Below are 42,878 nucleotides of genomic sequence, written 5' to 3'. Positions count from 1 at the left end.
TCCGGTGTAGGAGCGGTCTTGTGCCGCGATGGGCCGCACAGCGGCCCCAACGATACGCGCTGCGAGCCAAAATCCCTGGGCTGCTGCGTTCCCCCTCGGGGTGCTTCCCCAGAACCTGGGCACCCCCCGCCACTGATCCCGAACCCCGCCCCCCCTTGAACCGTTCATCCCCCACGGTTGAAATCCCGCCTTGCACCCCCATATGAGTTTGCAACAGGCATTTTCGCCCCGCTGCGTGGAGACTCTCCCTTGACCACCATCGTTTCAGTCCGCCGCAATGGCAAAGTCGTCATGGGCGGCGACGGCCAGGTATCCCTCGGCAACACCGTGATGAAAGGCAACGCCAAGAAAGTGCGTCGTCTGTACCACGGTCAGGTCATCGCGGGCTTTGCCGGCGCCACTGCCGATGCCTTCACCCTGTTCGAACGCTTCGAAGGCCAATTGGAGAAACACCAGGGCCACCTGATTCGCGCGGCCGTGGAACTGGCCAAGGAATGGCGTACCGACCGTTCCCTCAGCCGCCTCGAAGCCATGCTGGCCGTGGCCAACAAGGATGCGTCGCTGATCATCACCGGCAACGGTGACGTGGTCGAGCCTGAAGACGGCCTGATCGCCATGGGTTCCGGCGGCGCCTACGCCCAGGCCGCAGCCCGTGCACTGCTGAACAAGACCGACCTCTCGGCCCGTGAAATCGCCGAGACCGCGCTGAACATCGCCGGTGACATCTGCGTGTTCACCAACCACAACCTGACCATCGAGGAGCAGGATCTGGCCGAGTGATCAGCTGCTCTGGCGCCCCGTCCCGGTGACGGGGCTTTTCCACGCTGAATCATTCGTATCAGGACCCTATTGATCATGTCCATGACCCCCCGCGAGATCGTCCACGAACTCAACCGCCACATCATTGGCCAAGACGACGCCAAGCGCGCCGTGGCCATCGCCTTGCGCAACCGCTGGCGGCGCATGCAGCTCCCCGCCGAGCTGCGCGCCGAAGTGACGCCCAAGAACATCCTGATGATCGGCCCCACCGGCGTGGGCAAGACCGAGATCGCCCGGCGCCTGGCCAAGCTGGCCAATGCCCCGTTCCTCAAGGTCGAAGCCACCAAGTTCACTGAAGTGGGCTATGTGGGCCGCGATGTGGAATCCATCATCCGCGACCTGGCCGACGCGGCCTTGAAGATGCTGCGTGAGCAGGAAATCATCCGCGTGCGCCACCGCGCCGAAGATGCCGCCGAAGAGCGCATCCTCGATGCCCTGCTGCCACCGGCACGGGTCAGCAGCTTCAGCGAGGAAGCCGCCCAGACCAGTTCCGATTCCAACACCCGCCAGCTGTTCCGCAAGCGCCTGCGCGAAGGCCAGCTGGACGATAAGGAAATCGAAATCGAGGTGGCCGATGCCGTGGGCGTCGAAATCGCCGCGCCTCCTGGCATGGAAGAAATGACCAATCAGTTGCAGAGCCTGTTCGCCAACATGGGCAAGGGCAAGCGCAAGTCGCGCAAGCTGAAGGTTCGCGAAGCGCTGAAAATGGTGCGCGACGAGGAGGCTGGTCGCCTGGTCAATGAAGAAGAGCTCAAGGCCAAGGCGCTGGAAGCGGTCGAGCAGCACGGCATCGTGTTCATCGACGAGATCGACAAGGTCGCCAAACGCGGCAATGTCGGCGGTGCCGATGTCTCCCGTGAGGGTGTGCAGCGCGATCTGCTGCCGCTAATCGAAGGCTGCACGGTCAATACCAAGCTGGGCATGGTCAAGACCGACCACATCCTGTTCATCGCCTCCGGCGCGTTCCACTTGAGCAAGCCGAGCGACCTGGTGCCTGAACTGCAAGGTCGCCTGCCGATCCGTGTGGAGCTCAAGGCCCTGACGCCGGAAGATTTCCAGCGCATCCTGCGCGAGCCGCATGCCTCGCTGACCGAGCAGTACCAGGCACTGCTCAAGACCGAAGGGCTCAACATCGAGTTCGTCGAGGATGGCATCAAGCGCCTGGCCGAGATCGCCTACCAGGTCAACGAGAAAACCGAGAACATCGGTGCCCGTCGCCTGCACACGTTGCTCGAACGCCTGCTCGAAGAGGTGTCGTTCAGCGCTGGCGACCTGGCCAGTGCCCATGACGAAGCGCCGATCCAGATCGACGCAGCTTACGTGAACAGCCACCTGGGCGAGTTGGCCCAGAACGAAGACCTGTCCCGCTACATCCTGTAACGGGCCTGCGCCAGGCTGCAAGCGAGCCCGTGCGGCGCTTGCAGCCTGGCGACACAGGTTTTTTGCTCAAGAAGCTGGCGAGCGCTTCTTGCAGCGGGTAGCGTGCGGTGTGTAACTCAAACAGAGATCACGCCCATGGCTCGCATGCCTACCGCCATCAACCTGCACAAAGCCTCCAAGACCCTGCGCCTTACCTATGGGCCCGATGAGGTCTACCACCTGCCCGCCGAATTCCTGCGCGTGCACTCCCCCTCCGCCGAAGTCCAGGGGCACGGCAACCCCATTTTGCAGTTTGGCAAGGTCAACGTCGGCCTCGTCGGACTGGAGCCGGCGGGTCAATACGCCCTGAAACTTACCTTCGACGATGGCCATGACAGCGGCCTGTTCACCTGGGAATACCTGGAGCAGCTGTGCCTGCGGCAGGATGCCTTGTGGGCTGAATACCTCGAGGCGCTGCACAAGGCCGGCAAGACCCGTGACCCTTCGGAGTCCGTGGTCAAGCTGATGCTTTAGCCGCTCCCCTCGCACGCGCCTTCGTCCGCCATGCCGGCCCAACTGACAATGATAAGGAGCTTACGACAGCGCCAGGTTGCTTCGCGCCTGAAACTCGGGTAACCAGTAGAAGTGGCCATTTACCAGCATGGCGCTGCAGGCGCCTGATCGTCCGTAGCACTGCAGGACGCGGTCACGGATTACCCGAGTAGCGGTATCGGGGACACGTCGGTGCACCCACGCCAGCCGGTACTCGTCTCAGACAACGGAGCGTCGCGGATGAGTAACAACAACAATGAAGATCAGCAGCAGAGCCCGCAACGCGCCACGGGCCTGAACCCGATGGTCGGCGTTCGACGTAAGGACCTGTTGGGCACGGCCCAGACCGTGCTGCGCCAGGCTGTGCGTCAGCCCCTGCACAGTGCCAAGCACGCGCTTGCCTTCGGGCTCGAACTGAAAAACGTGATGCTGGGCAAATCGAGCCTTGCCCCTGCCAGCGATGATCGCCGCTTCAACGACCCGACCTGGTCACAGAACCCGCTTTACCGACGTTACCTGCAAAGCTACCTGGCATGGCGTAATGAACTGCAGGCCTGGATCAGCAGCAGTGACCTGCCCCCTGAGGACATCAGCCGCGGGCAGTTCGTCATCCAGCTCATGACCGAAGCGCTGGCGCCTACCAATAACCTGTCCAATCCTGCCGCGCTCAAGCGTTTCTTCGAGACCGGCGGCAAAAGCATGCTCGATGGTCTGTCGAACCTGGCCAGGGACGTGGTCCACAACGGCGGCATGCCCCGCCAGGTGAACATGGATGCTTTCGAAGTGGGCAAGGACCTGGGCAGCAGTAGCGGCGCGGTCGTGTACCGTAACGAGGTGATGGAATTGATCCAGTACAGCCCCCTCACCGAGCAGGTGCATGAGCGGCCACTGCTGGTGGTGCCACCCCAGATCAACAAGTTCTACATCTTTGATCTGTGCCCGGAAAAAAGCCTGATGCGCTTCTGTCTGGACGCCCGACAACAAACCTTCATGGTCAGTTGGCGCAACCCGACCAGGGCGCAGCGTGACTGGGACTTGTCTACCTATGTGCAGGCACTTGGCGAGGCGGTGGACGCCGTGCTGAGCATCACCGGCAGTGCGACCCTGAACATGCTCGGTGCATGCTCAGGAGGGATTACCTGCACCGCGTTGCTGGGTCATCTAGCGGCGCGTAATGAAACCAAGGTCAATGCCTTGACCCTGCTGGTCAGCGTGCTGGACGCCACGCTCGACAATGCGCTGGCATTGTTCGTCGACGACCAGGCGCTGGATGCGGCCAAGCGTCAATCCCAGCAGGCGGGGGTACTCGAGGGCAGCGACCTGGCCCGGCTGTTTGCCTGGATGCGTCCCAATGACCTGATCTGGAACTACTGGGTCAACAATTACCTGCTCGGCAATGAGCCGCCAGCGTTCGACATCCTGTACTGGAACAACGACACCACGCGCCTGCCCGCCGCATTCCATGCCGACCTGATCGAGATGTACAGGCGCAATCCGCTCACCCGTCCCGGTGGCCTCACCGTCTGCGGTACCGCCATCGATCTCAAGCAGGTCAAGTGCGACCTCTTCAGCGTGGCGGGCAATGCCGACCATATTACGCCTTGGCAGGCCTGCTATCGCTCGGCGCGACTGTTCGGCGGCAAGGTCGAGTTCGTGCTGTCCAACAGTGGGCACATCCAGAGCATCATCAATCCGCCCGGCAATCCGAAGGCGCGCTTTCAGGCTGGGGATGGCCAGCATGACGATCCGCTTGCCTGGCAACAGGACGCCGTCAGGCACGTCGATTCATGGTGGCTGCACTGGCAGGGCTGGCTGGCCGACCGAGCCGGGGCATTGATCGAGGCACCGAGCCACTTGGGGTGCCGCAGCCATCCTGCAGCCGAAGCTGCGCCAGGCAGCTACGTGCACCAGCGTTGAACCCCTGCGCCGTGGCCACCTGCGCGGTGCCAAGGCGTTTACCAGCTCCAGGAGCCATGCGCATGCCGTCACCTTACGTGTTCAAAACGGTCGAGCTCGATGGCCTGTCCATCCGTACCGTCGTGCGTCCAGGTCAGTCGACCTTGGCGCCCTTGCTGATCTTCAACGGCATCGGGGCCAACTTCGAGCTGATATTTCCGTTCATCGAAGCACTGGACCCCGACTTGCAGGTCATCGCCTTCGACGCCCCAGGTGTGGGCGGTTCATCCACGCCGCAGCGGCCTTATCGGTTTTCAGGACTGGCCCGGCTCGCCGCTCGGCTGCTCGACACGCTAAATTACGGCCAGGTCAACGTCATCGGCGTGTCGTGGGGAGGCGGGCTGGCTCAGCAATTCGCCCATGACTACCCGCAGCGCTGCCGAAAACTCATCCTGGCTGCCACGGCCGCAGGCGCGGTCATGGTACCTGGCAAGCCCAAGGTGTTGTGGAGCATGGCCAGCCCCCGCCGGTACGTAGACCCCTCCCATGTCATGCGCATCGCGCCGCTGGTGTATGGCGGCGGGTTTCGCCGGGATCCGCACCTGGCGCTAAAGCACGCGGCCACGGCACGCTCGGCTGGCAAGCTGGGTTATTACTGGCAACTGTTCGCGGCACTTGGCTGGACCAGCATCCATTGGCTGCACAAACTCCGCCAGCCCACCCTGGTGCTTGCCGGGGATGACGATCCGTTGATTCCGCTGGTGAACATGCGTCTGCTGGCCTGGCGTATCCCCAATGCGCAGTTGCACATCATCGATGATGGTCATCTGTTTCTGATCACCCGGCCACACGCCATCGCGCCGGTCATCATGAAGTTTCTGGCCGAGCCAACCTGAAACGCCCCATTCGCGATCACCGGCCGAACCGGGCCGAACGGCCGGTGTCCAGATTCAGGCAAGTGCCTTGTCCAGCGCCCGCTCGATTTCGCCCTTGATGGTGCCGCTCATCATCGACATCATCATGCCGAGCTTGAGATCGACACGGATGCTGTCCTGGCCGATGTGCACGCTGCCGTTCGCGCCGCTGCGTGCCACATCGACGCGGTCGCCATCCCACGAGGCCTTGAGGTCATACTCGCGGCTGAGGCGGTCCACCAGCGCTTGGGCCTTGGAACGGGCGGCGTCGCGCCCGAGGGTGTGTTTGCGTTCGACGCTGATCTGGGTCATGCGGGTGTTCCTGAACATGTAGACATAATCGGCATTATGCCCGCCCCCGCCTGGCGGCACACCCCGCCAAGACAAATCCGCTCGTTCGCCCTAGAATGGCGTCAATTAATTTCGGTGAAGCGATATGAACGACCAGCGCAAAGGCGACCACGCCGAACCCACGACCCATTTTGGCTACCAGGACGTGCCTGAAAGCCAGAAGGCGCGCAAGGTTGCCGAAGTGTTCCACTCGGTGGCGGCCAAATACGACCTGATGAACGACGTGCTGTCCGGCGGCATGCACCGCCTGTGGAAGCGCTTCACCATCGAGCTGTCGGGCGTTCGCAGCGGCAACCGTGTGCTGGACATCGCCGGCGGCACGGGCGACCTGGCAGCCAAGTTCTCGCGCCTGGTGGGCCCGACCGGGCACGTGGTGCTGGCCGACATCAACGAGTCCATGCTCAAGGTCGGCCGCGACCGCCTACTGGACCGTGGCGTGGCCGGCAACATCGAGTTCGTCCAGGCCGACGCTGAAAAGCTGCCGTTTCCGGACAACCATTTCGACTGCGTGACCATCGCCTTCGGCCTGCGCAACGTCACCCACAAGGAAGATGCCATTCGCTCCATGCTGCGCGTGCTCAAGCCGGGTGGCCGCCTGCTGGTGCTGGAGTTCTCCAAGCCGACCAACAAGCTGATGTCCAAGGCCTACGACGCCTACTCATTCGCCTTCATGCCCCTGGCCGGCAAGCTGATCACCAACGATTCCGAGAGCTACCGCTACCTGGCCGAATCGATCCGCATGCACCCTGACCAGGAAACCCTCAAGGCCATGATGGTGCAGGCCGGGTTCGACCGGGTGACCTACCACAACATGACCAGCGGCATCGTGGCCGTGCACCGGGGGATCAAGCCCTGATGCTCATGGCCGGTCTGCTCGCCAGTGCCGAACATGGCCTGAACCGCGTCCTGCGCATGGACAGCACGGCATTGCCAAGGCTAGCAGCGCTGGAAGGCAAGGTCATCGAGATCGACTGCCGCCAACCGGCCATGCAGGTCTTCATCCTGCCTGACGAGCAGGGCCTGATGCTGGCCAGTGCCTGGGAAGGCGAAGTCGACTGCCGGTTGAGCGCGCCGGCGGCAAGCCTGGCGCACCTGGCGTTGTCGCGAGACAAGACGGCAGTCCTGCACAGCCCCCATGTGGCGTTGCACGGCGATACCGCGGCCTTGCTCGATCTGTTCGGCATTTTCCAGGACCTGGAGCTGGACTGGGAGCATGAGTTGCAGAAGTGGCTGGGCCCTGTGCCCACGGCCCTGATCGCAGGGCACATCCGCCTGCGCACCCGGTGGACCCGTCAAGGCCTGGCACGCCTGAGCCAGAGCCTGTCCGAGTATCTGGCGGAAGAATCGCGTACGCTGGTAGGCAAACGCGAAGCCGAGGCCGCCTTCAGCGAACTCGATGCCATGAAGGTCGATACAGAACGCCTCGAGGCGCGCATCCTGCGCCTTTCCCGATCCCTTGATTCCAGCGATAACGCATGAAGCTGCTCGCCTTCCGCCGCCTTTTCCGCATCCAGCGCGTCGTCATCCGCTACCGGCTCGATGACTTGCTGTTCGACTACCCTCTGCCCTGGTGGTTGATGAGCCTGCGGCTGCTGTTGCCGTGGCGCTGGCTACCGCGTCGCGCCTCGGAACTGAGCCGCGGCGCGCGGTTGCGCATGGCGCTGCAGGACCTAGGGCCTATCTTCATCAAGTTCGGCCAGCTGTTGTCTACCCGGCGCGACTTGCTGCCCACTGACATTGCCGACGAGCTGATGCTGCTCCAAGACCGCGTACCGCCGTTCGACCCGCAAAAAGCCGTGGCGCTGATCGAAGCCCAGCTTGGGGCCAAGGTGGGTGAGGTGTTCAGCCGCTTCGACGTGGAGCCCCTGGCGTCCGCATCGGTGGCGCAAGTGCACGCCGCGCGCCTGAAAAGCGGTGAAGAAGTGGTGGTCAAGGTGGTACGGCCGGGGCTCAAGCCAATCATCGCTGCCGACATTGCCTGGCTGTTCCTGATCGCCAAGGGTGCCGAGCGCCTTTCTGCCGATGCACGTCGCCTGCACCCGGTGGAGGTTGTCGGCGATTACGAGAAAACCATCTACGACGAACTCGACCTGCTTCGCGAGGCGGCCAACGCCAGCCAGCTGCGGCGCAATTTCGAGGATTCCGAGCTCATGTACGTGCCCCAGGTCTATTGGGACTGGTGCCGGCCCAAAGTGCTGGTGATGGAGCGTATCTACGGCGTGCCGGTGACCGACATGGCCACCCTCGCCGATCAGCGCACCGACATGAAGATGCTGGCCGAGCGCGGCGTCGAAGTGTTCTTCATGCAGGTGTTTCGTGACAGCTTCTTCCATGCCGACATGCACCCGGGCAACATCTTCGTGAGCACGGTCAAGCCGTGGAGCCCCAAGTACATCGCCATCGACTGCGGCATCGTCGGTAGCCTCACCGATGAAGACCAGGATTACCTCGCGCGCAACCTGATTGCCTTCTTCAAGCGCGACTATCGCCGCGTCGCCCAGCTGCACATCGACTCGGGCTGGGTACCGGCCAACACCAAGGTCAATGAGTTCGAAGCGGCCATCCGCACCGTGTGCGAGCCGATCTTCGAAAAACCCCTCAAGGACATTTCCTTCGGCCAGGTGCTGATGCGCCTGTTCCAGACCGCGCGCCGCTTCAACATGGAAGTGCAACCTCAACTGGTGCTGCTGCAGAAGACCCTGCTCAACATCGAAGGCCTGGGGCGTCAGCTGTACCCTGAGCTGGACCTGTGGAGCACGGCCAAGCCTTATCTTGAGCGCTGGATGCGCCAGCGCATGAGCCCCAAGGCCTTGCTGGGCAACCTGCACAGCCAGGCTGAGCAGTTGCCGCACCTGGCCAACATGACCCGGGACTTGCTCGAACGACTGTCGCAACCGCACCTGCACGACCCCAAGATGCCAGAGCGCCGAAATGGCGACCATTGGGCCCTGCGCCTGCTCGGTGCCGGCTTGCTGGGCGGGGGTGTGATCCTGGGCGGTGTCGCCCTGCAGGCCGGTAGCCTGGCGGCCGCCACGGCGTGGCCGGCCTGGTTGATGCTGGCCGCAGGCCTTTACCTGATCGTGCGCCAATAGCCAGCCGCGCCCGTGGCTGGCACACTAGCGCAAAAGGCCCGCGACGCAGACGGGCCCGTTTTGGAGTCGACGATGAAAGACTGGCTGGACGAGATCAAGTGGAACAGCGATGGCCTTGTGCCGGCCATCGCCCAGGACCACAAGACCGGACGCGTGCTGATGATGGCGTGGATGAACCGTGAAGCACTGGCGTTGACCGCTGCTGAGCAACGCGCCATCTACTGGTCGCGCTCGCGTGGCAAACTGTGGCGCAAGGGCGAGGAGTCGGGCCATGTGCAAAAACTTCACGAAATGCGCCTGGACTGCGACGCCGACGTGATCATCCTCATGGTCGAGCAGGTGGGCCACATCGCTTGCCATACCGGCCGGGAAAGCTGCTTCTACCGCATCTACGCAGACGGCCAGTGGGCCACCGTCGACCCGGTCCTGAAAGACCCGCACGCCATCTACGACGCAGGACACTGACATGAGCGACACCCTCAACCGGCTGGCCGCCGTGCTCGAAGAACGCAAACAGGCGGCGCCGGACAGCTCCTATGTGGCCAGCCTGTACCACAAGGGCCTCAACAAGATTCTGGAAAAGCTCGGCGAAGAGTCGGTTGAAACCATCATTGCCGCCAAGGATGCTGCGCTCAGCAAGGACTGCAGCGACGTCATCTATGAAACGGCCGACCTGTGGTTTCACAGCCTGGTGATGCTCAGCGCCCTGGGTCAGCACCCGCAAGCCGTGCTCGACGAGCTCGACCGGCGCTTCGGGTTGTCGGGCCATGACGAAAAAGCCGCCCGCCAGCCTTCGGCCTGATGTATGTTCAGGGCTGACGCCCGGTGACCTTCACACAATTTTCGGGAGTACGAAATGGGTATCTTTGACTGGAAACACTGGATCGTCCTGCTGGTCGTGGTGGTGCTGGTGTTCGGCACCAAGAAGCTGAAGAACCTCGGCAGCGACCTGGGCGAATCGATCAAGGGCTTTCGCAAGGCCATGAACGAAGAAGAAACCAAGCCGGCTGAACCTACCCCTCCTCCGGCCCAGCCCGTACCCCCTGTGCAACCGGTGCAGACCACTGCCCAGGCCAGCCAGGGCCATACCATCGAAGGCCAGGCCCAACCGGTCCAAGAGCCGCAGCGGAAAGACTGACTTATGTTCGGCATCAGTTTCGGCGAGCTGCTGCTCGTCGGCCTCGTCGCCCTGCTGGTGCTCGGCCCCGAGCGCCTGCCGGGCGCCGCCCGCACGGCGGGCTTGTGGATCGGCCGGCTCAAACGCAGCTTCAACAGCATCAAGATGGAAGTCGAACGCGAAATCGGCGCCGATGACATCCGCCGCCAGCTGCACAACGAGCACATCATGCACATGGAAGAGCAGGCCAAGCGCATCCTCAACCCCAATGCGCCGCCTGCCCAGCCTCCGGTGACCACGGCCACCGTGCAGCCCCCTGCTGGCCTGCCAACCACGCCAGCTGAAACCGATGTAACTGCCCCTGCCACTGCGCACCCTACCCCTGTAGCGCCCGAGCCGCCGCGAGCCCCATGAGCGAGAACCCGGAACACGACCAGCCCATGCCGCTGGTTTCGCACCTGACCGAACTGCGCACCCGCCTGCTGCGTTGCGTTGCCGTCATCTTCCTGATCTTTGCCGGGTTGTTTTCCTTCGCCCAGCAGATCTACACCCTGGTCTCGGCGCCGCTGCGTGATCATCTGCCTGCCAATGCGACCATGATCGCCACTGACGTGGCCTCGCCCTTCCTGACGCCGTTCAAGCTGACCATGATTGTTTCGCTGTTCCTGGCGATCCCCTTCATCCTGCAGCAGATCTGGGGCTTCATCGCACCAGGCCTGTACCGTCATGAAAAGCGCATCGCCATACCCCTGCTGATGTCGAGCATCGTGCTGTTCTATGCCGGCATGGCCTTTGCCTATTTTCTGGTCTTCCCGTTGATCTTTGGCTTCTTCGCCAGCGCAACGCCTGAAGGCGTATCGATGATGACCGACATCGCCAGCTACCTGGACTTCGTGATGACGTTGTTCTTCGCCTTCGGCGTAGCCTTCGAGATTCCGGTGGCCGTGGTGCTGCTGGTCTGGATCGGCGTGGTCGATGTGAAGTACCTGAAGAAGATCCGCCCCTACGTGATCATTGGCTGCTTCGTTGTCGGCATGGTGCTGACGCCCCCGGACATCTTCTCCCAGACCCTGTTGGCCGTCCCCATGTGGCTACTGTTCGAGGTCGGCGTGCTGTGCGGCAGCCTGATTCGCAAGCGCGGCAGTGACGAACAGCCTGCCGATGATCATCAAGACCAACCACCCGCGACGCAGCCGTGAACCTGCTGCTGCTGGAGGAGGCCGATTTCATCGCGGCTGACCGGGTTGTATTGGCTGATCGTCGTTTCGTCCATATGCAGGATGTGCACGGGGTCGCCGTCGGTGACACGTTGCGCGTTGGCCGCATCAACGGCCTGATGGGCCAGGCGACGGTGCAGCGCCTGGAGCGCCATGAGGCCGAGCTTCACGTCAGCTTCGATCAGGCGCCACCGGCCAAGCTGCCGTTGACCCTGGTGCTGGCGGTGCCACGGCCCAAGATGCTGCGCAGGCTGTTCCAGACCGTCGCCACCCTTGGGGTGCCGCGCCTGATCCTGCTCAACAGCTACAAGGTGGAAAAGAGCTTCTGGCAAACCCCCTTCCTTCAGCCCGACGTCATCCGTGAAAACCTGATCCTGGGTCTGGAACAGGCACGTGACACCGTGCTGCCAGAAGTCATCATCGAAAAACGCTTCAAACCCTTCGTCGAGGACCGTCTGCCTGCCATCGCCGAAGGCACCCTTGGGCTGGTCGGTCACCCAGGCGACTATCCCGCCTGCCCTCGCGCGGTAGAACAGGCAGTCACCCTGGCCATTGGCCCGGAAGGCGGGTGGATCCCCTACGAGGTGGATCTGCTGGGCAAAGCGGGTTTGGCCCCGGTGCAGCTCGGTGCACGCATCCTTCGGGTGGAAACGGCCGTCACGGCCTTGCTCTCACGTATATTCTGACGAACCGGTCAGCTTTTACCCATCAAGTTTCTGTTTCCCTGGCCGATGGCATTGGCAACAACAACTAAATCGTGCTGCCAAGCCGCCAGGGAGTTTCTATGAATCAATGGTTAACCCAGCTTTTGGGCAACGTGAGTGTGACCCGCAAACTGGCGCTGGGCTTCGGCCTGGTGTTGCTGCTGACACTGATCATCACCCTGACCGGGTGGCACGGCATGAACAGCATCACGGCCAGGGGTGACAAGCTGGGCAACATCTCGGTCATCCAGCAGTACGCCCAGGAGCTGCGCATTGCCCGTCAGCATTATGAACGCCAGCGCGACGAAGCCTCGATCGGCGAGATGGAGAAGGCGCTTGGCACCCTGGACCGTCAGGTTCAGCTGATGCTTGGCCAGATCGACGAACCCGCCGATCATCAGCGCCTCGAACAGCAGCGCGATGCGGTAGCGGCCTACCAGCAAGCCTTCGCGCAGCTCAAACAGTCGAACTTGCGGCGCGAGGCCAGCCGTGGCGTGTTGGGGGACAGCGCGGACAAGGCCGTCGAACTGGTGGGCCGGGTCCAGCAGCGCCTGCTTCAAGCGGGCGATATCACCCAGTACCAATATGCCGTCACCGTCAACAGCCTGCTCCAGCAAGCGCGCTTCCAGGTGCGTGGTTACACCTATAGCGGCAACGCCGACTATCAGCAAACGGCACTCAAGGCCATCGACCAGGCGCTGGACGAGTTGCGAGGGCTGCCCGCCAAGCTGCCTGCTGAATTCGCCGCCGGTTTGAGCGACGCCAGTACCGCCATGGGCGGCTACCGCGACGCCGTGATGCAGTTCGGCGAAGCGCAGAGCGCCAGCGCCCAGGCGTTGCAGCAGATGGCCGACCAAGGCGTGACCTTGATGCAGACCAGCCAGGCCATGACCAGCTCGCAGACCCAGGTACGTGACACGGCGGCCGCTCAGGCAAAGGCGTTGCTGGGGTTGGCCACGGGCCTGGCCGTCTTGCTGGGCCTGCTGGCAGCCTGGGTGATTACCCGCCAGATCATCCTGCCGCTGCGCGAGGCGCTGCGCGGGGCTGAACGGGTGGCCAGCGGCGATCTCACCCTGCATGAGCCTTCGAGGCGTCGAGACGAGCTTGGCCAGTTGCAGGCCAGCATGCAGCGCATGACCCAAGGCCTGCGCGACCTGATTGGTGGCATAGGCGATGGCGTAACCCAGATTGCCAGTGCTGCCGAAGAGCTCTCGGCAGTGACCGAGCAGACCAGCGCAGGGGTTACCAACCAGAAGGTGGAGACTGACCAGGTTGCCACGGCGATGAACCAGATGACGGCGACCGTTCACGACGTGGCACGTAACGCCGAGCAGGCCTCGGAGGCAGCCGTCATGGCCGACCAGCAGGCCCGTGAGGGCGATCGTGTGGTCAGCGAAGCGGTGGCGCAGATCGAGCGGCTGGCCAGCGAGGTGGCCAACTCCAGCGAGGCCATGAGCCAGCTCAAGGGGGAAAGCGACAAGATCGGTAGCGTGCTGGATGTGATCAAGTCGGTGGCCCAGCAGACCAACCTGCTGGCACTCAACGCGGCGATCGAAGCGGCCCGTGCAGGCGAGGCCGGACGCGGGTTTGCAGTGGTGGCTGACGAGGTGCGCAGCCTGGCGCAACGCACGCAGCAATCCACCGAAGAGATCGAGGAACTGATCGCCGGCCTGCAAAGCGGCACCCAGCGCGCAGCGAGCGTGATGGACAGCAGCCGGCAACTCACCGACAGCACCGTCGAACTGACCCGCCGTGCAGGCAGCTCGCTGGAAAACATCACCCGTACGGTCTCGTCCATCCAGGCGATGAATCAGCAGATCGCCACGGCAGCCGAGGAGCAAACGGCGGTGGCCGAAGAGATCAACCGCAGCGTGATCAACGTACGGGATATTTCAGACCAGACCTCGGCGGCCAGCGAACAGACTGCCAGCTCCAGCGTCGAACTGGCCCGCCTGGGCACTCATTTGCAGGGCTTGGTGGGGCGTTTCAAACTCTGACGGGCAGGCCTGTCGATACGATTAATGACAATGCCGGTCAATCGGCGCATTGGGACTGAGGCTGCTACGCAGCCTCTTCATGCGCGCGCGGGTGGCTGGAACGGGCGCGCACTGGGCATTGCCGTTATGGCTGCGTAACCGAAAAAATCTGACCGATCGCTCCGAATTTTCCTACGCGGATTTCAGGTCAAGTCCTACACGTCCTCCGCCGATGGGCAGGGATGGCTTGCACGCATTGCGCATGCTCTTCATTCCTTCCACTTGCACGGAGAATCCCCATGCTCGGTTACCTCAACCGCAAGCTCGGCAACATCAGCGTCGCCGCCAAGTTGGCCCTCGGTTTCGCCGTGGTCCTGCTGCTCACGCTGGTCACTACGATCAGTGGCTGGCGCGCTTTGGACGGCGCCATCGTTCGTTCGCAGCAATTGAGCGAAATTGGCCAAATCAATGACCTGACCAAGGATCTGCGCGCCGAGCGCATCACGTACCGTGTGCTCGACGATGAGCAGAGCAAGACGCGGATCGGCCGCATACTCGAACAGCTGAGCGATAGGCTCACTACCCTTCAGCAGCGCAGCAACGTCGAAGAATCACGGCAGATGCTCACCGAAAAGCTGGGTTTGCTGCAGCAATTGCGCGATGACTTCACTGAGCTGCAGCGCACTGCCACCAGCCGCGCCACCTTGCGCCAGGCTCTGCTCGTTCAGGAACAGAAACTCAGCACGGCCATCGATGAACTTGAAACCCAGGCCCTGTTGAAGATGCCTGCCGATGGGCAGCAGACCAACGTGCTGGGCATGATGGACACCCTGAGCCGGCATGTGGAGAGCGCCAACCAGCAGAGCCTGGTACCGGCCTACACTTTCTCCCCTGTCGAAGACTTCGCCAAGGTCGGTGAAAGCGCCTTGGAGGCCGCAAGCACTAGCCTGGCTCAGCTGGTCAAAGGCCTGGCGCCTCTCGGGCTGCCGCGCGCCGTGATCGAGCAACCAGGCACCGAATTGGCCCGATACCGTGCCACCTTGGATCAATACCGCCAAGTTGCCGTCAAGGCGGAGCAGCTGCAGAACACCATGGAGCGCCGCGGCGACGAGTTACGCTCGGTGAGCCTGGAACTTGGCAAGCGCAAGGTCGAACAGCGCGACAGGGAAGCACTGGCCGCCCGCTCGCTGTTGACCACCGTGGCACTGCTGGCGCTGTTGGTCGGCGTGGTCGCCGGGTGGCTGATCACATTGCAGATCACCCAACCGCTGCGCCAGACCCTGGAGGTGGCCGCACGTATCGCCAAAGGGGACCTGAGCCAGGTCGAGCCGGTGCAGCGCCGCGACGAGATGGGCAAGCTGCAGGCCAGCATGCGTGAAATGACAATAAGCTTGCGCGAACTGATCGGCGGCATCGACCACGGTGTCGGGCAACTCTCGCAAGCCGCGTCGCAATTGGCCTCCAGCAGCGAAGACACCAAGGTGCGCATCAACCAGCAGCGAGAGGAGACCGACCAGGTTGCCACTGCCATGAACCAGATGAGCGCCACGGTCCAGGAGGTGGCGCAAAATGCAGAGCAGGCATCGATGGCCGCCACCAATGCCGACCAGCAGGCGCAGGTGGGCGATCAGGTGGTGACCGAAGCCATTGGGCGTATCGAACAGTTGTCCGGGCAGATGGACCATTGCCTGGCAGCCATGCAGCACCTGGCCGGCGAGAGTCAGCGCATCGGCAGTATTCTGGACGTGATCAAGTCTGTCTCCGAACAGACCAACCTGCTGGCGCTCAACGCCGCGATCGAGGCGGCACGGGCGGGTGAAGCCGGGCGGGGCTTCGCGGTAGTGGCCGATGAAGTGCGCGGTCTGGCCCAACGCACCTCTACCGCCACGGAAGAAATCGGCCAACTGATCGACAGCCTGCACAACGGCACCGACGAAGTTACGCGCTTGCTGGACAGCAGCAAGAACCTTACCGAGCAAAGCGTGGAATTGAGCCGCAAGGCAGGCGATGCGCTGAGCCAGATCACCGGGACGGTCTCGAGCATCCAGGGTATGAACCAGCAGATCGCCACGGCCAGCGAACAGCAGAGCGTGGTGGCCGAACAGATCAATCGCAGCGTGTTGAATGTGCGTGATGCGTCCGATCAGACCAGTGCAGCCAGTGAGCAGACGGCGGCTTCAAGTGGAGATTTGGATCAGCTTGGGCAGCAACTGAGGGGGATGGTCAGGCGTTTCAGCTTGTAAATACACTGGCGCTGGCAACTGGCAAAAATGCCAGTTGCCCCCCCTTTAAATTTCACGATAGGTTATCAACATCAACTCAGAGCAGGTTGCATATGTATACCGCAAACTCTCACAACACGCTGTTCACCCCTGCTTATACGCCCTATGGTTTCTCTCCTGCAAGTGCGTCAGTCCCTATCGCTTTCGCCGGAGAACCTTACGACGTCAGCTCTAGAGGATATTTACTAGGCAATGGCTACAGGCTTTACCTGCCATCAATTATGCGGTTCGCCTCACCAGACAATATCTCACCTTTCACCGTGATTAGTAGTTATTCGTATTGCGGCGGGGACCCGGCAAACTACAAAGACCCGTCAGGGCATTATCCGACATCTCCACAATCCCTTATTAACATCTTTAATAAAACTAGGTACGCTAAGTATTTAAAGGCATATGATGCCCAGAAGGCCGCTGCACTGGATACCTACAATCAAATGCAGCACACCCGAAAGCAAATCTCTAACCATCAATCACGCATTGACAAGCTTATAGCCGACATCAACAGTACACATACCAGCTTAGAGCTGGCTGAAAACTATGATGCCTGGGCCGAACATACCCGTTATCTGAAGATATTAAAGAAGCAGAAGCGCGAATTAAAGTACCTCAGAGCGAACTCACCCGCTCAGATCCTTGCCTTGAAGGAAAGAGCAACTACATTACATTCTGAATTTGTAAGGCAAATGGACTTATTAGGCTTGCCTGCTAACAATACGGGCCTAGATCAACTCGAGCCCATCAACCCCATGAATATACGCCAAGAAATCCCGCTCCGACGTCAGAGACCCCCCATATCACGGAGTGAGAATTTTACATTTAAAGTAAGACCGTCTTACCAATATCTGATCTGATCTTCCGGTTACCCGTGAAGGCCCAGCCAGTTCAAGTGTGGCATTCACACGGCTGGGGATCCGTTTGCAGAGCTGGCGGGACGGTTCAGGTGACGGAATTGTTGAGCCGCGTTGCGGCACAAGGTCGTTCAGGGATACAGGTCCGTCGTAGGAGCGACCTTGTTCCGCAAATGGGGTGCAGAGCCCCCCTCAGCGGTTACAGCACCTGACGCAGGAACGCCTGCGCGCGCGGATCCTTTGGTGCATTGAAGAACGTGTTTGGCGAGGCATCTTCCAGCAGCTTGCCATGGTCGAAGAACAGCACGCGATCGGCCACTTCACGGGCAAAGCCCATTTCGTGGGTGACACAGACCATGGTCATGCCCTCCAGGGCCAGGGTCTTCATCACATCCAGCACCTCCCCTACCATTTCCGGGTCCAGCGCCGAGGTGGGCTCGTCGAACAGCATCACTTTCGGGTCCATGGCCAACGCGCGGGCAATCGCGACCCGTTGCTGCTGACCGCCCGACAACCGCGACGGATACTCGTTGGCTTTCTCCGCGATCCCCACCTTTTGCAACAAGGCCCGGGCCTTGGCTTCGCGGTCGGCCTTGTTGCGCTTGCGCACCACCTTCTGTGCCAGACACAGGTTTTCCAGCACGGTCATGTGCGGAAACAGGTTGAAATGCTGGAACACCATCCCGACTTCGCGGCGGTAGGCGTTGATGTCGGTCTTGGGGTGCGCCAGATCCAGGCCGGCGATGGCCACATGGCCCTCGTCGAAGTGCTCCAGGCCGTTGAGGCAACGCAAGAAGGTCGACTTGCCCGAGCCCGAAGGGCCGAGGACCACGACTACTTCGCCTTTTGCCACGTGCGTGGTGACGTTGTCGACCGCCCGCACCACATGGCCACGGGTGTCGAATACCTTGAGTAGGTCACGGACTTCAATCACTTTGCGCAAGCCTCCGCTCGAGCCGGCTGGCAATGTGCGACAGCGGCAGGTTGATCAGCAGGTACAAGCCTGCCACGCAGAACCAGATCTCGAAGGTCGAGAACGACGTGGTGATGGCTTCCCGTCCGCTTTTCGTCAGTTCGGTAATGGCGATCACCGACACCAGCGAGGTGTCCTTGACCAGGCTGATGAACTGACCAGCCAACGGCGGCAGTACACGCTTGAACGCCTGGGGCAGTATCACATGACGCATCGACTGCCCGGCATTGAGGCCCAGCGAGCGCGCAGCTTCGTTCTGCCCCTTAGCGATGGACTGCACGCCGGCACGCACGATTTCCGCCACATAGGCACCTGTGAACAGCGCCAGGGCGGCTACACCGGCAAACTCCCGCGACAGGTTCAGGACCGTGCCGATGAAGAAGTAGAAGATGAAGATCTGAACCAGCAGCGGCGTGCCGCGCACCAGCTCGACATAGACGGTCGACAGGTCATGCAGCGTGGGGTTGGTCGACAACCGGCACAGGCCGGCAAACAGCCCGATCAGCAGCCCCAGCGCACCGGAAACCACCGAAATCCACAGTGTGGTCCACAACCCCCAAGCCAGTGGCCCTGCGGCCCAGTGCCGGGTCACCCCTATCTGGTCCCCTTCGGCCACATCGTCGCCGCGGCTCAGTTGCAGGCTGTCCTTGGCCACGTCCAGGACCTGAAGCGCCCCGCTTTCATCCTTCAAGGTGACGCGGGCTTCATCCCCGGTGATGACGACTTCCTGCACGGTGCCGTAGTCGCTCGCGCGCTGTACGTCCTCGGCCTGATAGGCGAAATACTGAGGGACGCGGTTCCAGCGCCACTCGTAGGAAATCATCGAGGTGGCCATGTACAGGCTGACGGCCAGGCCTACCAGGACCAGTGCAGTCAGCCCATGCCAGGGCCACTGGGCCTTCTTGTGTTTGATCACGTTGGATACTCCGGAAAACGGCAGGCCGCAAGCCACAAGCCGCAGCCTATGGCCGATCCCGTAAGGTCGGTCACTGGCTGCGGCCTGCAGCTTGCGGCCTGAAGGTGCCTTTTATTCCATGTCCTTGAGCCAGTCCTTGTTCTTGAACCACTTGTCGTGAATACGATCGTAGGTCCCGTCATGCTTGATCTGGTGCAGGAAGTTGTTGATGAAGTTGATGCTATCGTAGTCGCCTTTCTTCAGGCCGAAGGCCAGCGGCTCGTAGGTGAAGGGTTCTTCGAGGAACAGCAGCTTGCCCGCACCGGCCTTCTCGACGGCCACTACGTTATAAGGAGCGTCATAGACAAAGGCATCCGCCTTGCCGTTGACCACATCCATGACCGCTTCCTGCTCATTGTCATAGCCGTGGTACTTGGCTTTGCCGATCAGCTTCTTGGACACCATCTCGCCGGTGGTCCCCAGCTTGGAGGTCAGGCGATACTTCTCGTTGTTCAGGTCCTTGTACGACTTGATCTCGCCGGCCAGGTCCTTGCGGATCAGCAGGGTCTGGCCCACGACGATGAAGGGTTCGCTGAAGTTCAGGCGCAGGTTGCGCTCCTGGGTCAGGGTCATGCCGCTGCCGATCATGTCGAACTTGTCGGTCAGCAGGGCGGGAATGATGCCGTCATAAGCGGTGGATACCGCTTCGAACTTGACGCCCATTGACTTGGCCATGGCCTTGAGGATGTCGACCTCGAAGCCGATGATCTCGCCACGCTTGTTGGTCATCTGGAACGGCATGTAGGTCGGGTCCATGCCCACACGCAGCGTGCCACGCTTGACGGCCTCGTCAATGGCCCCGGCCTGGGCAGCGGACACCGCCACCAGAGCGGTCATGCCCACCAGCAGCCGCGAAAGGTATTTCTTGAACATCACCAAGTCCCCTGAAAGTAGAAGTAGCGCGTTTTCTTATTGGTACGGCCTTGCGGGCCGCCGTGAGCTATCGGAGAGGGATGCTAACGCATGGCGCGCTGGCGATATAGCATCGGGGGGGACTTTGTTGGCCTAAATCGGCCCGAAGGGCGAAAGCGTCGCGGGCCAACCCGCTCCGGTCTGACCCTGCAAGCCTCGGCTGCAGGGCAGGTCAGAACGGGCTGGCCCGCTATGGCGCAGGTCAAGAGCCTGCGAGCGCCGGTTGGCCTTCCTGTTCAGGATGCAGCGGCAACAACGGCGAATGCGGGTCGCTCTTGATCGAAGCGCGCCAGGCATCGATCCATGCCGCGTGCTGCTGCGACCATACCTGGTCGTGCAGGCGGGTCAGCGCAACGGGATCGCTCAGCAATGCCAGGCGCGTGCCCAGGTCGAGCCCATGGGGGCCGACTTCCAGGGCTTTGGCGATGCGTTCGGCCCGCATGGCCTCGATGGGTGCTGCCTGACCGTGCCGGGCAGTAGCCATGGCGCACGCCAGGGCATTCTGCCGCGGGTCCACCACAGCGCGCACAAAACCGTCGCGCAGGGCGTGCCAGCGGTTCTCGTGGGTGTACTGGTCCGTGGCCAGCAGCTCTTGCGGCGTGGCGTACTCCTCAGGAATCAGGAACAGCTTCTCGTCCTTGGCGGCCAGACCCAGGCGGGTACGGCTGGAAATGACCGAGACCGGGATGGACAGCATCAACGAGCCCACGATCGGCGTCAGCCACCACAGGAAGCTGGGGTTCAGCCAGGCTACCAGGCCTGCCCATGCCACGCCCAGCAAGGTTTGCGGACCATGGCGCTTGACCGCCTCGCTCCAGGGCGTGGAGTCATCGTCGCGCTGGGGAGAGTTCCAGGTGGCGGCCCAGCCCAGGAATGCGGCGAGCACGAAGCGGGTGTGGAAGATCATGCGCACCGGAGCCAGCAACATGGAGAACAGCATTTCCATGAGCATCGACAAGGTGACCTTGATCCGCCCACCGTACTCCACCGCGCCCTTTGCCCAGATCAGGATGACGCTGAGCAGTTTGGGCAGGAACAGCAGCACGATGGTGGTGGAGAACAACGCCACGGCTTTTTCCGGGTGCCATTGAGGCCACAGCGGGTACAGCTGGTACGGCTCGATGAAGTACTGGGGCTCCATCAAGGTGTTGGTCGCCAGCAACGCGGTCGACAGCACCAGGAACAGGAACCACAACGGCGCAGACAGGTAGGACATGACACCCGTCAGGAACACGGCACGGTGCACCGGGTGCATGCCCTTGACCAGGAACAGCCGGAAGTTCATCAGGTTGCCATGGCACCAGCGACGGTCGCGCTTGAGTTCGTCGAGCAGGTTGGGCGGCAGTTCTTCATAGCTGCCCGGCAAGTCATAGGCGATCCATACCCCCCAACCGGCACGGCGCATGAGCGCGGCTTCGACGAAATCGTGGGAGAGAATGGCCCCAGCGAACGCACCCTTGCCTGGCAATGGCGCCAATGCGCAGTGTTCGATGAACGGCTTCATGCGGATGATCGCATTGTGCCCCCAGTAGTGCGACTCGCCCAGCTGCCAGAAATGCAGGCCGGCCGTGAACAATGGGCCGTATACGCGCGTGGCGAACTGCTGCATGCGTGCATACAGGGTATCCATGCCCGACGCCTTGGGCCCGGTCTGGATGATGCCGGCATCAGGGTTGGCCTCCATCAGGCGCACCAGGCTGCTCAGGCATTCGCCGCTCATGACGCTGTCGGCGTCCAGCACCACCATGTACTTGTACTCGCTGCCCCAGCGGCGGCAGAAGTCGTCGAGGTTACCGCTTTTGCGCTTCACCCGACGCCGGCGACGGCGGTAGAAGATACGGCCGAACCCCTTGGTTTCACGGCACACGTCCAGCCATGCCTGTTGCTCGGCAACGGCAATGTCGGTGTCGTTGGTGTCGCTGAGCACAAAGAAGTCGAAGCGGTCCAGGTTACCGCTGGCTGCCACCGACTCGAACGTTGCACGCAGGCCTGCGAACACCCGCGGCACGTCTTCGTTGCAGATCGGCATGACCAGCGCGGTCCGTGCGTCTGGCGCGATGGGTTCGTTGCCGGCACTGCTGCCGGAAATCTTGTACTTGTCGCGCCCGGTCAGCAGCTCGAGGAAGCCCATCAGGGCTGTCCAGAAGCCGGCCGACACCCAGCAGAACAGAATCCCGAAGAGAATCAGGATGGACGTCTGCAAGGCGTACGGCCATACCTGCACCACCGTATCCCAGATCGGCTGGGCGAAGATTTCGTCCAGATCGACAAACGACCAGCCCTGGTAGGGCAGGATGCTCTTCATGTACCAGCCAGCGACCAAGGTCTGCCCGATCATCAGTGCCAACAGGATGTATCGGCGGATCGAACCGACAGTACGCCAGCGGGCCGCCGGCAACTCACGCTTGGGTGGCTGCGGTACGTTGGTACGCCCGGTCAGGCGCCGCCATGCTCGCACCAGCAGGTTGGTACGCCATGGTTCGGGCACGACCTTGGTACGCGTGATGGGCGGCGCGATCTTCAGGCACAGGCGCCCGTTACCGTCCACACCGAGCATTTCGGCCTCTTCCAGTTCGCCCGCAGTGCCGACCGTCAGGCGCGAGCCCACCGAGGCCTGCACGGCCTCGGCTGGGCTGGCGGGCGAGGTGGCCGCCAGGCGCTGGTGCAGTTCGCTGAACGATGTGCACGTGGCAAGTTCCGCGCGCTGCTCATCGCTCAGTGGAAGGTGGGCCAGGTATTCGCCAAGCGATACCGGCCTTGGGCTCGGATTACTCATCGGCAGGCAACTGATAGGTCCAGGTTTCGGTCAGCACCTTTTCGGTGGTGGCCGCAGCCCCGGCAGTGGGCGCCGCGTCGGCGGCAGGTTGTTCGGCCTTGACGGTCTTCTCGGCCTTGGCATGCTTGGCAGACGCCTTGTCCTGCTTGGCGTCCTTGGCAGGCGCTGGCGCCTCTACCGGCACATCACGTACCAGCGCTGCACGCATTTCAGTCGACTTGTTGGCTTCCTTGACCTTCAGGCGCAGGGTCAGGCGCCAGCCCTTGGTTTCAGGGTTGTAGCGCAGGTTGTTCTCGACCACCTCACCGTTGTCGCCCACGCTGATCTGGCTGCGCACCGGGGTGTCTTCAGGCAAGGCGGCCAGGGCCGGGCCTGCGAAGTCGACCAGGAACGCCACGCTGCCATCAGGCTGGCGGATCAGGTTGGACTGCTTGACGTCACCGGTGGAGCGCAGGGTCTGCTTGACCCAGCCCAACTCAGGCGCCTGGAACTTGGGCTCGTCGATGGTCCAGTGCAGGCGGTAGGCGAACTCGGCCGCTTCGCCAGGCTCGGGCAGCTTTTCCGGGCTCCAGAAGGCAACGATGTTGTCGTTGGTTTCGTCGGCCGTCGGGATTTCCACCAGGTCGACGGTACCCTTGCCCCAGTCGCCTTTGGGTTCGATCCAGGCACTTGGGCGCTTCTGGTAGTTATCGTCCAGGTCTTCATAGTCGCTGAAGGCGCGCTGGCGCTGCATCAGACCAAACCCGCGCGGGTTCTCGACGCTGAAGTTGCTGACCGACAGATGCTTAGGGTTGTTCAGCGGGCGCCACAGCCACTCGCCGTTGCCGGCATGGATGGACAAGCCTTCGGAATCGTGCAGCGCTGGGCGGTAGTTGAGGACCTTGGACGGCTGGTTCGGGCCGAACAGGTACATGCTGGTCAACGGCGCTACGCCCAGGCGGCTGACGTGATCGCGCAGGTACACGCGCGACTGCACGTCAACGACCGTGTCGTTGCCAGGACGCAGGGTGAGCTTGTAGGCACCGGTTGAGCGCGGCGAGTCCAGCAGCGCGTAGATCACCAGGTGCTTGTCGGCCGGCTGCGGCTTCTCGACCCAGAACTCGGTGAACCGTGGGAATTCTTCGCCCGAGGGCAGCGCCGTGTCGATGGCCAAGCCACGGGCCGACAGGCCATAGACATGGCCCTTGCCAACGACGCGGAAATAGCTGGCGCCAAGCAGGGTCATGATTTCGTCCTGCTTGTCGGCCTTGTTGATCGGGTACAGCACGCGGAAGCCCGCATAGCCCAGGTTCTTGGTGGCATCGGCATCATGCGGCACGTCGCCGAACTCGAAGCGGCTCGGGTCGTACTTGATTTCCTGGACCTTGGTGGCGGTGACTTCGTTGATTTTCACCGGCGTATCGAAATGCATGCCCTGGTGGTAGAACGACAGCTTGAACGGCGTCTTGTCGTTGGCCCACTCGGCCTTTTCCTGCAGGAAATGGATTTTCTGGTAGTCCGCGAACTTCATGTCGCGGAACACGGCCGGCAGGTTGCTTTTGGGCGCTTCGTACTTCTGGCCGGCCAGATCCTTTGCCTTGGCGGCAACATCGTCAAGATTGAATGCCCACAGCTGGCCCGCGCTCATCAGGCCAACGATTGCCATGCTGGCCATCAGCGCCTTGCGTAGCCTGACGCCGGGGATTCTTGATGCTTTTTGGGGACTAACAATCACGAGCAACCCTCGCCGAAAACAGATCATGAAACCAACGGCCAGCGACAAATGCCGGGTTGGCGAGCACTGTTCGGACCCCGTAAGGGCGTAATGATTCCCCAAACGGCTACGGACAATGCTCGAGTCAGAGTGAAACGGGCCTGCGAACGCAGGCCTCATGCAGCGCGCGATTATCCAGCAGGTCGCGTGACAACGCATCAGGCTGCAACAACTATTTATGGTATAGAACCGCTTATTCATTCAGGAAAGCGGCTTTTTTAACCTTAAATTTGTAACAGTAGCGTTACAGGGCCATCATTGACGAGGTGCACCTGCATATCGGCACCGAATTGACCGGTAGCAACGTCGGCATGGCGGCCTCTGGCTTGCGTCACCAGGTAGTCGAACAGCTCGGCCCCCAGGGCCGGGGGTGCCGCCGTGGAAAAGCTGGGTCGCATGCCGTTGCGGGTGTCGGCCGCTAGTGTGAATTGCGAGACCAGCAGCAGACCGCCACCCACCTCTTTCAACGACAGGTTCATCTTGCCCTGCTCATCGCTGAACACGCGGTAGTTCAACAACTTGTGCAGCAGCTTGTCGGCATGCTCGCGGGTGTCGTCCGGCTCCACGGCCACCAGTACCAGCAGGCCTTGCTCAACAGCGCCAATGACCTGGCCCTGCACTTCCACCCGCGCGTTGCGCACCCGTTGCAACAGGCCCTTCATGCTTCTTCCAGGGGCAAGTCGAGCAGGCGCCTGGCCATCTGGTCGGCTGCGCGCACCAGGGCATCGGTAATGCCCGGTTCGGAGGCGGCATGCCCGGCATCACGAATCACCTTCAATTCGCTGTTCGGCCACGCCTGGTGCAGCTCCCAAGCGTTGTCCAGTGGGCAGATCACATCGTAGCGCCCGTGCACGATCACCGCTGGCAGGTGGGCGATCCTGGGCAGGTCGCGCACCAGCTGGTTAGGCTCGAGAAAGGCGTTGTTCATGAAGTAGTGGCATTCGATGCGGGCGATGGACAAGGCCCGTTGCGGCTCGGAGAAGCGATCCACCACCAGGGGGTTGGGCCGCAGCGTGGCCGTACGGCCCTCCCAGGTGGACCATGCCTTGGCCGCGTGCATCTGGGCAATCTGGTCAGAACCGGTCAGGCGCTTGTGGAACGCGCTGACCAAATCGCCGCGCTCCTCCGGTGGAATAGGCGCAATGTAGTCCTGCCAGTAGTCCGGGAACAGGCGGCTGGCACCTTCCTGGTAGAACCACTGTATCTCCTGAGGCCTGCACAGGAAGATCCCGCGCAGGATCAGGCCATGCACGCGTTCAGGGTGGGTCTGGGCGTAGGCCAGGGCGAGCGTGGAGCCCCATGAGCCGCCGAACAGTACCCACTTGTCGATGCCCAGGTGTTCACGGATGCGCTCCATGTCCTCCACCAGGTGCCAGGTGGTGTTGTTTTCCAGGCTGGCATGGGGAGTGGAGCGGCCGCAGCCGCGCTGGTCGAAGGTGATGATGCGGTACAGGGTGGGATCGAAATAGCACCGGCTCTGGGCATCGCAGCCTGCACCCGGGCCGCCATGAATGAAGAGCACCGGCAAACCTTCGGGTGAGCCGCTTTCATCGACGTACAGCACGTGTGGCGCTTCCACGGCCAGATCGTGCCGGGCGTAGGGTTTGATCTGCGGGTAGAGGGTCTGCATTGCGCACTCCGTGTGAAGGTTGTTCGGCCGTGAGCCATCATAAACCTGAATTGAGCGCAGAGCATGCTTGTACATCAACTCCATGCCTGGCCCGATACAGTTGCCAGGCAGACATATCTACCTCCTTTCTCCGTCCCCGGCCCTACAGAGTCCTTCACCCCATCGTGCTGAGGACTACGAAATGCCCACCCCAACCAGCGATACCCTACCCTTACAAGGTGTCCATTACTCCACCATCGCCAAGCGCATCCCCCAGTGGCTGAAAAAGAGCCCGGCCCAGACGCATCAAGCCTTGCGCAACTGGCGGCAGGCACCTGCCTGGCTGGCGTCAGCGATTACAGAGCAACCGGCCATCGCGCGTGCCTGGAGCATGGAACATGCTCAGCACCGTCAACACCAAGCGCAGGTCGCGGCGCTGTTCGAGCAGGTTGCAGACCTGAAGAGCTATGCTAGAAAGGCGTTGACCGAAGCCATCGCTGAACGCTTTGGTCTGCAGGTCGATGTCGACCGGAGCTACCTGGTGGACGCGCGCCTGATCAAGGAGCACAACGCCCTGGACGGGCGGCAGGCCGTGGAACGGGCGACCCGCTCACTGCTTCAGGCAGCCCTGCATAATTTCGAGGCATCGGCCGCCGTTGAGGGGGGCATGGATGCACCCGACGCGCTCTTGAAAAAATCGGTGATTCTCGACCACCGACGCTTCATGGGCACCGTGCCCATCACCAATGCGCTGGATATACCGGCAGAGGCCTTCGCCGACCTGTGTCGAACGCTGGACATTGGTAGGAAATATCACGACCTGATCCACGCGATCTATTACCCGGCCGCAACGGCCGACCGCAGTGCCGACGAGGTGGCCTTGGAGGTGTATCAAACACTGGGACGAACAGAGGGGTCGGCCTGGCGGCAGTCCCTGCATTACGCTCGCTTGAAGGGCGATATCAGCGAGACGTTCTACACCGCCGCGCTGGCAGTGCCGCTTGATCAAAAGCTGGACCCTTACGCCTCAGGGATCAGGTTCAGCGAGCTGCAACTCTGGGGTTGCGTACTGACGGGGGTAGTGGCCATCGACACGCAATCGGCTACCGATAGCCGCGTTGCGCTGTACATTCCCGCCGACGAGCATACTCCTCTCAAGGAGTTCGCTGATACGCAGGCCATGCATGACGCGCTGCGGGATCGGCTTCAGGCCGACATGAGCTACCTGGACAAGCATGTGCCCGAGCGCGACAAGGCGATGGTTCGACAGCGCCTGCAAGCGCGTCTGATGCCGCTGGGCTGGAGTACTCGCGGCGTGTACGAGCCCGTACTCGATCCCAATGCCAGGCTCTATCCCGTTCAAACGCCTTTCAGTCACGCGTTTGAGGGGCTCATGGCTTTTCGCAAGGTGGAACGTCATGAACAGGACATTCTCTTTCACGCCGTTCCAACCGAGATCGTCGACCGGCGTGCGGCCCAGGCTCACCGCGAACTCATTGCCGAGCGCGCATTACTGGCACTGAACATCGCCGGCTTCTTCGTGCCTGGCCTCGGTGAGGCCATGCTACTGGTGGGTATCGTCCAGCTAGCCCATGAAGTGTATGAGGGCATCGAAGCCTGGGAAGCAGACGAGCGCGACACGGCTTACGACTATCTGGTCGATGTCGTCGAGAACGTAGCGGTCATGGCTGCGCTGGCAGCTGCTGGCCATGCGCTCAAGGGAACATCGAAAGCCTCCGAGGGCGACGAACCCATCGTCGAGGAACCCGACGACGAACCCGGTGACGCGCGCACTCCCGTAGAAACCCCGTCATTCATCGAGGAGCTGGAAGACGTGGGCATGCCTGATGGGCAGGTAAGTCTGTGGAAACCTGATCTCACGCCCTATCAAATCCAGGACCCACTGCCGCAGCCAGGGGTGCCCAATGAGCAGGGCCTGTTGGTGCATGAGGGTCAACAACGGCTGATACTGCAGGGCCGCCAGTATCGGGTCGTGTCAGACGCTGGCACCGGCCAATACCGGCTGCAACACCCACGCGGCGAGCATCGCTATCAGCCACCGCTGCGCCATAATGGCGCTGGCGCGTGGATACTGGTCACGGACCGCCCAGCTACCTGGACAGGTTCGACACTGTTGCAAAGAATGGGGCACCTGAGTGCCGACTTCGATGAGCCGACGCTGCGACGAATGCTAAAGATCAGTGACACGGACGAAGATGCCGTGCGCAGGGCGCTGGTGGAGAACGAGCGGTTGCCTGCGTTGCTACAAGACACGCTGCAGCGATTCAAGCTTGACCAGTCGATAAGCCAGTTGCCCACCACGGCAGACCGATCAACCGAATTTTTCAGAGCCTACAGCCGCATGACATCGGCCCAACTGCCCGATGCCGAACCGATCATGCGTGCATACCCCGGTCTTCCAGCCGCCATTGCCGACGAGCTGGTAAGCAGCGCCAATGCCAACGAACGAGGCGTGCTGGCAAGCGGTAGGGTGCCGCTGCGGCTGAGTGAGGAAGTTCGTGTTTATCTGCAACAGGTCCGTCTGGCGCGGGCTTACGAGGGGTTGTTCCTGGTAGGGGCTCAAGGCTGGGACAGCGATCGACTGGTGCTGCACACCCTGCCCACACTCAGCAAATGGCCTGCCGAAACCAGACTACAAATCGTAAGGGGTGGGTCCTGGCCCACTCAAGCCGAGGCAGTCGGCCCCGAGCAAGGCAGCCCCCGCGTAACCATCATCCATGCCCATGCGGGGTACATCGTCCAGGATCAAGACGATCCATCTCGGCTGATAACGGCACATCCGGACCTCTTTACCGCGCTGCACGCGGCGCTGCCAGAGGTCATGGCAAAACTCGGCGCGGCTGACGCGCCGGCCCTGCAGCACCTGATGCAGGAAAGCCCGCTGCTGCCTCGCCCAGCCTTGCGCAAGGTTCTGGGCATGCGGCCGGTGCGCCCCGGCTATCGCTCACCCATGCGCCTTGCCGATGGTCGCCTGGGGTATCCGCTGAGCGGCGGTGGCCCGCAAGCCCATGCGGTCTCTCACTCACAACTCATTGCAGCGGTCGAGGCACTGGAGTTGGCGCAGCGTACCGGCCGCTCTGCCGATCAAGTGATCAATACGCTGGCCAGTGGCGGCCGCACCCGCCTGCAGATTTTCGAGCACCTGCAACGCTTGGCCGAACAGCGCACCGAACTGCAAAGCAGGCTCGATGACTGGAGCGAGGCCATCTCGCCGCCGACCGACGAGGCAGCACGCAACTACGACGCATTGCGCGAGGCGATCGTGCAGTTCTGGTATGACACGGCGTTGGACGAAGGCGACCGGAGCTCGGCCGTGTTACGCCTGGCGCATATCTCTCTGGCTGATATTCCGCTGAACTTACCCGAGTTCTTCTACCAGCGAGTGAGCAGCCTGATCTTGTATGACCTGCCCTCAGGCGCGATGGCCAGTTGGGCGCAGAACGAGCGTTTGCTGCAACGCCTGCTCCGTCAGATGCCGCAACTCGAGGCATTGGAAATCGACCGTCCCTACACACCCCGGGCAACACCCTCGGCATTCATGTTCAGCATATCCATCATTCTGGAGAACCTGCCACAGTTGCAGCGCCTGGTACTGACCAACCAGAACATTGCCTTGTCCTCCAGCGACCTAGATATGCTGGCCGGCGCCCGCCAGCTGCGTCATCTAGACCTCTCCGGGAACCGCCTGGCGCAGAATAACCGTCCGAGCTTCCACGCGCTCACACTCAATTACCTCGGGCTCGACCGCATGCAGCTGTCGCAATGGCCAATGGGCATCGGCAGCGACGCCTTGAGCCGCATCGGTGAGCTGTCGCTGCGCGACAATAACCTGCTCACGCTGCCAACGTTCCTGCTGCACGAAGCCGAATCACTTCGCCTGCCGCCGGTCATCAATCTTGAAGGCAACCCTATAAACGAAATTCACGTGCAGCGTTTGCTTATGAACGAGCAACTGGACACTTCCGGCATTCGCGTGGACCAACCGCCGTCGCTTATCGAGGGAATCACGCGCCTGCGCAACGAGCGCTCGCAGGTACGAGAAGCGCTCGAAGGCTGGGCGCAGGCATCGAGTTCCAGCAACCCTTTGACACAAACCGCCCTGGCCGAGCGTCAGCGCATTGAAACGGCGATCAACGATTTCTGGACGCATCAGGAACAGGGCCATCGATACCTCAGGCTGCAACTGGAAGACGTGTCGATTGAGCACTTCCCCAGGCGCCTGCCGCCATTCTTTGGCGAGCGTGTTCGCGCCCTGGCCTTGACTCGCCTGCGGGGCACGACTGCGCAGCTCGATGAGTTGCTCAGTCGCTTTCCAGGTATCACGCGCTTGACCATAGACGGTCATCAAGCGCCGCAATCGACACTGCCTACCGCCTTGCTGCGCTTGCCAGCGCTGGAGTACCTGGAACTGCGCAACATGAACCTGGAAATCGACCAACCCATGTTCGAGATCTTTGGTCGCCTGCCCCACCTCACCTCACTGGACCTGTCGGGCAACCGGGTGGGCGCCATCAACCACGTCCCTGCTCACCTCGCGGCGAATCTGCAGTCCCTGGTGCTGAGCAACATGGACCTGCAGGGCTGGCCAAGCTGGTGCGATCAGTTGCTGCCGCTCGAATTGCTGGACCTCAGCTCGAACAACATCACCGAACTGCCGGACCACATCCTGTCGAATCTGGATAACGCCATTCCGATTTCTTCCGTGTCCTTGCTCGACAACCCGCTGCCAGCTGCAACCATCCAGCGGGTCCGTACGTTTTCGGACAGCCACCACAGCTTCTCCTTCGCCCTGGACATTCCCAACGATCTACTGCTCACCGACGGTTCCAGTGATGGCTCCCTGGACCACCCGCATTTCCCGGTGGCCAGTGACGATACCCCCCGGATGGAGTCGTGGATGCTGGGAAATGCACTGCAAAATGAATCTTTGCAGGCATGCTGGGAGGCGCTTGCAGGCAGCGACTTGCTGCGCCTGGCAGGCCGTTTGCAAAACGCGGCCCCTTATGTGGAGCCTGCCACCCGGGGCAGCTTCTGCGAACGGGTGCGACTGATGCTGGTCGCGGCGGCGAGCAACCCGGCCGAGCGGCCATTGCTGGAAAGCATCGCTGTAGAGGCGCTGCCTGACGAGAGTGGCGCACAAACTTGCCATGACGGTGCGCTTCAGGCGTTCAACAACATCGAGTTGTACCTGATGCATCAACGTGTCGTGATTGATGCGGGGGATAGCCTGCAGCAGATGCGTCAAAGGCTGCTGCAGCTGTTCCGGGTAGAGGAACTCGAACGCCTTGCCCAGCACCGCGCGATACCGGGGGATCTGGTTTCGGTGCGCCTGGCCTACCGCCGCGAGCTGGCCAAGGAACTCGAGCTGCCCATCGCTGACCGTATGCGTTTCCGAAGTGCTGCCAACCTGGCAGCCGATGAGCTTTCGAGCGTTCTCGAACACGTGCGCAAGCGCGAACACAGCGAAGCCTTCATCGATTACCTGCTGTCCAACCAGGACTGGACCCAGCGCCTTCGCGGTGAATACGCCGAGCGGTTCGAGGAAATTGAGAACCGGTACCGCCAGCGGGTGATGGAACTGGCCAATACCAGCCATCCGCTGCAGGAAGAGGTGGTCTTGCAACAAGGCTTGCAAGTGGACCGGGAGCTCGAGGAGCAGGCACTGCTGCGCGAGCTCACGCTCAAGGAGGTCGCCAAAGACTGACGATAGACCAGGCCGCGCGTGCACCGCGCGCTGCCTGGCCGACTGGCTTCAGTTGCGATAACGCGCCTGGCCCCATGCCAGCAGCGCCTCCAGCAGCTGCTTGAGCACCGCCTGGGTTGGGCGTGCCAAGTCTTCACGGTAGGTAAAAGGTTCACGCTCTTGCATGTAGGTGCTTTGCGCGAGCTCCAGTTGGACGGCGTGAACGTGAGCGGCTGGGTTGCCGTAGTGACGGGTGATGTGCCCGCCCTTGAAGCGCCCATTGAGCACATGATCGTAACCTTGTGCCTGTTGGCAGACGTGCGTCAGCCGCTGGGCCAGGCTCGGGTCGCAACTCGCATCGTTGAAGGTCCCGAGGTTGAAGTCCGGCAGCTTGCCGTCGAACAGCCGAGGAATGTGCGAGCGGATGGAGTGGGCGTCCCAGAGCAAGACATAGCCAAACGTCTCACGCAAGCGTGCCAGCTCATGCCTGATTGCCCTGTGATAAGGGTGCCAGATGTGCTCAAGGTAGTGCTTGCGCTCTGCCGGGCTTGGCGCCAGCCCCTCCTTGAACAAAGGTTCACCCTCAAAGAGGGTGTCCGGATAGAGCCCGGTGGTGGCCCCTGCATACAGCGGCTTATCGTCCTCCGGGCGGTTGAGGTCGATGACGAAACGCGAATACTCGGCCGTCAGTACGCTGGCGCCCAGCGCCTGGGCGAAATCGTACAGACGGGGAATGTGCCAGTCCGTATCGGGCAGGCTGCGCGCCTGGTCGACCAGGCCATCGGCCACTGCCGGGGTCAGCTTCAGGCCCGCATGGGGAATGCTGATCAACAGCGGCAATTGACCCTGGTGAAAGCTCAGTACCTTGTCCATCTCGCCTCGCTCAGATATCACGTTCATGGCCGCCGCGCACCACGCGCTTGGGCAGGTCGCCGCCAAGCCAATAGGCCAGGTCGGCAGGGCGTTCTATTTGCCAGGCAACGAAGTCCGCAGCCTTGCCCGTTTCAAGGGTGCCATGGCTGCTTCCCATGCCCAGCGCGTGCGCCGCATGGGTGGTGACACCGGCAAGGGCTTCTTCAGGCGTCATGCGCATCAGGGTGCAGCCCATGTTCAGCATTAGCCGCAGCGACAGGCCCGGCGAAGTGCCCGGGTTCAGGTCGCTGGCCAGGGCGACTTTCACGCCGTGCCGGCGCAGGGCGTCCATTGGCGGAAGCTGGGTTTCGCGCAGAAAGTAGAACGCGCCGGGCAACAAGACGGCCACGGTGCCAGCCGCTGCCATGGCCATGGCATCTTCTTCTGTCATGAATTCCAGGTGATCGGCCGACAGTGCCTGGTAGCGGGCAGCCAGGCTGGAGCCGTGCAAGGAGGACAATTGTTCCGCGTGCAGCTTGACCGGCAAACCCAATTGCTGCGCCTTGATGAACAAGCGTTCAACCTGTGCGGGTGAGAAGGCCAAGTGTTCGCAGAAGGCATCCACCGCATCCACCAGCCCTTCTGCTGCCAATGCCGGCAGCATGTCATTGCAGATGTGGGCAATGTAGTCGTCGCTGCGTTCGGCGTATTCCGGCGGTAAGGCGTGGGCTGCCAGACACGTGGCCCGAACCGTGATACCCAGCTCGTCACCCAGACGTCGGGCTACACGCAGCATCTTGCGCTCGTTGGCCAGGTCCAGGCCGTAACCGGACTTGATCTCCAGGGTGGTCACGCCATCGCGCATCAACGCCTGGACGCGCTGCTGGGCGCTGGCGAACAGCATGTCTTCACTGGCGGCGCGGGTGGCCCTCACGGTACTGGCAATGCCCCCGCCCTGCGCGGCGATCTCGGCATAGCTCACACCTTGCAGCCGCTGTTCGAACTCGCCGCTGCGGTTGCCGCCGAATACCGCGTGCGTGTGGCAATCGATCAGCCCGGGCGTTACCCAGGCACCACCCAGGTCCACCGTCTGCTCGGCCCCTTCGACTGCCCAGTCGGCACGTGGGCCGATCCACAGGATTCGCCCACCACCGGTCACGATGGCGGCGTCTTCGATGATCGAATAACGGCCTTCGGCCATGGTTGCCACATGGCAGTGCTGCCAGAGGGTTTTCATGCAGGTTCTCCTTTGCTAGCGATGCAGCTCGGCGGCTTCGGCCACTGGCGCGCCCTGTCCTGTCCGCGGCTTGCACCACAGCAGGTAGGACGCCACCAGAAAGACCAGCCAGACCATGCCGACCAGCAACGCCGCCTGGGTGTCGGGGAAATAGCCAAGCACACCGAAGACAAAGACCATGAAGGCAATGGCCAACGCCGGCCCCCAGGGCCAGAACGGTACCGGAAACTTGAGCTCGGCCATCTGCTCGCGGCTCATGCTGCGCCGCATCGCCACTTGAGTGATGAGGATCATCAGCCAGACCCAGACGGTGGCGAAGGTGGCGATCGAGGCGATCAGCAGAAACACGTTTTCGGGGATCAGGTAATTGAGCAGTACGCCAACCAGCAGCGCTGCCCCCATGACCAGTACCGTCATCCACGGCACGCCATGCCTGGACAGCCGGCTAAAACCCTTGGGGGCATGCCCCTGCTGGGCCAGACCATACATCATGCGGCCCGCACCGAAGATATCGCTGTTGATGGCCGAAACGGCCGCGGAGATCACCACCACGTTCAGCACCGCAGCCGCAGAGCCGATCCCCAGGTTACTGAAGATCTGCACGAAGGGGCTGCCCTGGCTGCCAATCTGCGGCCAGGGGTACAGACACATCAGCACGAACAGGGTGAGTACATAGAACAGCAGGATGCGCAGGGGCACGGCGTTGATCGCCTTGGGAATCACCCGTTGCGGATCCTTGGCCTCGCCTGCGGTCACCCCGATGATCTCGATGCCGCCGAAGGCGAACATCACCACTGCGAACGAGGCGATCAGCCCGGCGACACCGTTAGGCATGAAACCACCATGGTCGAACAGGTTGCCCAGGCCCACGGCCTGCCCGCTGCCCACCTGGCTGAAGCCGAACGCCATGATGCCCAGGCCCGCCAGGATCATGGCCACGATCGCCCCCACCTTGAGCAAGGACAGCCAGAATTCCAGCTCGCCGAACACCTTGACGTTGCACAGGTTGAGCGCGCCGATGAACAAGACTATGCCCAGCACCCATGTCCAGCGGGCGACCTCCGGGAACCAGAAGCCCATGTAGATACCGAACGCCGTCACGTCGGCAATGGCGACGATGACCATCTCGAACGCGTAGGTCCAGCCGAGGATGAAGCCGGCCATGGGGCCCAGGTAGGTGCTGGCATAGTGACCGAACGACCCGGCTACGGGGTTGTGTACGGCCATCTCGCCCAATGCCCGCATGACCATGAATACCGCTGCGCCGCCAATCAGGTAAGCCAGCAATACCGCCGGGCCGGCCATCTGGATGGCCGAGGCCGAGCCATAGAACAGGCCGGTACCGATAGCCGAGCCGAGGGCCATGAAACGAATGTGGCGGGCAGTCAGCCCGCGCTTTAGACCTTGTGCAGGTTGCATGTCACGTCCTTGAATTGTTTTTGTGGTCGTGAGATCCGGGGGCCGCCACCAAAGGCCCCCAAGGGCATTACAGACTCGGGAGCACGCCCGCTGGCAACAGCGCGGTCAGGCTGCCTTCGGCCAGCAGGTGCACGGCCTTTTCGATGTCCGGTGCAAAGAACCGGTCGCGGTCGTAGTGCGGCACTTCACAGCGCAACGCCTGGCGTGCTTGCTCAAGCTTGGCGGAGGTCTTGAGCCCTTTGCGCAGATCCAGGCCCTGGCAGGCGCCCAACCATTCGATCGCCAGCACGCCCCGGGTATTTTCGGCCATTTCCCATAGACGTTTGCCGGCAGCCGGAGCCATTGACACATGGTCCTCCTGGTTGGCGGAGGTCGGCAGGCTGTCGACGCTGTGGGGATGCGACAGGGCCTTGTTCTCGCTTGCCAGGGCAGCGGCGGTGACCTGGGCAATCATGAAGCCGGAGTTGACCCCACCGTTTTCTACCAGGAAAGGCGGCAGTTGGGACATGTGCTTGTCCATCATCAGCGAGATGCGGCGCTCGCTCAACGAGCCCATTTCGGCGATGGCCAAGGCGATGTTGTCGGCGGCCATCGCCACCGGCTCGGCATGGAAATTACCCCCTGAAACCACGTCGCCTTCGGCGGCGAACACCAAAGGGTTGTCCGACACAGCATTGGCCTCGACGCCGAGCACCTCGGCAGCCTGGCGCAGTTGGGTGAGGCAGGCGCCCATCACTTGTGGTTGGCAGCGCAGCGAGTAAGGATCCTGGACCTTGTCGCAGTTCTGGTGCGAGAGCGATACCTCGCTGGTGTCCCCCAGCAGGTCCCGGAAGCAGGCAGCGGTGTCGATCTGCCCGCGCTGGCCGCGCACTTCATGGATACGGGCATCGAAGGGCGAGCGCGAACCAAGGGCGGCTTCCACGCTGAGCGCGCCGCAGGTGACCGCGGCGGCGAACAGGTCCTCGCCATGGAATAGCCCGCGCAGGGCATAGGCCGTGGAGGCCTGGGTGCCATTGAGCAGGGCGAGCCCCTCTTTGGCGGCCAGGGTCAACGGCTCAAGGCCAGCGATGGCCAGGGCCTCGGTAGCCGCAAGCCACTGGCCCTTATAGCGCGCCTTGCCCTCCCCCAGCAGTACCAGGGACATGTGGGCCAGCGGCGCGAGATCACCGGAAGCGCCGACCGAGCCTTTGAGGGGGATGTGAGGATAGACCTCGGCGTTGACCAGCGCGATCAGCGCGTCGATGACCTTGCGGCGAATACCGGAAAAGCCGCGGCTCAGGCTGTTGATCTTCAGCACCATGATCAATCGGACCAAAGCGTCATCGAGGGGCGCGCCGATCCCGGCAGCATGGGACAGCACCAGCGAACGCTGCAGGTTTTCCAGGTCGTGGCTGGCGATGCGGGTCGATGCCAGCAGCCCGAAACCTGTGTTGATGCCATAGGCGGTACGGTCCTGCGCGATGATCTGTTCGACGCAGGCCACGCTGGCATCGATGGCCAGGCCGGCGCTGGCGTCGAGCTGAAGCCTTACTGGGCCTGCATGCACAGTGCGCAGTTGCGCCAGGGTCAGGCAGCCGGGCTTGAGGGTAAGTTCGGTCACGTTGCTACTCCAGTTCGCGAGGCATGGCAGGCAGCGCCAGCCCGCCTCTTCTTGTTGTTGAGTATCACCTTGTGGGGCATTGCAGAGGACAGTGATCAGCCGGTGATCATCGGCAGGTCCAGCCCCTGCGCTTGCGCGCACTCAATGGCGATAGCGTAACCGGCATCGGCGTGACGCATGACACCGGTGCCTGGATCATTGGCCAGCACGCGAGCGATACGGGCGGCCGCCTCGTCGCTGCCATCACAGACGATGACCATGCCCGAATGCTGGGAGAAGCCCATGCCGACACCGCCGCCATGGTGCAGCGACACCCAGGTGGCACCGCTGGCGGTATTGAGCAGGGCATTGAGCAATGGCCAATCGGAGACCGCGTCGGAGCCATCGCGCATGGCCTCGGTTTCGCGGTTGGGGCTGGCTACCGAACCCGAATCGAGGTGGTCGCGTCCGATCACGATCGGTGCCGACAGCTCACCACTGCGCACCATTTCGTTGAACGCCAGGCCCAGCTTGGCCCGCAGCCCCAGCCCTACCCAGCAGATGCGGGCCGGCAAGCCCTGGAAACTGATGCGCTCGCGGGCCATGTCCAGCCAGCGGTGCAGGTGGGCGTCATCGGGGATCAGTTCCTTGACCTTGGCATCGGTCTTGTAGATGTCTTCGGCATCGCCCGACAACGCTGCCCAGCGGAAGGGGCCGATGCCGCGGCAGAACAGTGGGCGAATGTAAGCCGGCACGAAACCTGGGAAATCGAACGCGTTGGCCACACCCTCTTCCTTGGCCATCTGGCGGATGTTGTTGCCGTAGTCGAAAGTGGGGACGCCCTGCTGCTGAAAATCGAGCATGGCCTGCACATGCACGGCCATCGATTGCTTGGCCGCCTTGACCACGGCTACCGGGTCGGTCTGGGCGCGGTCGCGGTACTGCTCCCAGGTCCAGCCGGCAGGTAGGTAGCCGTTGAGCGGGTCATGCGCGCTGGTCTGGTCGGTGACCATGTCTGGCCGCACCCCGCGCCTGACCAACTCAGGCAACACTTCGGCCGCGTTGCCATGCAAGGCAATGGAAATGGCCTTGCCTTCGGCGGTGTAGCGGGCGATGCGCGCCAGGGCGTCGTCCAGGTCCGTGGCCTGCTCATCGACATAGCGGGTTTGCAGGCGGAAATCGATACGGCTTTGCTGGCACTCGATATTCAGCGAGCAAGCCCCGGCCAGGGTCGCGGCCAATGGCTGGGCCCCACCCATGCCGCCCAAGCCTGCGGTCAGCACCCACTTGCCCTTCAGGCTGCCGCCATAGTGCTGGCGACCCGCCTCCACGAAGGTTTCGTAAGTGCCTTGCACGATGCCCTGGCTACCGATGTAGATCCAGCTGCCCGCGGTCATCTGGCCGTACATGGCCAGGCCCTTGGCGTCGAGTTCGTTGAAGTGCTCCCAGCTGGCCCAGTGAGGGACCAGGTTCGAGTTGGCAATCAGCACGCGTGGGGCGTTGCTGTGGGTCTTGAACACGCCGACCGGCTTGCCGGACTGGACCAGCAAGGTTTCGTCGTCTTCCAGACGGGTCAGGGTTTCGACGATCTTGTCGTAGCAGTCCCAGTTGCGCGCGGCCCGGCCGATGCCACCGTACACCACCAGCTCCTTGGGGTTTTCGGCGACCTGCGGGTCGAGGTTGTTCATCAACATGCGCAGTGGCGCTTCAGTCAGCCAGCTTTTGGCAGTGAGCGTATTGCCACGCGGGGCACGGATTTCAACGTCACGGTATTTGTTGTTGTCGGTCACGGGAATGTCCTTTGCGGTCGGCTGCAGCAGATATGTCGTGGAGCAATACAAACACATCTTTACTTGTATGTACAAGCATGGACAAGTGAAATTCTCAAACCGTGTCGCTGCAAGCGATGCCAGCCCAGGGTCAGCTCAACGGGGATCGAGTTCGATCAGGCAGCACCGCCCCTGTACGTCCAACGCCAGCAACGCTTCGTTGCCTTCCAGTTGCAGGCAGTCATGCTGCTCCAATTGCAGGGCCTGTTGCCCCGCCTTAACGTCTACCGCTTGGCTGCCGGCAAACAGCAGCACGGTCGAAGCCGAGGTGTGCACACGATTGAAACCTTCCAGCCATTGCAAGCGTGCCCGATAGCGCTGCGGTGCATAGATGAGGTTGAAATCACGAATCGGCCCGCCGATCAGTTGGCAATCGACCTCGCTTGCCCCGTCGAATGCAAACCCGTCGAAGGGCACCAACGGCCGGCTGGGTTGGCCGTCTACCAACAGACGCATGCCATCGCCCTGCAGCACGGTGATGATCCGCTGGTAGCCGGCGAAGCTCGAAAAGGCACCCGACGCCTGGATATCGGCAATCGACAGGCGCCAGCCGAAACCGTCCAGGCCCTGGCCTTGGTCACGGGCGATTTCCTCGGTGAAGCCGCCGCCGTTTTTCCAGGCCATGCGCGGGTAGCCCCGCGCCTGCAATACATGCACTCGGCTCATTTGCCAAAACGTCCTTCCAGGCGGTGGCGCGAACCGGGGTGAATCAGCCGCGCGGCCGTGACCGGCTGGCGCCCGGACCAGGTACGGCGGCGGATGAGCAGGCATGGCTCGCCGCGTTCGATTTGCAGGAGCTGGCACTCCTCGGGCTCTGCCAGGATCGCCTCGACCACATGCTCACCCTCTGTCAGCGGGGCTACCTGGGACAGATAGGCATAAGGCGTCTGACGGGTGAAGTCCTGCAGCAGATATTCGGGCGCCACGGCCGCGTTGACGTAGCGATCCTCGATCTGCACCGGGGTATCGTTCTCGAAATGCACGATCAGCGAATGAAACACCCGCTGGCCTTCGCGCATGTTCAAGGCCAGCGCTCGCTCGGAACCTGCCGCTTCCTCGGCAAGCACCACGACCTGACAACTATGCCGATGCCCACGCGCGGCGATTTCATCGGCGATGTTGTTCACTTCGAACAGCGCCGAGCGGCCTTTGGGTTCGGCTACGAAGGTGCCGACACCTTGCATGCGCACCAACAGCCCTTCGGCTGTGAGCTCGCGCAGGGCGCGATTGATGGTCATGCGGCTGAAGCCCAGTTGGCTGACCAGTTCGCTTTCCGATGGCACACGGTGATGCGGCGGCCAGCTACCGTCATCGATGTGCTGCTTGATCATCTGTTTGACCCGCGCGTACAGCGGCGCCGGGCCCTCGCCCATGGGGGCAACCAGCGCGTTGACAGGAGGTGTCGGCACGGCCAGGAATCCTTGTGCATAAGAAATGAGCATTAGCTTGCCGGAGTTTACCCGGCAGGCAAACGCCTGTATATGTATATACAACCTAACAAAAACAGGAGCCTGTAATGCCCGCCTATTTTGCCCAACGTGCCTTGTTGCCCTCAGGGTGGGCCCGCGATGTGCGCTTCGACGTCGGCGTGGACGGGTACCTGACGCGGGTTGAAGCCGACGCTTGCGCCGACGGCGCAGAGCATCTGGCGGGCCCCGTACTGCCCGGTATGCCGAATGTGCATTCCCATGCGTTCCAGCGCGCCATGGCCGGGCTTGCCGAAGTCGCCGGCGACCCCAGTGACAGCTTCTGGACCTGGCGCGACCTCATGTACCGCCTGGTCGGGCAGATCACAGCTGAGCAGTTGCAGGTCATCGCCCGCCAGCTCTACATCGAGATGCTCAAAGCGGGCTATACCGCGGTGGCGGAGTTCCATTACGTGCACCACGATCAGGCAGGTAATGCGTATGCAGACCCGACCGAGTTGTCTCGCCGGATCAGCGCAGCGGCCGCGCAGAGCGGTATCGGCCTGACCCTGCTGCCGGTGCTTTATAGCCATGCAGGCTTTGGCGGCCAGACGCCAAGCGCTGGCCAACGCCGGTTCATCCAGTCCACCGACCACTACCTGCAACTGCAGGCGCGACTGGCGCCGCTGGTGGCCGCGCAACCGGCTCAGAGGCTGGGCTTGTGCTTTCACTCGCTGCGGGCTGTGACGCCTGGGCAAATCGCCGAGGTGTTGGCAGCCAGTGACGATCAATGCCCGGTGCACATTCATATTGCCGAGCAGCAACGGGAAGTCGATGACTGCCTGGCCTGGAGCGGTCTGCGGCCCTTGCAATGGCTGTATGAACACGTGGCCGTGGATGAGCGCTGGTGCCTGGTACACGCCACCCACGCCCAGCCCGACGAAGTGACAGCCATGGCCCGCAGCGGCGCCGTGGCGGGATTGTGCCTGACGACCGAAGCCAACCTGGGCGACGGCATTTTCCCGGCTGCGGATTACCTTGCGCAGGGCGGGCGCCTGGGGATTGGTTCGGACAGCCATGTCTCGCTAAGCGTGGTCGAAGAGCTGCGCTGGCTGGAATACGGCCAACGCCTGCGCGACCAAAGGCGCAACCGCTTGCATCGCCATGATCAACCCATGGTCGGGCGCACCTTGCTTGACGCTGCGTGGGCAGGGGGTGCACAGGCGCTGGGCCAGCCCATTGGCGAACTGGCTGTAGGCAAGCGCGCCGACTGGCTGGTGCTTGATGATCAGGACCCCTACATCGCCACAACCGATGGCGACGGCATTCTCAATCGGTGGCTGTTTGCCGGCGGCGATCGGCAGGTGCGCGACGTGATGGTCAATGGACAGTGGGTGGTACGCCAAGGCCATCATCTGCAAGAGGAGCAAAGCCGGGCGGCATTCGCTCAGGTGCTGCGGCAGCTTTTGGGATGAAGGGATCGAGGCCGCGTAGTGGCGACCGCGATTCAAGCTGAGGCAGTACAGGAGAACCCGGTAGGCTTGACGTTCCTTTCGGCCCACCACGCCTGCAACGTCCTCAGTGCATCTTGACGATCTGCTGATCGGAAGCTCGCCAAATCAACCGGCTGGTGTCGTAGCCCTGCTGGCGAGCCTTGGCCAGCAAGTGCTCGCGCTCCCAGGCCGGCAAGCTGGGCGTGCGTGACAGAATCCACAAGTATTTGCGGTCCGGGCTGCCGACGACCGCGGTGCGGTACCGCTCGTCCACGTACAAGATCCAGTATTCGCCCCTGGCAACGCCCGGGACCAGCCGTGTGAACCAGTTATCGAACTCGACCCACAGCCTGTCGGTATGACCTGGCGCCTCGATATAGGCGCGGCCCTCGGCACGCAACCACTCGTCACCCAGGGTGCGGCAGCGGTTCAGCAGACCGAACGACCCGTCGGGCCGTAGGTTGTAATGCGCCTCGGACTGTTCGCAGCCGGCCTGATAGCGCATGGGCAAGCGTGCAAGCTCGTACCACTTGCCCTGATAACGCTTGAGATCAACCTGCCCTGCGGTTTTCGGTGCAAGCGGGTCATTCATCGACCCCGCGCACCCGCCGAGCAAGAGGGTTAGGCACAGACCCAACAGCAGACCGACAGCCCTCATTTGAGGCCCTGCCCGGAATACATCAAGACTTTGTTCGACGCGTACTGCACGCTGATGAAGCTACGTTCGTCCCCCCACGTGCAACTGCTCATGCCCAAAGCGCCCGAGCACTCGGTTGGCGTGCCGAGCAATTGCTCGACGTCGGCCTTGCTCATGCCAGCCTTGAGTTTGGAATAGTTTTCCTGATTGATCTTGCTGCAGGCGACAAGCACGACACACAGCGACAACAGGGCGAGGGAACGCAACGACATGAAGACACTCCTGAACGAGGGAGCAGGCGAGTGGCCTGCAGTGCCCTTCGACGGGAAAATGCCTCCCAGGTTCCCTGGTGGGCCTGCCCATGACTGCTACCGCTGATCGGGAAAACGGCTTATTCGAATGAGCCTCCGGGGGATGGGTGTGTTCTGTATGGGGTTTTATATGCTTGGGCTAGCCCTGAAATAGCGGACACCACTGGGGCCGCTGTGCGGCCCATCGCGGCCGGTCCGGCGCCCCGGCGAGGCCGCTCCTTGTATCTCGACTTTTGTCTCGTTGCAGGCCAAAGTTCTCGACTGATCATCGAGGGAAAGCCTTGAAGCAGCGCCGCTCCTAAGGCC

At 62.2% G+C, this 42,878-nt stretch carries 36 protein-coding genes and 2 pseudogenes; 21 read left to right on the top strand and 17 right to left on the bottom strand.

Annotation, left to right across the window (positions count from 1 at the left end; genetic code table 11):
* The first annotated feature begins 249 nt into the window (after nt 1-249).
* From hslV to phaZ, 5 genes are all read left to right on the top strand, one after another.
* A complete protein-coding gene (gene hslV, locus ACF8GB_RS16735) occupies nt 250-780 on the top strand; it encodes an ATP-dependent protease subunit HslV (RefSeq protein ID WP_023533032.1) in 531 nt (176 codons plus the stop codon).
* A 75-nt stretch (nt 781-855) separates the two neighbouring features.
* Nucleotides 856-2,199: an ATP-dependent protease ATPase subunit HslU gene (gene hslU, locus ACF8GB_RS16730; protein WP_058604290.1), complete on the top strand. Its 1,344-nt coding sequence runs from the start codon at nt 856-858 to the stop codon at nt 2,197-2,199.
* Between the two features lie 135 nt (nt 2,200-2,334).
* Nucleotides 2,335-2,712: a gamma-butyrobetaine hydroxylase-like domain-containing protein gene (locus tag ACF8GB_RS16725; RefSeq protein ID WP_058639878.1), complete on the top strand. Its 378-nt coding sequence runs from the start codon at nt 2,335-2,337 to the stop codon at nt 2,710-2,712.
* A 258-nt stretch (nt 2,713-2,970) separates the two neighbouring features.
* The gene (gene phaC / locus ACF8GB_RS16720; RefSeq protein ID WP_196186592.1) at nt 2,971-4,647 is read left to right on the top strand and encodes a class II poly(R)-hydroxyalkanoic acid synthase; all 1,677 of its coding nucleotides are present in this window, start codon (nt 2,971-2,973) and stop codon (nt 4,645-4,647) included.
* 62 nt (nt 4,648-4,709) lie between these two features.
* Complete coding sequence (phaZ, locus tag ACF8GB_RS16715; RefSeq protein WP_058604287.1) at nt 4,710-5,522, top strand: poly(3-hydroxyalkanoate) depolymerase; 813 nt, start codon at nt 4,710-4,712, stop codon at nt 5,520-5,522.
* A 54-nt stretch (nt 5,523-5,576) separates the two neighbouring features.
* Here phaZ and ACF8GB_RS16710 read toward each other — a convergent pair whose 3' ends face one another.
* Nucleotides 5,577-5,852, bottom strand: a complete 276-nt coding sequence (locus ACF8GB_RS16710) for a polyhydroxyalkanoic acid system family protein (RefSeq protein ID WP_058639876.1) — start codon at nt 5,850-5,852, stop codon at nt 5,577-5,579.
* 124 nt (nt 5,853-5,976) lie between these two features.
* Here ACF8GB_RS16710 and ubiE point away from each other — a divergent pair, with 124 nt between their 5' ends.
* The 14 genes and pseudogenes from ubiE to ACF8GB_RS16640 all read left to right on the top strand — a co-directional run bounded on the left by ubiE (nt 5,977) and on the right by ACF8GB_RS16640 (nt 17,130).
* Nucleotides 5,977-6,747 carry a bifunctional demethylmenaquinone methyltransferase/2-methoxy-6-polyprenyl-1,4-benzoquinol methylase UbiE gene (gene ubiE, locus ACF8GB_RS16705; RefSeq protein ID WP_058604286.1) on the top strand — a complete coding sequence of 257 codons (771 nt, stop codon included), beginning with the start codon at nt 5,977-5,979 and terminating at the stop codon, nt 6,745-6,747.
* The gene (locus ACF8GB_RS16700; RefSeq protein WP_196186591.1) at nt 6,747-7,370 is read left to right on the top strand and encodes an SCP2 domain-containing protein; all 624 of its coding nucleotides are present in this window, start codon (nt 6,747-6,749) and stop codon (nt 7,368-7,370) included. The genes ubiE and ACF8GB_RS16700 overlap by 1 nt, the downstream gene beginning before the upstream one ends.
* The gene (ubiB, locus tag ACF8GB_RS16695) at nt 7,367-8,983 is read left to right on the top strand and encodes a ubiquinone biosynthesis regulatory protein kinase UbiB (protein ID WP_058639874.1); all 1,617 of its coding nucleotides are present in this window, start codon (nt 7,367-7,369) and stop codon (nt 8,981-8,983) included. Before ACF8GB_RS16700 ends, ubiB begins: the two co-directional genes overlap by 4 nt.
* A gap of 72 nt (nt 8,984-9,055) precedes the next feature.
* Entirely contained in the window at nt 9,056-9,448 is a 393-nt protein-coding gene (gene hisI, locus ACF8GB_RS16690; protein WP_182139345.1) for a phosphoribosyl-AMP cyclohydrolase, read from the top strand.
* A 1-nt stretch (nt 9,449) separates the two neighbouring features.
* On the top strand, nt 9,450-9,785 hold the full coding sequence (locus ACF8GB_RS16685; protein WP_023532983.1) for a phosphoribosyl-ATP diphosphatase: 336 nt from the start codon (nt 9,450-9,452) through the stop codon (nt 9,783-9,785).
* A 54-nt stretch (nt 9,786-9,839) separates the two neighbouring features.
* Nucleotides 9,840-10,121: a twin-arginine translocase TatA/TatE family subunit gene (locus ACF8GB_RS16680; protein ID WP_023533071.1), complete on the top strand. Its 282-nt coding sequence runs from the start codon at nt 9,840-9,842 to the stop codon at nt 10,119-10,121.
* A 3-nt stretch (nt 10,122-10,124) separates the two neighbouring features.
* Entirely contained in the window at nt 10,125-10,514 is a 390-nt protein-coding gene (tatB, locus tag ACF8GB_RS16675) for a Sec-independent protein translocase protein TatB (RefSeq protein ID WP_058604282.1), read from the top strand.
* Complete coding sequence (gene tatC / locus ACF8GB_RS16670) at nt 10,511-11,299, top strand: twin-arginine translocase subunit TatC (protein ID WP_058604281.1); 789 nt, start codon at nt 10,511-10,513, stop codon at nt 11,297-11,299. The genes tatB and tatC overlap by 4 nt, the downstream gene beginning before the upstream one ends.
* The gene (locus ACF8GB_RS16665) at nt 11,296-12,003 is read left to right on the top strand and encodes a 16S rRNA (uracil(1498)-N(3))-methyltransferase (RefSeq protein ID WP_100850644.1); all 708 of its coding nucleotides are present in this window, start codon (nt 11,296-11,298) and stop codon (nt 12,001-12,003) included. Before tatC ends, ACF8GB_RS16665 begins: the two co-directional genes overlap by 4 nt.
* A 98-nt stretch (nt 12,004-12,101) precedes the next feature.
* A pseudogene (locus ACF8GB_RS16660) lies at nt 12,102-13,163 on the top strand (methyl-accepting chemotaxis protein); the annotation flags it as partial.
* The gene (locus ACF8GB_RS16655; protein WP_371921578.1) at nt 13,146-14,018 is read left to right on the top strand and encodes a methyl-accepting chemotaxis protein; all 873 of its coding nucleotides are present in this window, start codon (nt 13,146-13,148) and stop codon (nt 14,016-14,018) included. The pseudogene ACF8GB_RS16660 and the gene ACF8GB_RS16655, both read left to right, overlap by 18 nt.
* Nucleotides 14,019-14,239: 221 nt before the next feature.
* Nucleotides 14,240-15,337: pseudogene (locus tag ACF8GB_RS16650) on the top strand (methyl-accepting chemotaxis protein); the annotation flags it as partial.
* A 9-nt stretch (nt 15,338-15,346) separates the two neighbouring features.
* The gene (locus tag ACF8GB_RS16645) at nt 15,347-16,240 is read left to right on the top strand and encodes a methyl-accepting chemotaxis protein (RefSeq protein ID WP_392527337.1); all 894 of its coding nucleotides are present in this window, start codon (nt 15,347-15,349) and stop codon (nt 16,238-16,240) included.
* A gap of 92 nt (nt 16,241-16,332) precedes the next feature.
* A complete protein-coding gene (locus ACF8GB_RS16640; RefSeq protein WP_326384329.1) occupies nt 16,333-17,130 on the top strand; it encodes an RHS repeat-associated core domain-containing protein in 798 nt (265 codons plus the stop codon).
* A gap of 196 nt (nt 17,131-17,326) precedes the next feature.
* On the opposite strand, the gene ACF8GB_RS16635 is transcribed toward ACF8GB_RS16640, so the two are convergent.
* The 7 genes from ACF8GB_RS16635 to pip all read right to left on the bottom strand — a co-directional run bounded on the left by ACF8GB_RS16635 (nt 17,327) and on the right by pip (nt 26,126).
* Nucleotides 17,327-18,061, bottom strand: coding sequence for an amino acid ABC transporter ATP-binding protein (locus tag ACF8GB_RS16635; RefSeq protein ID WP_058639881.1), 735 nt, complete (start codon nt 18,059-18,061; stop codon nt 17,327-17,329).
* On the bottom strand, nt 18,054-19,016 hold the full coding sequence (locus ACF8GB_RS16630) for an amino acid ABC transporter permease (protein ID WP_058639867.1): 963 nt from the start codon (nt 19,014-19,016) through the stop codon (nt 18,054-18,056). Before ACF8GB_RS16630 ends, ACF8GB_RS16635 begins: the two co-directional genes overlap by 8 nt.
* Nucleotides 19,017-19,127: 111 nt before the next feature.
* On the bottom strand, nt 19,128-19,928 hold the full coding sequence (locus ACF8GB_RS16625; RefSeq protein WP_023533017.1) for a transporter substrate-binding domain-containing protein: 801 nt from the start codon (nt 19,926-19,928) through the stop codon (nt 19,128-19,130).
* 241 nt (nt 19,929-20,169) lie between these two features.
* A complete protein-coding gene (gene mdoH, locus ACF8GB_RS16620) occupies nt 20,170-22,743 on the bottom strand; it encodes a glucans biosynthesis glucosyltransferase MdoH (protein ID WP_058604275.1) in 2,574 nt (857 codons plus the stop codon).
* Nucleotides 22,736-24,457, bottom strand: a complete 1,722-nt coding sequence (locus ACF8GB_RS16615) for a glucan biosynthesis protein G (RefSeq protein ID WP_326384328.1) — start codon at nt 24,455-24,457, stop codon at nt 22,736-22,738. Before ACF8GB_RS16615 ends, mdoH begins: the two co-directional genes overlap by 8 nt.
* 263 nt (nt 24,458-24,720) lie before the next feature.
* On the bottom strand, nt 24,721-25,158 hold the full coding sequence (dtd, locus tag ACF8GB_RS16610; protein ID WP_058604273.1) for a D-aminoacyl-tRNA deacylase: 438 nt from the start codon (nt 25,156-25,158) through the stop codon (nt 24,721-24,723).
* Nucleotides 25,155-26,126: a prolyl aminopeptidase gene (gene pip, locus ACF8GB_RS16605; RefSeq protein WP_058604272.1), complete on the bottom strand. Its 972-nt coding sequence runs from the start codon at nt 26,124-26,126 to the stop codon at nt 25,155-25,157. Before pip ends, dtd begins: the two co-directional genes overlap by 4 nt.
* A 181-nt stretch (nt 26,127-26,307) precedes the next feature.
* Between pip and ACF8GB_RS16600 the strand changes: the two genes are divergently transcribed.
* Nucleotides 26,308-31,830, top strand: coding sequence for a dermonecrotic toxin domain-containing protein (locus ACF8GB_RS16600; RefSeq protein WP_392527336.1), 5,523 nt, complete (start codon nt 26,308-26,310; stop codon nt 31,828-31,830).
* A 48-nt stretch (nt 31,831-31,878) separates the two neighbouring features.
* Here ACF8GB_RS16600 and hutG read toward each other — a convergent pair whose 3' ends face one another.
* From hutG to hutC, 7 genes are all read right to left on the bottom strand, one after another.
* Nucleotides 31,879-32,682, bottom strand: a complete 804-nt coding sequence (gene hutG / locus ACF8GB_RS16595) for an N-formylglutamate deformylase (protein WP_058639865.1) — start codon at nt 32,680-32,682, stop codon at nt 31,879-31,881.
* A gap of 10 nt (nt 32,683-32,692) precedes the next feature.
* Entirely contained in the window at nt 32,693-33,898 is a 1,206-nt protein-coding gene (gene hutI / locus ACF8GB_RS16590; protein WP_145253749.1) for an imidazolonepropionase, read from the bottom strand.
* 15 nt (nt 33,899-33,913) lie between these two features.
* Entirely contained in the window at nt 33,914-35,317 is a 1,404-nt protein-coding gene (locus ACF8GB_RS16585; protein ID WP_058639863.1) for an amino acid permease, read from the bottom strand.
* 67 nt (nt 35,318-35,384) lie between these two features.
* A complete protein-coding gene (gene hutH, locus ACF8GB_RS16580) occupies nt 35,385-36,917 on the bottom strand; it encodes a histidine ammonia-lyase (RefSeq protein ID WP_058639862.1) in 1,533 nt (510 codons plus the stop codon).
* A gap of 95 nt (nt 36,918-37,012) precedes the next feature.
* Complete coding sequence (hutU, locus tag ACF8GB_RS16575) at nt 37,013-38,686, bottom strand: urocanate hydratase (RefSeq protein ID WP_058604267.1); 1,674 nt, start codon at nt 38,684-38,686, stop codon at nt 37,013-37,015.
* 135 nt (nt 38,687-38,821) lie between these two features.
* Entirely contained in the window at nt 38,822-39,391 is a 570-nt protein-coding gene (locus tag ACF8GB_RS16570) for a HutD family protein (protein WP_196186586.1), read from the bottom strand.
* Nucleotides 39,388-40,098, bottom strand: a complete 711-nt coding sequence (gene hutC, locus ACF8GB_RS16565; protein ID WP_173645899.1) for a histidine utilization repressor — start codon at nt 40,096-40,098, stop codon at nt 39,388-39,390. Before hutC ends, ACF8GB_RS16570 begins: the two co-directional genes overlap by 4 nt.
* Nucleotides 40,099-40,241: 143 nt before the next feature.
* Between hutC and ACF8GB_RS16560 the strand changes: the two genes are divergently transcribed.
* Nucleotides 40,242-41,606, top strand: a complete 1,365-nt coding sequence (locus ACF8GB_RS16560) for a formimidoylglutamate deiminase (RefSeq protein ID WP_145253761.1) — start codon at nt 40,242-40,244, stop codon at nt 41,604-41,606.
* Between the two features lie 103 nt (nt 41,607-41,709).
* On the opposite strand, the gene ACF8GB_RS16555 is transcribed toward ACF8GB_RS16560, so the two are convergent.
* The gene (locus tag ACF8GB_RS16555) at nt 41,710-42,282 is read right to left on the bottom strand and encodes a lipocalin family protein (RefSeq protein WP_058604264.1); all 573 of its coding nucleotides are present in this window, start codon (nt 42,280-42,282) and stop codon (nt 41,710-41,712) included.
* Nucleotides 42,279-42,533, bottom strand: a complete 255-nt coding sequence (gene bamE, locus ACF8GB_RS16550; protein WP_058604263.1) for an outer membrane protein assembly factor BamE — start codon at nt 42,531-42,533, stop codon at nt 42,279-42,281. Before bamE ends, ACF8GB_RS16555 begins: the two co-directional genes overlap by 4 nt.
* Nucleotides 42,534-42,878 lie beyond the last annotated feature (345 nt).

Origin of the sequence: Pseudomonas sp. xss_4 (assembly GCF_043104125.1) — a bacterium.
GTDB lineage: Bacteria > Pseudomonadota > Gammaproteobacteria > Pseudomonadales > Pseudomonadaceae > Aquipseudomonas > Aquipseudomonas parafulva_B.
This window is presented reverse-complemented; position numbering and strand designations above follow the sequence as displayed.

Coding starts and splice junctions, on each gene's coding strand:
- hslU (WP_058604290.1), top strand. CDS start 856: ATGTCCATGACCCCCCGCGAGATCGTCCACGAACTCAACCGCCACATC.
- ACF8GB_RS16725 (WP_058639878.1), top strand. CDS start 2,335: ATGGCTCGCATGCCTACCGCCATCAACCTGCACAAAGCCTCCAAGACC.
- phaC (WP_196186592.1), top strand. CDS start 2,971: ATGAGTAACAACAACAATGAAGATCAGCAGCAGAGCCCGCAACGCGCC.
- phaZ (WP_058604287.1), top strand. CDS start 4,710: ATGCCGTCACCTTACGTGTTCAAAACGGTCGAGCTCGATGGCCTGTCC.
- ACF8GB_RS16710 (WP_058639876.1), bottom strand. CDS start 5,852: ATGACCCAGATCAGCGTCGAACGCAAACACACCCTCGGGCGCGACGCC.
- ubiE (WP_058604286.1), top strand. CDS start 5,977: ATGAACGACCAGCGCAAAGGCGACCACGCCGAACCCACGACCCATTTT.
- ACF8GB_RS16700 (WP_196186591.1), top strand. CDS start 6,747: ATGCTCATGGCCGGTCTGCTCGCCAGTGCCGAACATGGCCTGAACCGC.
- ubiB (WP_058639874.1), top strand. CDS start 7,367: ATGAAGCTGCTCGCCTTCCGCCGCCTTTTCCGCATCCAGCGCGTCGTC.
- hisI (WP_182139345.1), top strand. CDS start 9,056: ATGAAAGACTGGCTGGACGAGATCAAGTGGAACAGCGATGGCCTTGTG.
- ACF8GB_RS16685 (WP_023532983.1), top strand. CDS start 9,450: ATGAGCGACACCCTCAACCGGCTGGCCGCCGTGCTCGAAGAACGCAAA.
- ACF8GB_RS16680 (WP_023533071.1), top strand. CDS start 9,840: ATGGGTATCTTTGACTGGAAACACTGGATCGTCCTGCTGGTCGTGGTG.
- tatB (WP_058604282.1), top strand. CDS start 10,125: ATGTTCGGCATCAGTTTCGGCGAGCTGCTGCTCGTCGGCCTCGTCGCC.
- tatC (WP_058604281.1), top strand. CDS start 10,511: ATGAGCGAGAACCCGGAACACGACCAGCCCATGCCGCTGGTTTCGCAC.
- ACF8GB_RS16655 (WP_371921578.1), top strand. CDS start 13,146: ATGCAGCGCATGACCCAAGGCCTGCGCGACCTGATTGGTGGCATAGGC.
- ACF8GB_RS16645 (WP_392527337.1), top strand. CDS start 15,347: ATGGGCAAGCTGCAGGCCAGCATGCGTGAAATGACAATAAGCTTGCGC.
- ACF8GB_RS16640 (WP_326384329.1), top strand. CDS start 16,333: ATGTATACCGCAAACTCTCACAACACGCTGTTCACCCCTGCTTATACG.
- ACF8GB_RS16625 (WP_023533017.1), bottom strand. CDS start 19,928: ATGTTCAAGAAATACCTTTCGCGGCTGCTGGTGGGCATGACCGCTCTG.
- mdoH (WP_058604275.1), bottom strand. CDS start 22,743: ATGAGTAATCCGAGCCCAAGGCCGGTATCGCTTGGCGAATACCTGGCC.
- dtd (WP_058604273.1), bottom strand. CDS start 25,158: ATGAAGGGCCTGTTGCAACGGGTGCGCAACGCGCGGGTGGAAGTGCAG.
- pip (WP_058604272.1), bottom strand. CDS start 26,126: ATGCAGACCCTCTACCCGCAGATCAAACCCTACGCCCGGCACGATCTG.
- ACF8GB_RS16600 (WP_392527336.1), top strand. CDS start 26,308: ATGCCCACCCCAACCAGCGATACCCTACCCTTACAAGGTGTCCATTAC.
- hutG (WP_058639865.1), bottom strand. CDS start 32,682: ATGGACAAGGTACTGAGCTTTCACCAGGGTCAATTGCCGCTGTTGATC.
- hutI (WP_145253749.1), bottom strand. CDS start 33,898: ATGAAAACCCTCTGGCAGCACTGCCATGTGGCAACCATGGCCGAAGGC.
- ACF8GB_RS16585 (WP_058639863.1), bottom strand. CDS start 35,317: ATGCAACCTGCACAAGGTCTAAAGCGCGGGCTGACTGCCCGCCACATT.
- ACF8GB_RS16570 (WP_196186586.1), bottom strand. CDS start 39,391: ATGAGCCGAGTGCATGTATTGCAGGCGCGGGGCTACCCGCGCATGGCC.
- hutC (WP_173645899.1), bottom strand. CDS start 40,098: ATGGGCGAGGGCCCGGCGCCGCTGTACGCGCGGGTCAAACAGATGATC.
- ACF8GB_RS16560 (WP_145253761.1), top strand. CDS start 40,242: ATGCCCGCCTATTTTGCCCAACGTGCCTTGTTGCCCTCAGGGTGGGCC.
- ACF8GB_RS16555 (WP_058604264.1), bottom strand. CDS start 42,282: ATGAGGGCTGTCGGTCTGCTGTTGGGTCTGTGCCTAACCCTCTTGCTC.
- bamE (WP_058604263.1), bottom strand. CDS start 42,533: ATGTCGTTGCGTTCCCTCGCCCTGTTGTCGCTGTGTGTCGTGCTTGTC.